Raw genomic sequence first — 57671 nt, forward strand, 5'->3', positions numbered from 1 at the left:
GTCACCCAAGATGGGGGACAATCCTGGGTATCAGCGAGTATTGAGATACCTGATGAGTACGATCTCATCTTTACCACTGCTGAAACTCCCTATGTAGAAGGGACTGACTTGGTTCTGTTGGTAAATCAGGGATCTAGCGGCGATTACAAAGGGGGGAAAGTGAAAGGAAAATTCATATCTAAGGATAATGGTCTCTCTTGGTCTTTCCAAAACGAGGTGGATGCAGATGAATAAAGGTAAGCTGGTTATGGGATGGTGTTGTTTTGCCTTTTCGGTTATTCTCTTCCTATTCCAAGGACTTTACCTGATCCTCCGCTTAAGATGGGGGGTTGAATATGCAGACGAACGACTCTTCTATCTCCTCACCACTTTTATCGTGGTCTATGCCACTGTGGCCCTTCTTCTCCTGATGGATTTGAAAAGAAATGGAAAGGCGTTTCTTTTGGGGATTGCGACCATATTCATCCTTTTGCAAGGGGTCCTTTTATTCCGTCACATGAAGGATGTCAGGGAATTTGTTTCCCACTCACCGGACTGGAAGACATACTTGGTGTTGAAACAAGATCGTCTTACGGGTAAGACCGTCTATTACAGACCCTATTATGGCCCATTTGTCCAAGGGAAGGAAACGCTCCCTTTTTCAATGAAAGGAGATGCAAAGATAAAATGGATTCAAGATGATATTGTCGCAGCAACCTACCATTCAGAAGATGGTTCCATTCATCAATTCATCGGCACTTACGGAGATCGCGGTCAAGGGTCCTCCTACACGAATGTGGCATTATCCTTTCCCGGAACATGGAAAGGGGGAGATCTTACCCTTACAAGCACGACTGATGGTCTTATCCTCCAGCGTGATCATGAAGTTGAACGCTATACATGGGAGAATATCGTGCAGTTCGGTACCCTGGCAGTCGTATTGACTGAGAATGACGAAGCGCAGTGGACGATCGCCCTCGGTGAGGATTTCATCAGCCACGAGAATGACCCTGACCCCCCTGCCGGCTCCATCTACCTGTACGAGGCAACGGATGAGAATAATGAACCGGTTCCCCTCACTTTATCTTTTCCTTGATCCGTTGCATATGAATGGATGATTTTTTATTTGGAAAAGCTAATTAGCCATAGCTCTTTTCCTAACCCCATAAAGGTGAAGTTTCCTTTCACCTTTATGGGGTGTTTATCTCTGCAGTATGAGGAATGTTCATTCTTTCATAGTTACCGCTTTCTTTCCGGGACAGGCTGGCTTATAATGTTAATTAAGAATCATTCTAATTTTCATACTTTTCACAAAGTATGGTCTTCACCCCTACTTCAACCCCTTATTTTGAAAGGAGAATGGTCGATGGATCACAATCAAAAACCTGATCAAAAAGAACATAGCGCAGCGGGGCAATGTCCCGTCACCCACCACAAGGATAGTGCCATAACGACGTCAAGGTCACCACGAGGAACGACGAATAAGGACTGGTGGCCCAATCAGCTTAATCTGAATGTCCTTCGTCAGCACGATCGGAAGTCGAACCCTTATGGAGAAGATTTCGATTATCGGCAGGAATTTGCCAAGCTCGACTACGCAGCATTGAAGAAGGACCTCCACTCCCTCATGACTGACAGCCAGGACTGGTGGCCTGCCGACTACGGACACTATGGTCCCTTCTTCATCCGCATGTCCTGGCACGCGGCAGGTACATACCGGACATCGGATGGACGAGGCGGCGGTGCATCGGGTTCTCAGCGATTCGCCCCGCTGAACAGCTGGCCGGATAATGTGAACCTCGACAAGGCACGCAGGTTACTTTGGCCGATCAAGCGCAAATACGGGAACAAAATCTCTTGGGCGGATCTTCTCGTCCTGACGGGTAATGTGGCATTAGAATCCATGGGGTTGAAGACGTTCGGTTTTGCAGGTGGCCGGGAAGACATTTGGCATGCAGAGGAAGATGTATATTGGGGCACGGAGAAAGAGTGGCTCGCAGACAACCGCTACTCAGGAGATCGTGAACTGGAAGATCCCCTTGCAGCCGTTCAGATGGGACTCATCTATGTCAATCCTGAAGGACCGAACGGGAAGCCTGATCCAAAAGGCAGTGCCCGGGATATCAGGGATACCTTCGGCAGGATGGCCATGAACGATGAAGAGACGGTTGCACTCGTCGCTGGCGGGCATACATTCGGTAAAGCCCACGGTGCAGGAGATCCTTCCCTTGTAGGCGATGATCCTGAGGCTTCCACACTGGAGAACCAGGGGCTTGGTTGGATCAGCAGCTACGGAAGCGGCAAGGGCCGTGATACGATTTCAAGCGGAGTCGACGGTGCCTGGACGACCCATCCGACAACGTGGGATAACGGGTATTTCGACCTTTTATTCGGCTATGAGTGGGAGCTTACCAAAAGTGCTGCAGGCGCCTATCAATGGACGCCTGTTGATATGGGCGAAGAACATATGGCACCCGATGCCGAAAATCCATCGATCAAAGTGAAGACCATGATGACGACTGCGGACATGGCACTCAGGGAAGATCCCGCCTATGAAAAAATCTCCCGAAGGTTCCATTCCAACCCGGACGAGTTTGCTGACGCTTTTGCCAGGGCCTGGTTCAAGCTCCTTCACAGGGATATGGGTCCCAAAGTCAGATATCTTGGTCCTGAAGTTCCGAGTGAGGAGCTAATCTGGCAAGACCCAGTACCTGCAGTGGATTATGAACTCTCCGATTCAGAGATTGAAGAGCTGAAATCAAAGATTCTGGCTTCAGGATTGAGCACTAGCGAACTGGTCAAGACGGCCTGGGCTTCTGCATCCACCTTCAGGGGTTCGGATATGCGCGGCGGAGCCAACGGTGCACGCATTCGCCTCTCCCCTCAAAAAGACTGGGAAGTGAATGAACCTGACCTTCTCCAAAATGTGTTGAACGTGTATGAAGACATCCAAAGCACATTCCATAAAAAGGTGAGCATCGCCGACCTGATTGTCCTTGGTGGTACCGCTGCAGTAGAAAAAGCAGCCAAAGACGGAGGCTTCGACGTACAGATCCCGTTCTCCCCTGGACGTGGTGATGCAACCCCTGAACAAACCGATGAAGAGAGCTTCGACGTCCTGGAGCCGGTTTCGGACGGTTTCCGTAACTATCAAAAGCAGGAATACTCCATCTCTCCAGAAGAAATGCTCGTTGACAAAGCGCAGCTGCTTGGATTGAGTGCCCCTGAAATGACTGTGTTGATCGGAGGAATGCGCTCGCTAGGAGCAAATTATGGGTCAAGCAAGAGTGGCCTTTTCACTAAGCAGCCTGGACGCCTGTCGCCGGACTTCTTCGTCAACCTCCTCGATATGGGAGTGGAATGGAAACGTGTTGCTTTCAATGAATATGAAGGGCGAGACCGTCATACAGGTGAGATCGTATGGACTGCTTCTCGATTCGATCTCGTATTTGGATCCAATTCGGAACTGCGTGCCATCGCCGAAGTGTATGCGCAAGACGATACGAAAGAAAAATTCGTTCGTGATTTTGTCTCGGCTTGGGTCAAAGTCATGAATGCAGACCGGTTTGATCTAAAATGATCGACATCCTGCCTCTCGGGGCGGGATTTTTCTTTGATCACATTCAAAAAGGAGCTGAACAACCATTAAAATAGAATATGAATGGATCGGCACTGGGAAAGATCACCTCGTGATCGAGACGGGAATCGGATGTCCTTACTATGAGTGGCGTTCTTTATGTGAACATCTTGCCAGCGACTACCGCATTCTGTTGTATCACCGCCAAGGATACGGCAAAAGCCCTGAATCAATACGACCCAGGGATACCACATCCATTTCAGTGGAGCTGCACGAGCTTCTTCTATCATTGGAGGTCAACGTCCCATTTACCCTTTTGGGCCATTCCTACGGTGGTTTATGTGCCCAGCATTTCACTCGCTTGTTCCCTCACCTGGTAAAACATCTCATATTGGTCGATTCCACATCCAAGAACTTCATGACACTTTATGAATTGGGAACACCCGTGTTGAATTCGTATATTGCCCTTGAACAAATGATTGAAGCAAACAAGGTCCGCAGTACCAAAACTCAAGCTGAGCTCACAAACGAGATCCCATCTGATTCTGTTGAAGAGATGAAAGCTTTCTTGACCTCTCCCCTCCTGTATCAGACTGTCGCAGATGAATTTTCCCTTTGGGAACATAGCAGTGAGACCATGAAGAAGTCCGGACCTTTTCCTGATCTACCCCTCACCATTATCGCCCGCGCCCCCGAAGTATCGGCCCTGCCTTTTATCAAGCATGGCATCCCTGCGGAGGAAGCTTACCGGTATGAGCAACGATGGCATGAACTTCAGCAGGAATTAAGTCGATTATCGAAAAAGGGCGAGATGGTGATTGCCAAGGGCAGTGATCATGAAATCCACTTGGACAGACCCGATCAAGTGATTGAATGCCTTCTGAAAAGCAAAAAAAGTGGTGCATGGACATGAAGTCCTGCACCACTTTTCATTCTTATTCCTTACCGAATACCTTGACCACACTCAGCCATACTAAGAAAAACGATTGAAAGCAGATGATTTCATGAGAAAGTGGCTAGTGATGGTGTCAATGATGATCTTGATCATGCTTCCGGCTCCGGCAGATGCCCAGCAGGTTGAGCGAAGCATGGTCGAACCGAAGGGAGAAGTCATCTGGGAAGTCCCCATGCCTTTCAAAAAAGTGGCGATCACGTTCGATGATGGACCCCACCCTGTTTATACTCCGCAGATCCTCCAGATTCTGAAATACTATGATGCAAAAGCAACATTTTTCCTCACAGGCGAGCGGATCGAACGGTTTCCTGACCTCGTAAAAAGGGAAGTGAAAGAGGGACACGAAATCGGAAATCATTCTTTTACGCATCCGAACTTCAGCTCGCTTTCCCTGAGGGATATTGAAAAAGAAATATCCACTACGGAAGAACTTCTACTACAGTTCCAGCCGGGGACCAGGCCAAAATTGTTCAGGCCGCCTGGAGGCGAACTTTCCATGCCTGTGCTCGGTTTGATGAAAGAAATGGATTTAATGCCCATCCTCTGGTCATGGCATCAGGATCCGAAAGATTGGGCAGGACGTTCAAGCGAAGCCATTTCAGCCCATGTTCTCGAGAATATCCACAACGGAGACATCATCCTCCTCCATGATTCCGGTGGGAATCGGAAGGAAACCGTTAAAGCGCTGGAAACGATTTTATCTGCTTTGACTGAAAAAGGGTATCAGTTTGTCACCGTACAGGAGCTGATGGAGACGGATCCGGTATTCGGTTTTTGAGATTGGCACCTCTCTCAAGGAGATGCCATAAAGCGTTCTGAAGGTACCCAACCCTCGTCCTTAACTGTAAAGATCAATGCAGACTGTTCACACACAAAAAGCATTCAAAACCACGCTTAGACAATGTCAAAGCGTGGATTTTGAATGCTGATAAAAATCCGCTGACTGGCTTTTCACCTCATGCTTTGATTGAATTCATTAGCCCGAAGAAGTGTTCAGGTTTCTGGGTCTTATTTAGTTGATACCATGACTGTAATGTAGCCGGTGCAAATACATCTGCTTTTTCCAGAACCTCCCTCGCAAATTCCAGGGGAGCTACACCTGAAGCAGTAACCAGATTACCATCGGATACGACAGGCCCCATCTCATAATGCCTTTCTCCATGATAATTCGGACAGACCATTTTCATATAGTCTGCGTCATTGCCTGTGTGCTTTCTGGAATCCAGGTATCCCATATTAGCAAGAGCTTCAGTGGCACCACAAATTGCCGCAACAATCGTTCCCAGCTCTAGAGCTTCGCCGATTTTTTTCAGTATTGGCTGATGAATGGCTTCTCCCCAAGTAGTCCCTCCAGGTAAAATGAACAAGTCCTCTCTCTCAACCATGCACTCATTCAGAGAAAGATCGGGTATGATGCACAGCCCTCCCATCGTCGTAATCATTTCTTTCGTTGCTCCTACTGTCACTACTTTTAAAGGTCCAGTATCTTTTTTGAAGTATCGGCCCGTGTTTAGTTCGGCAATCAGATATCCATATTCCCAGTCTGACATTGTGTTGAATACATAAAGATAAACGCTTGTCTGCATTCCATAGCACTCCCATCACCATTGATATAGCCTATTATAAAGGTACATCCCTGACAGCTACTGTCAGGGATGTCATCATTCTTGATGAAATGTTATTAATTCAGACAAGACCTCAACAAGTCTTTTTTTCAGACTTACAGGCTCAACAACTTGAATCGATTTTCCGTACGGTAATAGCACATTGGGGATATATGCATGTACGATGTCTTTTTCAAGAAGGAACACGGCTTGATTTGATTCCCTTTCCTGTACATAATGTCCTAAAAACCAATGTCGGCACACATCATTCAGCGTATTTTCATTCCCACTGATAACCATGCGAGTGATCCGTTCCTTTTCTTTTATCGTCGGAAGGAGATTCTTCATGAAAAAGTCACGTGCTGAAAAATCCTCTGGTCTGCAAAAAGTCTTTTCGGTTAACCAAACACGTTCAATACGATCGACTCGAAAACTGCGGAGGTCACTTCTATGATGACAAAATCCGATCACATACCATTTATTGTTCCAATAGAGCATTTTGTATGGGTCGACCACTCTTTCATGTTTTTGTTGTTCACTACTTTTGTGATAAATCATTTTTACTGAGTACCCATCAGCTACGGCATGCTCCAACTCTTTCAAAAACGGTTCCAATGAGTGCGGGCGTAATGGACTTATGACTTCAAGACTGGTCAAATGATGGTTTACCATTCTTTCCTGCTCTTGATTTGAGTATTTACTTAGTTTTGAAATGGCCCTGTTCAGTGGTTCACCACCATAATATCCCGCTTCCTCTGCAAAGACAGCAGCATGAAACAGTGACGTTTGCTCTTCAACATCAAAAAAGAGCGGAGCCTCGATAAAATGGTTCAATAAGGTATATCCACCGTTAGGTCCTGGTTCTGAAATAATAGGTACACCACTTGTTGAAATGGTATCGATATAACGATACACCGTCCTAATATTCATCTCCAACTTTTCTGAAATTTGTTTCGCCGTCACTTTTTCACCTGAACGGAGCATCCATAGAATCGCTAACATACTATCAATTTTGGACATGTCATCCACCTTTGTTAAGATACTCTTCTCATGTTTTGTAGACTTCTCACAGTTGATTCGTATTGATCAATGATCCTTGAGTAGCCCTTCCAGCACATAATGGCTTTCAAGTGCCTGCTCTCCTCCAATACAAGGAGGCGTGTCCCCCATCACACTCTGAATGAAATGCATGACGGCATCTTCGAACCCCCGCTGCTTGAGGATGGTATCCCAGGAAGAAGGCTTGGTGACCATCCTTCTCCCTCCTTCTTCGACCTCGAGGACATTCATATCTGATACGGTCAAGATGCGTCCATCCGATATGATCTCCAACGTCTCACGCTGCGTTCCCGCCCTCCGATGCATCCCGGTAGAGCACTGCGTACCAAGTGAAGATTGAAAGGTGTGCTTTGCATGAACCAATTCATTGGATTCATTGATCACCATTGCTCCACCACTTACTATCATATTGCCATCGTCATTCAGCCAGCGGATCGTATCGACCAGATGAAGATAATCGTCGAGCATGGTGAATTCAAATGATGCTGGACCGATATCATCCATGCGGTGCTTATCGAATCTCACCCAGGCAGGAGTTCCAGCCATGGCCTTCGCCTGGACGTATAGGGGAGCGAATCTTCTATTGAATCCGACCATCAGTTTCCTTCCTGACTTCACACACTCGTCTACCAGCCGCTCCGATTGCTCGATTGTGGCCGCCAAGGGCTTGTCCACATACACGTCCAGCCCTTTTTGCATGAGTGCTGACACCACTTCATAGTGTGAATCCGTCGAACTATGTACGAATGCCGCATCGCATTCCTCAGCTAGATGATCAACATGATTGAAAGCTTGGAGACGGTATTCACTGCTGATCCGATTACGCTTCTTTCGGTCGGGTGTATAGATACCGGCCAACACCCACCCGGTTTCCTTGGATAGTAGAGGAAGATACGCTTTCTGGGCAATCCCCCCGAGACCCACCATCCCGATTTTCAATCGTCGCATGGAAACTCACTCCATTCATCGTTTATATGGTAAATTATTGCATGTTCCATCGGCCTCATGGTGGCCATATAGTAATCTTCTGCCGGCCAATAGCGGTTTTGGTATGCCTTAAGGATTTCACTCTCATTCCCTAAATACCCGTCACGACTGATCACTCGGCGCTTTCTGATGGGAAATGGACAGTCCACAAAAATGACCGCATCGAAATACCCGATCCATTCGGGCCGTTGAAGGAAAACGCCTTCGACCAGCACCACTGCATCTTCCTGTACATCCAACTGTTTTTGGATGATCCTATCCGTATGTTTATCGTAAAACGGAACGTGGAAAAGAAGATGTGGTGATGTGAGAAAATCAAATAAGGTACTCTTTAGGCCAATGACATCCCATTGTAGCTCATAATACTCCCGCCACTGAGGCATGCCGGTACCATAACGGTTGCTTGACGGCATGATATGATCATCAAGATGGATGAGGACCGTCTGTCGTGAACCGTCAAGCAGGTCACGTTGAATGCATTGTGCCAAAGTGGTTTTCCCAGATCCACCCAATCCATCGATTCCGATAATCGTACGGTCATGGGAGTGTCGCTTCATCAACGATTGAATCCACTCATTGAGCATGATGCGTTCCCCTTTCAATCTCTATCATTTTATAACAGATGACAATCAATCTGGAAAAAATCTTTTCATTCACTGCAATCAGCAGGAAGTTCGGTTACAATGATAGAGAACATTCATTATCTTTGAATAGTATTTACGTTTCCTATATATTGAGTAGAAACAGGTTTAATTTACAAGATTACGGGAGGAATTAGTATGTCAATCAAACCGAAAACCATCTTTTTGGATATGGATGGGACCATTTTGAGTTCACAAAATAAAGTGAGTGTCCAGACGAAGGAAACCATTGATGCGTTAAGGGCTCAAGGGATTTTTGTGTTCATCGCTACAGGAAGAGCCTACGATGAGATTGAAGCCATGCTGCCGGAAGGATTCAAAGTAGACGGTTTCATCACATCCAACGGAATGGCCGGCTATGTGGACGATAAACCGGTATTCGAGCATTCCCTATCACTCGATCTTGTGGAACATGTTATTGCGCAAGCAAGGAAGCATGAGATCTATTATGAGGTGTTCCCATATGGTGCCCCCCGTATTACATTGAAGCAGGATCAGGCGTATGTACTCAAGGAAGTAGCGGATCCGAAACCGGATGGAGTAGAGGAAAATGAATGGCTATCGCGCAAGAAAGCCGTCAATGAAGAGATATCCTTCAATGACCATCTGCAAGGGAAGGGATTCTCCAAATTTTATTTCTTTGCACGTACGCAGGAAAAGATTCAAAAATGGGGAGATGTCCTAAACGAAATGAAAAAGGACACAGACTTCACCCTTTCGAAGTCATCCAATCACAACCTTGAACTGATGGTGGCGGAGGTCAATAAGGCATCTGGAATCAGTGAAATGCTCGAACATTTCGGATTGAAAAACGAAGACACCCTTGCCATCGGTGACAGCGACAATGATCTTCAGATGTTTGACTTTGTGACCCATTCCGTTGCCATGCATAATGCCAAAGATCATATCAAGGATGTTGTAGATGAGGTCACGACTCTAACCTGTGATGAAAATGGAGTCAGTGATTATCTGGCAAGATTCGTAGAAAAGACCGTCACACATCCATAATGCATAAAAAGATCAGAGACTTTCTCTGATCTTTTATTGTTCCCCGATAATCTTCATCATGTCTTCTCTGGAAAATCCAAGGCTGTCTCCCGCTTTGATCATGGATTCCCTCGATTCTCTACGTTCTCTATCTGCAACATACCCAAAATACTGAGCCTGCGTTTCAAGGAAGGAAATGTCGGGATCTTCCACCAGATGATGCACAGTGTCCATTTCGAATTTGATTGAATGGTAAGAATCCCTTATGGAGCTCAGTGCATGCTGCAGTTGATCTTTCACATCGACCGGGAGATTCTCAGGTGCATCAAGTTCCCACATGGCTGATATCCCTTCGCTTGCCGCCGCACCTGCACCGGATGCCGCATCGTTGGCATCCTCCGTCCCCTCCACCATCCGATATTCTTCAACAGCCTTGACAACCTCACGATCCAGAGAGGCATAGGATCGTGCGAATTCCAGGAAGGAATCCTTCTTCTCTCCGTTTTGATGAATGGTCATCAGGGTTAACGGTAGGATGGTTAGAAGTAAAAGGCTCCCAACAAACAGAAGCCTGAATCGTTGGCCATTCATTTGATCACCCTTTCGCTTTCCTCCACATCATCCACGAGCATTTGATCCTGAACTGGTCATGAATGATGGATCGTACCTCACTTGATTAAGATATCCTCATCTCTTAACATGATATGAAACTACAGGTCAAAACGATGCTTTATCATTTCAGCCGTCTCTCCTGCACTCAACGCGGAGTTATCAATGCGTACATAATTGTCCCCGCTCAGTTCTCCTTCAAAGGAATTCAATCGATAGGCAGTCATGGAATCCAACAGGTCAGTTTCTGACCAATCAACATCCCTCTTCGATGGTTTGTGATTGAGCCTGTTTTCACTTTTATTCCGTTTCAATCGTTCTTGGACCCCTGCTTCCAGCTCCACATAGAATACGGAGCATCCCCGAGATTGGAACATTTTGGTGATGCTCTCTATGTAGTCCCAATCTTCCTTCATATCAAATGCCCACACGAATGTAAAAATCAATCCATCCAAATCACTTTTGGAGATGGCGTCAAAAAGCTCATGCCGGAATAATTTGACAAGCCGCTTTCCTTCCGAACTTCCATAATCAAAGAAATTTCCTACAAGATCAATGGTCATATGATTATGGAACAACTTCAAATCAGTGATCTTTGCTAGTTCCTGCCCGACTGTCATCTTACCGACTGCCTGGGGGCCTACGATGATTACAAGTTTCATGGATTTCTGATTCTCCTTCTTTACATCCAGACTTTTCTGTTAACTTTACCACAAAACGCTTCAAAAAAAGCGGATTTGATAAAAAAAGCCGCCCCTTATATAAGGAGCGACACAACCTTATTCAGCTTTTTTCACTTCTAAGATCTCGAGGATTTGATTTTTCAGGATTTCCGCCTTCGGCCCGTAGATTGCCTGCACACCGTTCCCCACTTCTAATACCCCCTTCGCTCCCTCTCCTTTCAATGCTTCATGATTTACTTTTCCTTTATCCACGACGCCGACACGTAATCTGGTTATACAAGCATCCAGGTGGCGAATGTTTTCTTTTCCACCAAGTGCCTCAAGCACATTCACAGCCTGATCAGTATTACCTCCGCTTTTTCTCTTTTTATATTCATCTTTGGTCACTAACTGATTGGATCTTTCTCCACCCCGTCCGGGTGTCTGGAGATTCCATTTGTTGATGGCAAACCGAAAGACACTATAATACACAATGAACATGCACGCCCCTATTAATGGTACATACCACCAAGGTTCTCCGACACCAGGCAAGATCCCGAATAGAGTAAAATCAATAAATCCAGATCCGCCTGCATATCCAATATTCACATCCAACAAATACATTAGCATAAACGAGAGTCCAGCCATCAGACAGTGAAAAATGTACAGGATCGGTGCAGCGAATAGGAACGTGAACTCAAGGGGTTCCGTAATCCCTGTTAAGAAAGCAGTCAACGCAGCAGTAAGAAGCAACCCACCGACCGCTTTCTTGTTTTGTGGTTTCGCACAGTGATACATTGCAAGGGCGATTGCAGGAAGTCCGAATAAAACAAACGGAAACTTACCAGCCATGAAACGCCCCGCCGTAATTTCAACTGATCCATCCATCTGCCGATCAGCAAGCTGAGCCATGTACATCGCGGTATCTCCTGAAACCGTCTGTCCGGCAAGCGTCATATAAGTCCCTCCGACCTCTGAAAATCTGATCGGTATATAGAAGATGTGGTGAAGACCGAATGGGATGAGGGCACGTTCCACTAAACCATATATAAACAGGTAAAACGGGGGGGTATTCTCACCGGCCAGTTGATTCCCGACCCAGAAGATTCCCCCTTGGACGTGGGGCCATACAAAGGCAAAAATCAGCGCAACACCGATGGACGCCCCAGCTGTAACAATCGGAACGAAACGAGATCCACCAAAAAACGATAGTACTTCAGGTAACGAAAAATCATGAAAACGCTCATAAAGAGCAGCAGCTATGAACCCAATGATGATGCCTCCGAATACTCCGATTTGAAGGGTTGGGATCCCTAGCTCCATTACATGACCGGGTTCAGACACATTTTCCGTTGTGACACCCGCTACAATTCCAATGACTGTATGCATGACAAGATAACCGACGAAAGCTGATAACCCGGCAGCTGCTTTACCACCTGTCCAGCTTCCTGCGATCCCGATGGCAAAAAGGACGCCCAGATTGGAGAAAATGACTTTACCTGCCCCCCTCATGAGTTCTCCAAAAGTTTGCCACCCACTTGCTTCAAGAAAAGGAAAATACTCGATAAAGTAGGGGGATTGGAGTGTTGTCCCAATCCCTAAGAGCAAGCCTGCGGCCGGAAGCAGGGATATGACCACCATGAAGGTTTTCCCTACTCGTTGAAAGAAATCAAAGCTGAATCTGTTTTTCATATAAACCTCTCCCTTTAAGCAAGCGTTCTATTTTCTAAACGCTCCTTACCTTAGTTCCGGCCAAAAGTCTTTATTTGCTTCAATCAGTTCGTCCAGCACTTCCCTCGCCTTCCTGGCGGATACAACGGTACGGTTCAACGTCAATGCCTGAAGGGCTTTACTATAGGAATTCTCCAAATAGGCTTCCACCGTTAAACGCTCATACGCATATTGGGCCTCGATCAACCCCTTATAAAACACCGGAATCTCACCGACAGCATAGGGGCGGGGCCCGTTGGCTGTCAAACTTGCCGTGACTTCCACCATGGCATCATCAGGAAGATTTGAGATCAACCCCTCATTTTTGACCATGACAATAAAATGGTCTCCGCGATTGTATGCGATTGATTCAGCCACAATCAGGATGAATTCTCCGTGAGCATCGTTATGAACAACCGTTGAGCCTGCTGTCGACTGATTGGTTGCAACTTCCCTGCACGCATCAAACACACGTTTTTCCCGTCCGTTCATGACTTCATTCGCTCTCGTGTGGGAAGGGTCCAGCTTCTCCAATACTTTGTCCGGATAGAGATAATATTGAAGATAGGTATTAGGAAGATAATCCGGAAAATCCCTGACAATCTGTTCCACCATAGCATAGGTATCAAGCCACGATTGATCCCTCTGCTCATAGTCTACAGGGCGAAAGCCGCCGTCCAATATAAGCTGTCTCAGTTCCGGAAGCAGATCATGACCGGATTCATCATAGAGATGGGTGAACCAACCGAAATGGTTAAGGCCGAAGTATACAGGGTCGAATGAACGTGGATCACGGTTCAATAGCCTTCCATAAGAACGCAATAGGTTCTCAGGTTGATCACAGATGTTAAGAATACGATCATCATCTGGATAGATTCTCTTCAATGCATCGGCAACAATGGCTGCAGGATTTGTGTAATTCAAAATCCATGCATCCTTATTCGTGGCGCGAACATGTTCAACCAGTTTCACCATATCCCCAATCGAGCGCATCCCATAAGAAAAACCTCCTGGTCCGCATGTTTCTTGTCCAATCAACCCCATACCAAGTGGAATTTTCTCATCTTTTTCCCTCATGGCATATCCACCGGTCCGCATTTGAACAAATACAAAATCTAATGGCTGCTCATAGGCTTCTTCTAGATCGGTTGTATACGTAAATTGCAGGTCAGAGTATTCTTCCTTGAATAATACTTTGGCAAATTCACCGATCACTTCCTGTCGTTTCTCATCCACATCCACCATAGTGAGATGATCAATGGGAAACGTTTCTTTCCTTACACAGAGACTCTTTAATAGACCGGGTGTCCATGTGCTTCCCCCACCAACGATCAATACATGGAATTTTTTCATGATGCTATTCCCCTCCATTTAGGTTATCGTCTTCTTGACTCTATCCTATCAATGAAGGAAACGCTTTCTAACAAAGTTTCATAAAATGAAACTTTTGAGCGTATGTCTTGTCACAGCCTTTTAAAATTGGGAAGATACAACTAAAAGGGGTTTTTCGATGTATAACTTCTTTGCCAAGCTTCAGAATTTCCTTGAATCGTCAAGCGACCATTCAACTTCTGACCATACGATTGCGGAATATATCCTGAGGAATCTCTCTGCCATTCCCTCCATGACAATCTACCAGCTTGCGTCAGCCTGTCATCTCTCACCGGCTACCGTGTCACGTTTTTGTCGTAAATTTGAAAATATTACGTTTAAGGAATTGAAGGAGCAAGCATCAGAATTCATCGACTTCAATCGGAATGAAATTCAATCTCGCTCACTTCCTTCCAGCCTGGAGGCAGTCCGTACCTATTTCGAGGAGTTGACATCATCTTTAGAGGAAACAGAAGCATTATTGAATGAACAGGCACTTCAGGATGCTGTAGAGCTGATCACAAAAGCAGAGAAACTCAGCTTTTTCGGGGTGACATTCTCTAACGTCATTGCAAGAAATGCACAGATCAAATTCATGCGCTTGGGGAAGTATACAGCATCCTACGGCAATCACGAAAATCAGCTCATCGAGGCTGAATCTCTTCAACCCGATGATACAGCTATCGTCATATCCTTTTCCGGAGATACGCGATTCATCGTCAAGCTGACGAAGGTACTCAAGAAAAAAAAGATCCCCATCATTGCATTAACGGGGAATTCCGCTGGTCACCTTGCACAGATGGCAGATGTTATTCTACGAACGAGCACCGAAAAACTGGAGGCATTTAAATCTCCATTGATAGAAGAAATCAATCTTCAAGTATTAATCAATACCCTTTACATGATGTATTCGGCATCGCAAGGCAAAAAATAAAAAAATGCCCCTGCCTAATCGAAGCGGGGACATTGTCCAATACAACCTACTGTTTTTGTATGACCATATCAATCCTATTCATATTCAATGTGCACCTCAACGTTTTATTTCATGATCCCATAGCGAATAGACGACTTCCCTCACTGTGGTGTTGCTTTTCATTGAACCGATTCCCTGACCCGCCCATAACGACATGAAAGAGGGGTCACATGATTCGGAAGCGACTTTTCTCATAGGCTTTGTAAGGGTATTCTGATAGGGATAAGGTAAACTCGACTTCTCGTATTTTTCTTGATCCAGCATCCATCTATTAACGATCCCGCGTGCCTGTTTACCAGAGAAAAGGGAGGTTATGCGTGTATCTGTCGAATGTGCTTCCATGATTCTCTGCCTATGAGGAAGAGGAGTACCACTTTCTTTGCACAGTAGGAATGGGGTCCCGACCTGCACTCCACATGCCCCCAGAATGAATGCTGCTTCAACAGCACGCCGGTCCTTAATTCCTCCTGCCGCTATCACCGGTATCGAGACGGCATCCACGGTTTCCGGGATCAATGACATGAGGCCGATGGAAGAGTCTCCATCTGTTTCCAAAAAGGACGCTCGATGGCCACCTGCTTCACTCCCTTGTACGCATACCATATCCATTCCCGCTTCCTCCATCAGGATGGCTTCTTCAGGGGTAGATGCCGTTCCCATCAATAGGCATCCTGCTTGCTTCAATTGTTTCACTATCTTCTCAGGAGGGACGTGAAATGTGAAGGAACACATCGGCACGTGATGCTTAATGATCAGATCTACCTTACGGTTAAAGTCATCCCACTGCTCATCCAATGTTGTGAAAGGTTCGGCTTCTTCGGAATAAGGTATTCTTTCTTTCCACTTCTCCACGTGCATAAAGGTAGGTGGTGCCCCCTCATGGGGAACAAACAGATTCACTTGAAAGGGATGCCTGGAATGTCTGGATACAGCAAGGATCTGTTCTTCCAGTACCCCGGGAGAAAGGTATCCCGATGCAAGGCTACCAAGGATCCCCTCATTCATGGAAGCCTTCACCAATTCTATAGTGGTGATCTCTCCGGCCATAGGGGCCTGTATGATTGGTTTTTCAACTTGCAGCATGTGCATCAATCGATTCATGACGAAACACTCCTTTATTTATCCACCTACTTACCACTTCTCCCCGGTGACGACAACCTCCTTTAATTAGCAAGAAAACCTGCACATATTGTGCAGGTTTTCCTATTAACTGACCTTTTTAGCCCTATGAGATTGTCCCAGTGGTGGCCGCTTCAATGATACGGCGGCACTTATTACAGCAAACAAGACCAAAATGGCACCCAAGCTCGCCAGGTGGGAGATATCCCCTGTCATGGAGACCACGGTTCCCCCGATGGCCGATCCGAGGGATATCCCCACCTGCAGGGCAGACGTATTAATGCTTTGCTGAATATCTGACGTTTCAGGTGCGGTTTGGATCAGATAATTTTGCAGTGCCGGAGTAAGGGCCCAGCTGAGGCCTCCCCATAGGATGGTCATGACGACGAAAAGCGGCATGAACCCTGTAGTGAACGGAATCGCAAACAGGACAAGGGCAAACAGGACCGTTACAAGGAAAATGGACTTTGACCCGATGCGGTCGCTCAGCCAGCCCCCCACCCAATTCCCGCATACGGAGGCAAGTCCGATCAGCAGATAAAATATCGAGATGGCCTTTGGTGAACTATCAAATGTCTCAATCAGATAGGGGGTAAAATAGGCATAAAACATATAGTGCCCCGCCAGCATGAATAAGCTGATAAGATGTCCCGAGAATACCTTAGGATGCAGGATCGCTTTGAATTGTTCTTTCAGTGGCGTCACCTTTTCGACAGGCATCTTCTCCAGAAGAAACGCGTTAAGCATAATGGAGATGGCTGAAAGGACAGCGATGCCGAAGAAAGTCGAACGCCAACCCAACGTCTCCGTCATGAAAATCCCGATTGGCACACCGAGGACCAGGGAGGAGCTGATTCCGACAAAAACAAGACCCAATGCCTTTGCCCGATGACTTGGATCCACAAGCTTGGCAGCAATCGTCAAGGACAGGACCACCACGAGAGCCGTACTCATGGCTGTAATGATGCGAGCGATGATGACCAAAGTGAAATCAGTGCTGAAAAACGTTATGATATTTCCCACGGTAAAGACTGAAAGTGCCATAAGGTATAGCTTCTTTCTCTCCACCTTGGCCGTCAAGGACAGCAATAACGGGGCTGAAATGGCGTAGGCCAGTGCAAATACCGTAATGAGCTGACCTGCTTTTCCTAAAGATATATCGAGTCCCTCCGCTATATTCGGAAGAATCCCTCCAACAATCAATTCGACCAATCCGACTGCAAATGTGGATGCAGCCAATACATAAACTCTCCAGTTCATATTCCTTCACCTTTCTGTACGCCTTCCATTTTGCACAGAAAATGACAGCACAAAAAATCCTGATTACAAAATGAAAGGCAAAGAATTTTGTAATCAGGATTTATCGGTTCCTGGTAGAGACCCTCAAACCATATTATTGAGGTTATACAACATATTTATTTTCCAAGGATATAGTAGCATACTCCTTCCACTCTTTCAACACATGGTTCAAAAGGACGAAAGCTTATGATCGGGGATTCACGATTCCACTTCCGGGTATACTAAGAGAAAATCATAGAATGGAGGAACAAAAATCATGAAATTAAAAAACGCCGTCATCCCGGCATTTACTGCAACACTCCTACTATTCGGATGCAGTAACGATGAAGTCAAGGACCCACCGAAAGATGCGCCAAAGGAAAATGAGAGCGCCAATAATGATACATCAAACGATTCCATGAATGATGCATCAAAGGATAACAAATTCGCCTTCACGAGCTTCGACTTGGATGTGGACTATGCCGACCAGCAGGACTATGAAGTGGACTATGACAATGATGAAGATGGAATGGAAGCGAGTTTCCAGGACGACATGAATGACGAAAAGCTTTCAGGCGATAAAGCTATGGATAAGATTACGCCTATGCTTGAGAAGCTTGACTTTGACAAAGATACCTCGAATGAAGACGTCATGAAGCAAGTGAAGGATACCTTCTCTCTAAAGGATGATTACGAAACGTTCGAACTTGAAGTGACATTCCCTGACGGCACGGAAAAAGAATATAAAGACATGAAACAATAATCGGAAAGCGGGAACCTGGAACAGGAACCCGCTTTTTCTGATTGATTCCGCATAATTGCTCCCGTTAAGGTGCATGATACACCTAAAAAGGAGTAATCAGGATGACCTTGCATACAGTCAATGAAGCACGGCACCACCTTATGCAGACCGAAATGGCCTACTGGAGGGAAGACAACCTGTTCAGCGGACACTGGTGGTTTATTGTCATCATAAACCTCTTGTTCTTTCTGGTGTTCATCGTGTTAATCGACCGATCCCGTTTTATCATGAGTGCGTTTTGCCTGCTATTTTCTTTCTTCCTGGTTGCCCTTGTGAACGAAATTGGCAACTACTTCGGCTATTGGAGCTATCCATATCAGTTCATCGGATTCCTTGAAAGTTTCAATGCAGTAGATTTTATGACGATTCCGGTGGTATATGCTTTGATCTATCAGTACTTTACCAAGTGGAAAGCTTATCTGATCACTTTATTACTGGTCAGTGCGTTGATCGGATTCATAGGCATGCCGATTTTCGTCCATTTTCAGTTTTATGAGCTCCATCACTGGACTCCTTTCTCATCCTTCGTTCTATTGTTCCTTGTCGGACTGGTGATTAAATGGGTGTGTGATTTCATTGCCGCGCGTGACACCATCGTTCGTTAAAAACAGCTCCTGTGCCAAGGCACAGGAGCTGTTTTCATTCTTCAATCATGCCATTGTCCACGAGCCATTCATACGCAACGACTGATACACTGTTCCCTTCAATATCCACTTTATAATTGAGCTCACGCATGATCTCACTATCTAGCTTTTCAGCAAGTCGTCCGGTGATCTCTTCGACCTCGGGGTACTTTTTCAATACTTCTTTATTCACACTTACCGCTGCACGGTAAGGGGGGAAGAATTGTTTATCATCTTCAAGTGTCACGAGACCATATGCACGGATCGTCGCATCCGTTTCAAATGCAACGGAAACGTCGACCTGCCCTTTATCAAGTGCTCTTTGAGTCAGCCCGATATCCATCTGGTTGATGTTCTGAGCGCCGAAATCAAATCCATATTTCTTCTCCACACCAGGCAGACCGTCTTGTCGATTGGCGAACTCTGCATCCGAGGCAATCGTGAGCTCATCAGGGTGATCATTGATATATTCGCCAAGATCGCTGATTGAATGGATGTCGAGTTCCTCCGCCTTTTCTTTTGTCATCGCCAGCGCATACGTATTATTGACCTTGGACATATTCATCCAATGGATATCGTTTTTTGCATCAAGATCCTTGACTTTCTCGAAGGTTTTATCCGGATCGGCGATAGGATCTTGCTTCATATAGGTGATCAAGGCGGTACCTGTGTATTCCCACATCAGGTCAACCTGATTATTTTCCAGTGCTTTACGTACAACGGTACTGCCCAGATTATTCATCTGTTTTACCTTGAAGCCTTCTTCTTCTAATAGAAATGCGGTCATTTCAGAAAGGAGATATTGTTCAGTGAAATTCTTCCCTCCGACCGAAATCCTTTTTTCCCCGACGCCTATAGAAGAACAAGACGAGAGGATCAAGGCAAGTGATATCATGATTGCCATGCCTATCCATTTTTTCTTCCCCATCATCTCACCTCCGTTCATTACGATTCAACTGTCGCCCTTATGCCTTTTGAAATCAATTTGTTTTCCAGGAGCCTCAACCCAAAATCGACTCCGACAGCCAGCAGCGTAACGGGGATGGCACCTGAAATGAGGTAACCATTATCAAAGAGCTGTATGCCGGTGAAAATCCAAACACCCAGCCCTCCTCCACCTACTACATAAGCAAGGGCTGCCGTTCCGATATTCAGAACAATGGCCGTCCGGATCCCCGCCAGGATCGAATATGCCGCATTGGGTAATTCCATTTTAAACAAGATCTGCACCCGGGTCATTCCCATCCCTTTGGCGGCGTCAAGAAGATTTTCATCGATCGAATCGATTCCTGCCACCGTATTCCGATAAATCGGTAATAAAGAATAAATGAAAAGAGCAAACACGGCTGTTTTAAAACCGATTCCCAATATGCTGATCATCAGTGCCAGGACGGCAAGGCTCGGGATCGTCTGACCGAAATTGACCGTATTCGACACGACCCATTCCGCCCTTCTGAATGACTTCCTTGTGATGAGGATGCCCATTGGGACAGCAATGACGATCGCCAAAAGCGATGAAACAAGCACAAGTGAAAGATGCTGCCGAAGAAGGAGTAGAAAGGTACTGCTATTTGTGAAAATGTAGTCATAATAATGATTCTTGATGGACCAGAACAGAAAAAGGGCCACCAGTGCATACAGGATGCAACGTACGACGAGGCTCGTCAGTTTTTTTCTTTTCATCCTATCACCTTTCCTCCATAGGAATGGATTTACCCTTTATCTCGTAGTGCAGATATTGTTGGACCCGATCAATCGTGATGGCTCCCAGACGGACTCCATGGTCATCATTGACAATCACTTGATCCGCTTCTTGATTCAAAAGCATGGAAAGCGTATTGCGTAGATCGTTCCCGACGTGAATAGTTTTGGTATCCTGAATGGTATCATCTATCTCCACTAGCCCGATGATATCCTTCAAATCTTTGATCGTATGAAGGCTCAGGCTTTTAATCGCCCGGTCTTTCCCAAAGAATTCATATACAAATTCATTTTTCGGACGTACGAGCATTTCTGAAGGAGAATCATACTGCATGATCTCCCCACCTTTTAATAAAACGATCCGGTCAGCCATCTTGATGGCTTCATCAATATCGTGACTGACAAAGAGGATCGTCTTCTTTACCTTCCGCTGGATTTGTAGAAATTCATCCTGGATCTTCTCACGTATGATCGGATCAAGTGCCCCGAACGGTTCGTCCATGAGCATGACGGGAGGATCGGCAGCGAGGGCACGAATGACACCGATTCTTTGCTGCTGACCACCGGAGAGTTCGTGGGGGTACCGCTTCCTATATTTCTCTGGATCCAGTCCGATCATGGCCATGAGCTCATTGAACCGCTCACGTTTTTGTGCCTTTCTCCATCCCAGCATATCAGGGACGATCATGACATTCTCCTCGATTGTAAGATTGGGGAAAAGTCCATTGCTTTGGATCACATACCCGATCTTCCTTCGCAGTTCAATGGGATTCAGTTCGCTGGAGTCCTGACCGTTGATGTAGATCTTCCCTTCCGAAATCGACTCAAGGCGATTGACCATGCGGAGGAGCGTCGTCTTTCCGCATCCAGAGGGGCCAAGCAGAACGACAATATGTCCTTCATCCACATTGAAATCGACCTTATTGATGGCTGTCACACCACCTTCATACGTCTTTGTAATTTGGTCAAACTTGATCATTCGGTCCACTCTCCCTTCAATTGGATAGACTTTTAGGTGTAAATCGTTTTTGGATGTACATCAGGATCCCATCGGCAATCATGGCAAGGATGGCAACGGCAATCGACCCACTGATGATCAGGTAGTTGTCACCGCGGGAGATTCCCTGAGTAATGAGGACACCCAAGCCACCCGCACCAATGTAAGCCGCAATCACTCCGATTCCGATATTCATGACTACTGCCGTCCTGATTCCGGCCATGATGAGGGGAAAAGCATTGGGGATTTCCACTTTGAATAGACGTTGATGTGTTTTCATGCCCAGCCCTTTGGCGGCGTCGCGCATCTGGGGACTTACATTCTTAATCGCCGTATATGTATTACGGATGATGGGAAGCTGGGAATATAATACGAGGGCTACAAATGCGGGGACGAAACCGATCCCCTGATTGATGATTGAAAAAATGGGAATCATGACTCCGAATAATGCAATACTCGGAATGGTCAGCATGACCGATGCAACCTGAAGGATCGTTTCTGCTAGATAATCATTGGTTGTCAGATAGATCCCCAGAGGGATGCCGATGAGAAGAGCTACCAGGATCGCTAGTCCCACGAGAAGCGCATGTTCGATTGTCAGATCCACGATTCGCGGACCGTTGACATCGAGAAATGTAATCCATCTTTCCATATCTTATCCTCCTTTACCTTATTGAGAGGAACCGCAAATAAACGCTCTATTTGTCGAAATTCGGCACTCCTTATCATTACCGTACCATTTCTGGAGTAGATATGTCTAATCATTCGGAAAATTACGAGCAATTTATGTCAGAATTTCTTACATGTTTTGTAGAATCCCATTAGATCGGACTCTATAAGTCTTGGAATTTTTGCGGGTCTACCAAGAACCGAATAATGGGGGAATCAAAAAAAAGAACCCCGTCTTGAAAGGGTTCTGGATTTTTGTCTATACATCTTTTTGATCTACATTCAATTCAATCAGATTCCCATCGGGATCTTGACAAAAAATTTGTGCAAATCCACTTTTCGAGTGAGGTTTTTCAAGTATTTCGACCCCGTGTCCCTTCAGCCATGTCAAGGCTCGATCGTAATCATCCACCCTCAGGGCAAAATGACCTTCCCTGCTTGATAGAATCTTCTCTTCCCGTATCGTTTGAGAGGTCGGGTGGACGATCAAATGGAGCTGCTGATTACCAATGGCGTACCATGCACCCGGAAAGCCGAACTCCGGACGCTTGATCTCTTCGAGGCACAGTACATCTTTGTAGAACTCCCTAGACCTTTTGAGATCGGTTACGGTCAAACTGACATGGTGTAGATTCTGGTAGGTGATCACATTCGTTCACTTCTTTCGGTAGATGATTCCCTTCATTGTATCATGTTCAGGGAAAGGTGGTGTATACAGAAATAAGTTAACATAACATTATTATAGTATTAATCAATATGAACCTCTTTTGACAAGTCCTCTCTCAGCAGGAATTTTTGGATTTTGCCACTGGCGTTCCGTGGAAGTGCTGGGGTGAATCGATAGTTCCGTGGCCGTTTATAGCCTGCCAGAGCCTTCCCGCTTTTCAAAAAGTCATCCAATTGTTGAGCAGTCAATGTTTTCGACTTAGGTACGATGACGGCCGTGACGACTTCCCCCCATTTTTCATCCGGTGTTCCCAGGACAGCAACATCCACGACTCCTTCGTGGGCGTGCAGGGCATCTTCGACTTCCCTTGGATAGACATTTTCCCCTCCTGAAATGATCATATCGTCAATCCGGTCGGCGATATAAAGGTATCCTTCACGGTCAACATATCCAAGGTCCCCAGTATGATACCATCCTCTATACAAGGCATGTTCCGTTGCTTCGGTGCGGCCATGATACCCGATCATGGTACACGATCCCTTCACGATAATTTCACCAATTTCACCCACGGTACAGATGTCCTCTGGATCCGCCGGGCCGGACGTTTCCGGTTTCACGACCCGTATTTGATGATGATAGGCCGCTTTCCCTGCCGCCCCCGCCTTAGTAAGCTGTTCATGGGGTAGAAGAAATGCAATGGCAGGACCCATTTCCGTTTGTCCATACGCCTGTATCAGCTCGATCTTCAGTTCATCATGAAGCTTCCTCACAAGGCTCGGCGCCATTGGTGCGGCACCATAGAGCCCATTCCTGAGACTCGACGTGTCATAGTGGGACGTGCCCTCTTCTAGCAGCATGCTCCACATGGTCGGAGCTGCAAAAAGAGTCGTAATGCGCTCTCGTTCGATCGTTTCAAGGACGAGCTTTGGATCGAATTGATGAAGGATGACGTTCTTCGCGCCTGCGAGTACCCTCGGAACGAATGCACAGTGGAGTTCTGCACAATGAAACATCGGAGCCGTGACCAATCCCACATCACCAGACCGGTATCCCATAACACCGGTCAGGATCAACGCCTGCTCCATCACGTCGCGGTGACGATGAAGCACTCCTTTCGGCCTTCCCGTCGTCCCGCTCGTATACATCATCGCATACGGATCTTTTTCATCCACTTCGACTTTTTCAAATTGAGTCGAAAAGGCCATGTCGCTCACGCGCTTTGAAAAGGCAGGCGGATTCCCCCCTTCATACCAGAAGACGATTTGACCGAAATCCGGTGCTATCCCTTCCACGACGTTTTGAAGTGCTTCTTCAAATAGGAACACCTTTGGTTCGGCGTCATGCATGATGAAGGCCAGTTCATCTGAATTAAGTCGAAAGTTGATCGGGTTGATGATGGCCCCGATTTTCCCGCAGGCAAAATAAACGGTCGCGAGCAACTCGGTATTATACAGAAAGGTCGAAACCCTGTCCCCCTTCCTCACTCCTTCTGCCTGAAGTGCATTGCACATCTGGTGAACCCTTTCCTGCCATTGTCCGTAAGTCATCCGCCGTCCACTTTTCACCTCTACGATCGCTTCCTGGTTCCGGTAATTCTCCACACTTTGATCAAACATCGTTCCGGTCGTTGCGTACATCGTCTTCCCCCTCGGTCGCCCTCTTTCCAGGGCTTGAATGATGCGATGCGCAGATGGATATCTATCCTATAGATTCTACGCTTGTAAGCGTTATCCTTTTTGCTGAACAAGTTTATGTCGTGTGAATGCATACAAAAACACCCCTACTTATGTAGAGGTGCTGGTAGTGGATAGAGGATCACGACGCCTTCTGCTCCTGCAATACAACCCTCTTCTCACGCTGACGTGAGAAGACATTGAAGAACAGATTCAAGAAGATGGCCATGAGGCTTCCTGCCACGATTCCATTATCGGTGAGGATGCGGACAGCTTCTGGCATCTTTGAGAAGAGTTCCGGGACCGCGGTGACCCCGAGACCCATTCCGACGGAGCACGCAATGATCAGGAGATTCTCCTGTGATGAAAAGTCCACCCTGCTGAGCATCTTGATGCCGTATGCGACGACCATGCCGAACATGGCCACCATGGCACCCCCGAGCACGGCAGACGGGATGACGGTCGTGAGGGCTCCGATCTTCGGTACAAGGCCCAGGATGATCAGGAAGGTTGCCGCGGCATAGATCACATTCGATTTCTTTACGCCTGAAAGCTGGATAAGCCCGACGTTTTGGGAATAAGCGGTATATGGGAAGACGTTGAAGATTCCACCTAGGAAGATGGCAAGCCCTTCTGCCCGGTATCCCTTGGATAGATCTTCCTCGCTAAGCTTCCGATTGGTGATATCCCCTAGGGCGAAATAGACACCCGTCGATTCTACCAGGCTGACCATGGCCACGAGGATCATGGTTAGGATCGCGGCGATGTCAAAGGTCGGCATGCCGAAGTAGAAGGGCTGTGCCATATGGAACCAGGATGCTTCCCCTACTTCCGAGAAGTTCACTTTCCCCATGAACATGGCGGCTATGGTTCCCGCCACAAGCCCCAGCAGGATGGATACAGATCGAATGAAGCCGGTGAACATTTTGTAAAGGACAAGGATGAAGATCAGGGTCCCAAATGCCAGGAGAAGATTATCAATGGAACCATAATCTGCACTTCCCTCTCCTCCAGCCATATTATTCATGGCAACAGGAATCAGGGTGATCCCGATGATGGTGACGACAGAACCCGTCACGACTGGCGGGAAAAAGCGTACAAGCTTTCCGAAAAACGTGCTGATGATGATGACGAACAAACCTGAAGCAAGGATGGAGCCATAAATACTTGTAATCCCGTATTTCGCTCCGATGGAGATCATGGGACCGACGGCTGTGAAGGTACATCCAAGGACGACCGGAAGTCCGATGCCGAAGAACTTATTTTTCCACACCTGTAGCAGGGTGGCGATCCCGCACATGAAGATGTCGATGGATACCAGATAAGTGAGTTGTTCACCCGTCAAACCGAGGGCCCCTCCAACGATCAAGGGGACAATGACGGCCCCCGCATACATTGCGAGTACGTGCTGAATTCCAAGGGAAGCGGTCTTGAGTGATGATTGCTTCATGACACTTCAGCTCCTTTTTTGAAGGTGACTTGCCCGTCGTTGAGTGACTCAATTTCAGCCAGCGACTCGACCCGGTAGCCCGTATCCCTCACAAGTTTCCCGCCTTCTTGGAAGGATTTCTCGATGACGATACCGATTCCTGCCACGTGTGCACCTGCCTGTTTCACGAGCTCGATCAGCCCAAGGGCTGCCTGCCCGTTCGCCAGGAAATCATCGATCAGCAACACCCGGTCCCCTTCCTTGATGTATTGAGTGGATACGGAGATGGTATTCGTCTCCTGCTTCGTGAAGGAATAGACCTCAGCTGTGAGCAGACCTTCTGATAGAGTAAGAGATTTCTTTTTCCGGGCAAAAATCATCGGCGTTCCGAGTTCCATGGCTGCCATCACACCCGGTGCGATCCCTGATGATTCGATCGTGAGGACCTTTGTGATGCCCTCATGTCTGAAGCGCGCGGCGAATTCCTCCCCTATTGCCTTCATCAGCTGCGGATCCACTTGGTGATTCAAGAACGAATCCACCTTCAATACTGTATCTGATAATACTTTGCCTTCTTGTTCAATCTTCTTGTGAAGTAGTTCCACTGGTTTCGCTCCCTTTCTGAAAATGAAATAACCCGAAAGCATCTCTCAGAGTGAGACAATGCCTTCGGGTTATGAAAGGAAAGCGCAAAAATACGCCGCATTGCTCACCCATAGTCGATTCCTTTACGGTGAATCGGTAGAAACTTGCAGGCCATATCCCTGCCTTTATATGAGTGTGCTTTTTATGTAGTTGATAGTACGGATTATATCGGTAAAAAAACGATTTGTAAAGGTGTATTTCCTAACGTTCGGGAGGATTTTTTAAGTTATTGTTCGCAAACGCTGAGGTTTGGTTGGATCCGATGTAAGAAGCAGATGGTTCATTCATATCAGTTGTATTCACTTTTCACGGACAGTCCGATGGAGGTTGGGTATTACTGGAATCACTCTAATGCCGTGAATTTTTGCTGCTGTGCACCCTCTTTCTCTCGTCTTCTTTACATTTTGCTCACACCAAAATATATTCCACCACCTGAAAATGACCGGTCTCCCCATAAGACCGGCTTGCGTTGCTCCATTATTTCATCAGCTCTTTTAGTAATAGGCGAATCTGCTCACCCCTTTCATGCGAGGGCAGGGTATTCTTGATATGCTCCCGCTCCCTTCTAATGAAAGGCAGCTTTTTTGCAATCGATTTGCACCGGTCCATGAGGATCCCGGACAAATCCTTTGCGAGGCCGGGGCTTGAGCCGGAGGTGGATACAGAAATGGTGAGGTCCCCCTCCCTTTTGAATGACATCATCTGCATATTTCCTTTATTCCCGTCACTTGCTACGCAGACCCAGGTGGAAGCATCAGCCATGATATGCAACGCTTCATTCGCAGAAGGATCATTCGTAGCTGCGATGAGGAAATGGGCTCCTTTCAAATCCTCCTTCTGAATGCAGGCCCTTTTCCAAACAATGGCACCATGCTCATGGAGTCGCTGTATTTCTTCAGATGCCTCCGGGCTGATGACGGTGATCACGGCTCCCTCGTTCATAAAGACGGATAGCTTGCGGAGTGCGATCCTCCCTCCGCCTGCAATAATCACCTTCTTCCCGGTGACATCAAGCATCAGCGGCAGCAAATTGCTCACCTCTCCTATAAAGCGGACTTGAAAGGGCTTCGTGCGTACGCTCCACGAACGCTTCTCTTACTAGATGGTTGTACCCGAGATATTTTCCGAGCTGGAGATGTGGATTTCCACTCTTCTTGATTTTCGCTTGGATGTCTTTCATCAATAGTCCTGTGAACAGGAGGTACGGGATAAAGAGGACCGGTTCTTTTGTCGCAGACATCTCCTCGAGGATACCGGAAAAGGATGGTTCACAAGCGGTCAGAAAACATGTTTGGACCGTTTTCATTCCCGATCGCTGTCGGACCTTCTCTGCAATCGCTCCGAGATCACGTTTGACCGCGGGGTCTGAACTTCCCCTCCCGATGAGGACCACATGATCAACCACGGAATTCAAGTGGAGGATGACACTTTCAATCAGCTTGTCATGAACCCCGATCGGACGCCCGTAGCTGACGGCTATCTCAGGGTACTCTCCCATACAGGTATCAATCTCTTCCGGGATATCTTTTTTCGCATGAACGGCAGTGAGTAAAAGAAGCGGGACAACGGCGATATGCGTGGCGCCTTTTTCCACGCATGCCGCGAATCCTTCCTGAATGGATGGTTCGGCAAGTTCAAGAAAACTGATTTCCTGGATCTCTGCGTCGACATGGGATTTGCACGAGGTGATGAAGTCGACGGCTTCATCCCTCGCTTCCTTCAAGCGGCTTCCGTGACAGACATATAAGACGGCTTTCTTCATTTTATAATGCCTCACTGATGGCCGGTTCAGATATATTCTCAAACCATTTGATCTTTTCACGGAAACGGACGACTTCCCCGATAATGATCATGCTCGGATTCTGTATGCCTTCTCTCTCCACGACCTCCACGATATCAGCAAGCGTACCGGTGACCGTCTTCTGTACATCTGTCGTTCCCCAATGCACCAGGGCAACCGGGGTTTCGGGAGATTTACCGTAGCGGATCAGACGGTCCCGGATAAATGGGAGGTTGCCGACCCCCATGTAGATTGCAAGGGTGTCGACCCCCTTCGCAAGACCTTCCCATTTCTCTTCATCTTCTTCCCCGTGGGCATGCCCGGTCACGAAAGCAACGCTTGCGCTCACGTCACGATGGGTGACGGGGATACCCGCATAAGCAGAAGCGGCAATGCCCGAAGTGATGCCGGGCACCACTTCGAACGGGATGGATTTAGCGGCTAGTGCCTCCGCTTCCTCTCCACCTCTTCCGAACACAAACGGGTCTCCCCCCTTCAGTCTGACTACTACCTTGGATCCCGATGCATATTTAATGAGAAAACGGTTGATCGTTTCCTGCTTCATCGTATGATAATGAGGCAATTTCCCGCAGTAAATCAGATCGGCCCCTTCTTTCGCATGGGTGAGGAGCTCTTTGTTCACCAGCCGATCATAAAGAATCACATCAGCCTGCTGGATGGCTTTCAGCCCTTTGATGGTCAGAAGGTCCGGATCCCCTGGCCCGGCCCCCACTAAATATACTTTCCCCATTGGATCTCCTCCTTCAGTGTTTACTTTATGATGGTTTCCTTCTCGTGGAGGACGAATGCTGCTCCTCCGCCTCGCAATCTCCGTTTCTCATAAAGCGAGATGTCCACGATTTCAGGTTTCTTCAGAAAATACTTTTCTAATTCAATCTCCACCAGATCAAATGCTTTTTCATCGGAGTCTGCTGCGACCACGACGGGGGTAACAAAGGTATGGGTCGTTACTTCAAATCGATACAGATTCATCTATTCATCCCCCTTTATGCTTCCTGAAGCAACCCGTCCAGTGACTCTTGCAGATCGGCCGTTCCTACACGATTCACGTAGTCAAAGAAGGCTTCTCCCGGTTCCTTCGTATTCTTGAAGTGGATGAGGAGACCCTTTACCACATCTGAAAGCTGCTCGGCTTCCACTTTCCCCTTCAGCTTTTCATTCAACGTCCCTCCATCTTGGAGTGTACCTCCTACATAGATTTCAAAGGCCTCGATCATCTTTTTGTCCTTTGTCCGCATCTTGATTCCCTGAAGACCGATGTCGGCAATTTGCCTCTGCCCGCATGAATTGGGACACCCGACCATATGCATGCGCACCGGCACATCGAGGCTCAGTTCACGATCCAGTTCATTGGCGATCCTGCGCATTCTCTCCTTCGTTTCGACGAGGGCAAGATTGCAATATTCAATCCCTGTACAGGACACGGAATATCCGATAAAGGATAACGGGCTCGTGGAAATTCTATCGAAGATTTTTTCTTCCAACAGGGCGTCCACATGCTCATCCGGGATATTCGGAATGATGAGATTCTGTGAGTTGCAGTTTCGCAGTTCCCCGTTCCCGTATTTTTTTGATATCCTTGCAAGCTCCAGCACTTCGTCGGAACTGAGTCTGCCCACCGGAACATTCAGTCCCACATAGTTCAGCCCCTCTTGCTTCTGAGGCTTTACTCCATAAAAGTAGCCAGCATTCCATCCCGTTACGGCATCCTCTCCGCCATCCGGTAGCTCGACATACTCCAGTAATTTCTCCTTGAATTTCTCGGGACCCCAGTCCGCAACGAGGAACTTCAAACGTGCGAGATGCCTCTTCTCCCTGTAACCAAAATCCCTGAAGATCGTCGTCACGGCAATCGCTACTTCTTTTACCTGATGTGGCTGGATGAATACATCCAGTGTCTCAGCAAGGAACGGTCTTGCTGACAGGCCTCCCCCTACCTTCAAATGGAAGCCTGCCACTTTTGTTCCGTCAATCACTTTCGTAGCCGGTACGAACGATGCACAGTTGATTTCTGCATTTGATGCATTATTGATATTAGAAGAGATGGACAGCTTATATTTTCTCGGAAGATTCGAGAAATCTTCATTAAGCTGGAAGAAATCATATACTTCCTTCACAATCTCCCGCGTGTCGAACAGTTCATCCGGATCAATGCCCGTCAGTGGATTCCCGACGATATTCCTAGTGATGTCTCCACATGCACCGGCGGAGGAAAGGCCGACTCTTTCAAGACGGTTGAAGATGTCCGGAATCTGTTCGATTTTCAACCAGTGAAACTGGATGGCCTGTCGCGTCGTGATGTCGTACACATCACGGCCGTACTCTTTACAGATGGCCGCGAGTTCTACGGCTTGATCATATGTGAGAATGCCAGAGGGGACATTGACCCTCATCATGAAATAGCCATCTTCTTTTGGACGTTGCAAATACAGGCCAGCCCATTTGAACTTATCCCACTCTTCCTTCGGGATCGATGAAAAACCATTTTTTGCGTATTCAGGGATATCCTCCAATATAGTCAAGCCATCCCGCTCAAGCTTCCATTGTTCGGTTTTATTCAATTTCTCATTTTGTTCCCAGTGCTTCTGATATGCCATGCTCTCCACTCCTTAGATCAATTGTTTGACTTGAAGATGATTCCAGATCTGCTCAACGCACTCGTCTATCGAATGTTCTTTTGTGTTCAACGTGATTTCAGGATTCTCCGGCTCCTCATAAGGGGCGCTGATGCCTGTGAAATTCGGGATCTCCTGATTCCTTGCTTTTTTGTATAGCCCTTTCGGATCCCTTTTTTCACACTCATCAAGGGGACAATGAACATAGACCTCAAGGAACTCTCCCTCACCGACCAGATTGCGGACCACGGCACGGTCTTCTCTGTACGGCGAGATGAAAGCGGTGAGGACGATTTGACCGCTGTCCACGAATAGCTTCGATACTTCACCGATCCTGCGGATATTTTCTTTGCGGTCCTTTTCATTGAAGCCAAGATCGGCATTCAATCCATGGCGGACATTGTCCCCATCGAGTACATACACTTGCTTCCCTTCTTGGAATAGTCGATGGGACAGGGCGTTTGCAACCGATGACTTCCCGGAGGCAGATAGCCCCGTGAACCAAAGGATGAAGCTGCCATGGCCATTTTTATTTCGGCGGTCTTCTTTTTTTACGGCACTTTCATGCCAGACGATATCAGACATGATTTCTCCTCCTTACTGTGATTCTTCCTTCTTCAACCCGTCGATGAGCACCTTGATGACTTCCGGTCTCGAGAAGGTGCTTGGAGGGACTTCCCCTGCCCTCAGCATGCCGCGCACCTTCGTTCCCGACAGAATGACCCGGTCCTCTTTTCCGTGGGGGCACGTTTTGGTCGTTGCCATGCCTTCACATTTCTGACAGTAGAAGCTGTGCTCGAATTTTAATGGAACGATGCCGATCTCCCTTTCCGAAAATTGTTCAAAAATCTTCTGTGCATCATAGGTTCCGTAATAGTCCCCGACCCCGGCATGATCACGTCCCACAATGAAGTGGGTGCATCCATAGTTCTTCCTTACAAGCGCGTGGAAGATGGCTTCTCGAGGTCCTGCATACCGCATGGCTGCCGGGAATACCCCCAGGAACACCCGGTCCGTAGGATAATAGTTTTTGAGAAGGACTTCATAGCTTTCCATCCTGATCGATGCCGAGATATCATCCGACTTCGTTTCTCCGACGAGGGGATTAAGGAATAAGGCATCCACTGTTTCAAGTGCCGTCTTCTGGATATACTCATGAGCCCGATGAACCGGGTTCCTGGTCTGGAATCCGACGATTGTCTCCCACCCTTTTTCCTTGAAAGCCGCCCTCGTCTCCACAGGATCGAATGAGTAGGCTTCAAATGGTTTATTCAAACGCTTATGTAGGGTGATTTTCCCTCCCACATAGATGGGGCCACGGTGGAAAAGCTTTTTGACTCCGGGATGCTCTAGGTCTGTGGTTCCGTAAACGAGCAGCGCCTCTTTTTCTTTATCCGGTGTGTAGATTTCCTGGATTTCGATCGAACCGTATGTGGTTCCGTCATACACCAGCCGGCTTTTCTTCCCGACCGTTAAGCGATCGGCGATCTCCTGTTCCACCGGGAGGGTGATCGGGATGCTCCAGACGGTTCCGTCGGCCAATCTCAGGTTCTCGACAACGCTCTTATAGTCGGCTTCTTGCAGGAACCCCGTGATGGGGCTGTAACCTCCTATCGCGATTAACTCGAGATCACTCAACGAGATCTCATCGAGGGGAATCTCCGTTTCAATGGTCTCAACTTCTTCCTCCGGTGCATATGATTGTACAAGTGTTCCTCCATGCGGTTCTAAACTCATCATGACTCCTCCTTCAATTGATTCAAATTCCTCCGCCATCTTCATGAACGGCCCGTTTTTCTTTCCGGATTGCTTTCATCAAGGATAATGCCCCTATCGTCGCAATCATGACCGAAACGGGGATGATGATGGAATAAATGTCATAGTCGACCAAAAGCTTTACAAGGAAATACGAAATACTCAATGACACAAGTGGTGAGACGATCCAGATCTTCACGATCTTTTTCACGATATCGCTCTGGATGACTTCCCTCCCGTTCCTGGCGGTGCCAAGTCCGATAATGGAAGAAGACGTCACCTGGACCAGGGGTACGGGAAGCCCGAAGATCGAACTTGTGATCACCAGACCGGCCCCTACACTAGAAATGAGGATCCCCTCTGGCTTGGTGAACCGGGTGATCTTCTTGCCGTTCGTTTCCACTACTTTAGCACCTAATAAAAGTGCCCCTATTGCGACAAACGCTCCTCCCACCCAAACGGCCGGACCCGCTTTCAGCATGCCGGCCCCAACCAGGGGACCGACGGCATTGGCCACATTGTTCATGCCCGCAGAGAAGGCCTCCAGGAAGCCCGCGAGAATCAAAACGTACCCGATCCATGTATGATTGAATGTCCACCCCCGCTTTTCGAGCCCATATAGCCCTTTAGCAAGCAACCATGTAAGAATGAACGCCGTAAACGGGACAATCACCCAAAACAACATGATGGTCAGCAGGGATTTAATGAATAGAACCTGATACGCTACCCCTACTCCCACCACAGCCCCGACCGTCACCTCACTTGTCGAAAGCGGGATTCCCATCAGATTGGCAATGAAAAGGGAACAAGTAGCGGATAAAAGAATGATGATCACTAACTTGGACGTCAGGATGGTTGATGGAATGATCCCCGACCCGATGGTTTTGACTACCTCACCACCTCCGAGGACTGCACCGGCAAGGACCCCGATGGAGCAGATGACAAGGGCTACTTTCATTTTCTTGATGGCACCCGATCCGTAAGCCACCCCCATTGTGGCAGCCGCGCCGCTTGCCCCGATATTCATGGCAAAGAATAAACTGATGATGATGGCGATGATTTCCAGCATGTCTGCCCTCCTAGTGTAGCCCGCATTCCGTCTTGCCTTTGCCTGTCCATCTGCCTGATCTCAAATCATTCATATCATAAGCAGGGGATGTACAATGGGAGCACCCGATGCTCGGGTAGCCTTGATCATGCAACACATTATATGGAAGGGAGTGTTTATGGACATATCTCCATACATCCTTCCATGTCCAATGGATCAACGGACAGATCTTGATGGAACTGAACTTGTCATCTTTATTGATGAACTGTGTATCCTTCCGCGTCGGGGACTGCTCGCGCCTGAGCCCTGAAATCCAGGCATCCCCGCCTGAAAGCACCTCCTTCAACGGATCGAGCTTCCTGATCTGACAGCACTGATTCGGCTGCGTTTCCCATAACCGATCCCCAAATTGTGCTGCTTGTTCCTCGAGGGATAGCGCAGGTTTTTTCATCTCGATCTGAAGGGAAGGATACTTTTCTTCCACTTTTTTGATTGTCTCGTACGTTTCCTTGAAGTGGACATCGGTATCCAGGAAGACGATGTTTGCACTGGGATTCACCTTAGAGATGAGATCGATCAGGACCATTCCCTCGATCCCGAAGCTGCACGCGTACACAATCCTGTCACCATAATGCCCATATGCCCATTCCAAGACGTTCAGGGCCCCTTTGTAGGTGGGATCAACCCCGAAGTCCTGATCATGTTCTTTCCAATTTTCGTATGTCAACACGTTGATCACCGCTTTCCTCATGCCCAAAAGAAAAAGACATTCATGCGCAGTCAAATAAAACCTGCGGATGAATGCCTCTAGTTTTTCTAGTCAGCATGATTATTTGATTCGTACTTTTTCATTCCGTTCTAATTGAATGACTTTACCGTTTTGCACCACGATCGTAATGGAACCGAAGTCCATGTTTTCAAGCATGGAATTGATCGTATCCATCCATCCCGCCGCATTTTCCTGCTTATCCTTCTTGTTCATCGACTTCCCCCCGTTTTCAACATCTGGGTCCATGGAAAAACAGCCCCCCATTTCGGAAAGCTGTTCAGGTATCGAACCTTATCTTCCAAAATGAGTCCCATTTTGCTGGAGTTAGCACCTTACATTATGTAGGTTGCCGGGTTTCATCGGGCCAGTTCCCTCCACCACTCTGGATAAGTTATATTCATTTGAATAACTAAAATAATAACAGATAATTGAGATAAGTCAATCCGACTTTTTTTATAGGAATAATGAATTTGAACTATTTTTCACAAACTCATTTCCTCCAGGCCCTTAACACAAGGTATTCAGAGAAATTCGATTCAACCACCATTTTTTATTTGTGGGCCTATCCGAATTCTTGATTCCCTTCATCCAGACAATAGTAGGCTGTGTCCGCAAACAAAAAAATCGTGATCAGGCAGCCACGATTTTTCATACTTGGATAATTGATTAGGAAACCGGCCCGCCGGAAATGTACAGGATCTGACCGTTCACGTATGATGAGCGTTCATCTGCAAAAAAGGCAACGGCGTTGGCGATATCTTCCGGCTGACCGCTTCGCCTGGCCGGTATTTGATTGATACTCATGCTGACCAATTCGTCAAACGGAACACCCATACGCTCGGCGGTCTGGCGCGTCATATCGGTCTCAATGAATCCTGGTGCCACGGCGTTTGCGGTGATCCCGTAAGGACCGAGCTCGATGGCAAGCGTCTTCGTCAACCCCTGAAGGCCGGCTTTGGCAGTGGAATAATTCGCCTGTCCACGGTTCCCCAATGCAGATGTGGAGGATACATTGATGATCCTCCCGTACTTTTGCTGCACCATGAAGGTTTGGACCTCCCTCGTCATGAGGAACGCTCCTTTCAGATGGACGTCCATGACCGTATCCCAATCCCCATCGGACATTTTATAAAGAAGATTGTCCCTGATCACGCCTGCATTGTTCACGAGGATGTCAATCCGTCCGAAGCGTCCAACAATTTCCGCCACGGCTCCCTTTACATCATCCGGTTTGGAAATATCCGTGACTCTCAGAAGTGGTTCACCCCCTCGTGCGTCTTCCCCCATCAATCGAAGGGCTGCGTCATCCGTGTCCAGTACTGCAACCTGATATCCTTCCTGTGCAAGCCTTTCCCCAACAGCCTTTCCGATTCCTTTAGCTCCACCGGTGACGATGGCCACCCTTTTTATATTGGTCACGTTCTGCTCACTCCTTTTGTGAATGGTTGTTCATTCAGTGGGCTGCACTCGACTGCAACCACTCTACGTATCAATTCGGCATATTATGGAATGTTCCTGCATCTCCCTTATGGATGAGCGTAATTGTGAATGCGGGAGCGCCAGGATCACGTAATTATCTTTCACTGCGTATATACAGATACAACAGGATCCCGGACGGCCATTGGGCTTTCCGGGATCCTGTTGTTACACCAATAATTGAAACAACGTCTTATCCTGATTGACACATTGATACGCAAATCCTTTTTGATTCATCCGGTCAAGTAGTCCGGGGTAATCTTCCCTATGCTTGAGTTCGATTCCAACGAGTGCGGGTCCGCTCTCTTTGTTGTTTTTCTTCGTATACTCAAAGCGGTTGATGTCGTCATGAGGTCCAAGCACCTCATCGAGGAATTCCCTGAGGGCTCCGGCCCTTTGGGGGAAATGAACGATGAAATAATGCTGCAATCCTTCAAAGATCATCGATCGTTCCTTGATTTCCTGCATTCTGCCGATGTCATTATTGCCGCCGCTCACGACACATACCACGTTTTTCCCCTTGATCTGATCGGCATACTGATCGAGGGCTGCGAGGGAGAGCGAACCAGTAGGCTCTGCAACGATCGCATTGCGATTATAGAGTTCGAGGAGGGTGGAACATACCTTGCCTTCAGGTACCACAAGCAGATCATCTAATACCTCCCGGCAGATCCTGTAGGTGATTTCACCTACATTCTTAACTGCGGCACCGTCTACAAAGGGATCGATATCCGAAAGGGTGACATGCTTGCCCTGGGTCAGGCACTCGTTCATGGCGGCAGCGCCCGATGGTTCAGCACCGATCACCAACGTATCGGGCGAAACACTCTTCAGGAACGTCCCCATTCCCGCAGCCAACCCGCCTCCACCGACCGGAACGAACAGGTAATCGATCTGTTCGCTGCAATCATTGAGGATTTCTACTGCCACTGTCCCTTGGCCAGCAATCACATCTTCATTGTCATAGGGATGAATGAACGTCCGATTTTCTTGTTCGCTGCATAGAATGGCTTTTTCATAAGCATCATCGAATGTATCACCTGTCAAGACCACTTCCACATGTTCTCCGCCGAAGAACTTCACTTGATCCACTTTTTGCTTAGGGGTCGTGGTCGGCATGAAGATCTTTCCGTGGCTTCGTAATAGGTGACAGGAATGGGCGACTCCCTGGGCATGGTTTCCGGCGCTCGCACAGGCAATCCCGTTTTGAAGTTCCTCTTCAGACAGTTTTTTGATGCGATTATAGGCACCACGGATTTTGAATGATCGCACGACTTGAAGATCTTCCCGTTTCAGATATACGTTACACCCATATTTATCCGATAGCAGAGAATTGAACTGCAAAGGTGTATGAAGCACTACGTCTTTGATGCGCTGATTGGCGATCATGATGTCTTCCACCAATACGGTTTGACTCTTTTGCTGTGTTTGATCCATGCTTCTCTTCCTTTCTATTGCTTTTTCACACAAAAAACCCGTCCCCTGATTAGGGACGAGTCTGCTCGCGTTACCACCCTAGTTCCGGTCCACACTGGCCCGGCACTCTATGAATCTTCTTCTTAACGGTGAAGACCGACAGAGCTTACTGTATCAATTCAGCCCTGTTTCTCGGAGAGGATCTTCAGATCATGGTATCCGCCGGTTCCCAGCAACCCGGCTCTCTTTGGGACACGTTATCATCCTACTGTTCTCGTCATTGAATATGATTCTTCAATTTTATACATAAGAGTAACAGGTAATAAAATACGCGTCAATAAGTTTATTGTCAATTTTGAATATTCCATTAATGTAAACGCAATCATTTACGCACGCCACTTTAACTGACCCAAAAATCCCGTTTCAGAATTCTATAATCGTATCATTTCAGCTGTTTTGAAAACTCCCGGAAAGCTTGATGATTGGTCGGACCATGCCCATCCCCAAGTTCAAGGGTATGTTCAATGGCAGAAGAAATGAACGTCTTTGCAAGCGATACTGCCTCATGGACAGTGTGACCCTTGGCAATTTGAGCCGTGATCGCTGCTGAGTACGTACAGCCTGTACCATGGGTATGTCGTGTATGGAAGCGCCTGGAAGTGAACGTGTGAAAATGCTCTCCATCATACAAAAGATCGGTCACAAGATCCGAAGCCGAATCCTGAAGATGCCCTCCTTTAATGATGACGTTATCCGCCCCCATGGTGTGGATGATTTTGGCCGCTTTCTTCTGATCTTCCATTGTATGGATTTTGATTCCTGTCATTTTTTCTGCTTCAGGGAGATTGGGGGTGATTACATAAGACAAGGGGATCAATTCATGGATCAGCGCATCGACGGCCCCTTCATGAAGCAGGGAAGCCCCGCCCTTTGCCACCATGACCGGATCGACCACCACGCGCCTCCATCCACGCTGCTCAATGGATGCAGCGACAATGGAAATCATTTCTCTGTCCACCAGCATACCGGTCTTGACTGCGTCAGGACTCAAATCCGTTGCGATGGCATCCATTTGTTCTTCCACAAAAGATGGCGGGACGGGATGGATCCCGTGGACGCCCAATGTGTTTTGTGCCGTCACTGCAGTGATGGCACTCATCCCGAACACCCCGAGTTCCTGGAACGTCTTAATATCCGCTTGGATCCCTGCACCGCCACCACTATCTGATCCGGCAATGGTCAATACTTTTTTCATCTTGCACACACTCCTGTTCATCGATGTATTTACGGTAAAGGGCCTTCGCTTCAGGAATATCGGATGTCCCATGGATCAAGGCACGTCCATCTGAAAAAACGACCATCCGGTGCCCTTCGATGTTCACATTCACAAGGAATCGGTTAGCACTGAGGATCCGCCCCTCCTTCATCCTTTTAGTAAACGATTCGAGGTGAAGACTGAGGGGGCTTGAAGGCCTGATGTGGACGGCATCCCTCCCACAAAGGACGCTTGCCTTCACTCCCGATGTTCCTTTCAAAGCCGGAAAGGTTGGGTTCGATCCGCATGTCGGGCAATCCATTTTTCTCATGCTTTCGATGGTGACCTCACTACGGCTGTTTTCCCACAGATCAAAGGATAAGAGCGTCTTTCTCAGAGTGCCTTTTGCGCCGGTGAGGATCTTCAACGCTTCTGTGGTCTGATAAGAGGTCACCATCGTGACGGCAGGAGAGATGATCCCCTGCGATTCACACGAATCCCCGTTCACCGGCAGTACGTCCTGAAGACAGCGAAGACAGGGTCCTTCGCCAGGGAGGAAGGTATGGGTGATTCCATAGGAACCAAGGCAGGCACCGAAGATCCAGGGAATCGACCTCATCCGCGCATGATCATTCACCATGAGTCTCACATGGAAGTTATCGGTCGCATCGATCAACAGATCCGCTTCCATTGAGGAAAGCATGCCGGGGGTGACTTCTCCCACCCTTCCGTCAATTTCCACCTGTGAATTCACTCTTTTCAACCGTCGTTCGGCGGCCGCCGCCTTTGGAAGTGAGCTCTCTGCATCGTGCTCCGTATACAGCTGCTGCCGCTGCAGATTGCTCCATTCCACATAATCACGGTCGATGATGGTGAGCTTCCCCACCCCCGACCTTGCCAACATGTCGGCAACAGAAGATCCCAGTGCACCGGCACCGATGATGATGACGCGCTTCTCCCCCAGGACTGCCTGCCCCCGTTCTCCAATGGGAGCAAATAAAATCTGTCTGGAGTACCTTTCGCTTTTCACTGCATCAGTCCCTCCAATGGGCTGCTTGCTGATGCATAGGTCTTTTCCGGGATACGCCCCGCTTCACATCCCAGTCGTCCGGACAATACCGCAAGCTTCATCGCCTCTGCCATCTTCACAGGGTCGCCTGCTTGAGCAACGGCCGTATTCAATAAGACAGCGTCGGCTCCAAGCTCCATCGCTTTCGTCGCATCTGCGGGCGAGCCGATCCCTGCATCAACAATGACGGGTACACGAGCCTGCTCGATGATGAAGGAAAGATTCAGGGGATTGATGATTCCCTGACCCGATCCGATCGGTGAAGCACCCGGCATGATGGCATGAACGCCAAGTTCCTCGAGTCTTTTGGCAAGGACGACGTCATCCGATGTATAGGAGAGGACGGTAAACCCTTGACTCAGCAGTTCTTCAGAAGCTTTCAAGGTTTCCACTGGATCCGGTAGCAGGGTCTTTTCACATCCGATCACTTCCACTTTGACCATGTCACATAAACCTGATGCCTTCGCAAGCTGTGCATGGCGGACGGCTTCCGCGGCATCTTTCGCTCCGGCCGTATTGGGCAGTAAAGTGAAGCTCCCGAGATCTAATTCCTCCAGGACATTTTCCCCAGGGGAATCAAATACGTTCATGCGACGGACCGAAAAGGTGAGGATTTCCGCACCTGACGCTTTCACAGCCTTTCGCTGGATCTCCTGATCCGGATACTTCCCCGTACCGAGAAGCAATCTTGATTCAAATTCATACGTCCCTATCTTCAACATGTCAACCGCCTCCTACGAAATGGACGATCTCTACCCGATCGCCAGCATTCAATTTGATATCCCTATGCTCAGCTTTCTTCAGTATCTGTTTGTTCCACTCCACGATCAGCATCCGCTCACCAGTCTTAAGGTGGATAAGGAGGTCATCTACTGACTTCACTTGTGGTGGAACCTCGGTTTCTATCCCATTGACGTGTATATTCATAACCCAATCTCCTTTCGCAGTCCTTATCACTCAGTAGATCTGCCATCAGCACTCCAGTAATCGGAGCCAGAAGAATCCCATTCCGGTAGTGACCTGTCGCCAATGACAGTCCCTCCACATCCGGAACCCTTCCCATGAATGGGAGCCGTGAGGATGTTTTCGGCCTCGTACCTGCCCATGCTTTTCCCCATGCGGCAGCGGCAATGCCCGGTGCAATGGTGCACGCCTTGGCAAGTAAACGTGAGACGCTCTCAGCAGCTACATCTTCACTGAACGATCCTACTTGTTCCGTGGCACCGATCGTCAATGTGCCATCTGCTTTCGGGACCAAATACACGTCATCTGATACAATCGTTCGATTCAGGAATCCCTCCTTAGGGGTCACAGAAATGCATTCCCCTTTTACCGGCGCAGCGTCCAGTTTAATTCCTACCCGTCGCAGGATATGCTGACTCCAGGCGCCACCTGCTACCACCACCTCATCACCATAAAGAGGTCCCCGCGTGGTGTTGACACCAATGACTGAACGCCCTTTCATGATGAGTGTGTTGACCTCGGTGCCTTCATGGAGTACCGCCCCCATAGTTGCTGCCGAAATAGCCAGCGCTTCTGACAGTCGAGGTGCAAGAAGATTGCCGTCCCGTGGTATATAAAGACCGCCAATGAATGAGCGGGATAAGGAAGGCTCCATTTTCCTTAACTCCCTTTCCTCCAGCCACCGCAATTCCTCCTTCATCCCCTGTGGACTGTTCGCTTCCTCTTGAAGGAGGTGTTGCTCCCTGCCTGTCATAGCAGGCATGATCATTCCGTTTTGTCTCAAACCGATATCGATTCCTGAACAGTTCAGGAGCTGTTCGGCTAGGGCCGGGAAGAGATCCCTGCTTTCTTTGGCAAGGGAGGTCATGGAGGGGTTTCCCCTGGTTTCAGTATGGACCCCCAACATTCCAGCTGCTGCACCTGAGGCTTTGCCCGCAAGCTTCCCTTTTTCCAAAAGGGTGACGTTGCACCCCTTTTTCATAAGCTCGAAGGCGATGGATAGACCAATCACACCTCCACCGACAATGATGATGCGCTTCATCGTGCTCCACCTCCCTTTAAAGATGCTCGATAATCCTCGGCCGCCCCCCGCGGATCCGTGCTGAGGAACACACCAGACAACACGGCGATGCCTGCTGCCCCTGCACGGATTACTTCAGCAGAGTTGTCCGGCGTGATCCCGCCTATTCCAACTACGGGAAATTCATCTTTTACTTTGCTGATTGCACCCACTCCGATACCGGTCTTTCCTGGTTTGGAGCCCGTATGATATATGTTCCCTAGGAGAATGGAGTCGGCTCCTGTTTTTCCTGCCGCATCTGCTTCCGCGGGACTATGCACGGATATTCCAATTTTGATCGTCGGGAACATCCTTTTGATTTCGGAGGGGGTGACGCTCCGGGATCCGAGCTGAACCCGTTCTACACCCGTCAACAAGGCTATGTCGACGCGATCATTGACAACCAGCTTCTCTGCAGGAACACCGGATGAGAGAAGCGCGAGAATGGTGTCGTATAGACAGCGCGACGACCAATTGTTTTCCCTCAGGTGAATGGCATCCACCAGGTGATGCACAAGCGAGCAGATTTGGACCACTTCTCGTGGAGACTGCTTTCCCGACGTGATGATGTGAAACTCCGGTTGGGACACTGCCATTATGCACCGGCCCCGGTTCGGGTGGTGGCCAGTAATTCTTGGAAGGGCCACCGTTCAAGGGTGAAGGCCATTTCCCAGAACTGGAGTTCATAAATGCTGCTCACCAGGAACAGTTCTTTCATGCGGGCGCGTTGAGTACCACTTGCGAGCTCTGCCAGTTCATCGAGCCTTTGGATCTGTTCCTCAACCAGCTCCCTGAACCATTCCCCTCCGTAGGTGGCGATCCACTCCTGATAAATGGGTTCTTCCGGCGTGCTTCCTTTCAATTTCTCCCCCACCTCATAGTACAGCCAGTAACAGGGCAGCAGGGCAGCAAGGATATCAGCCAGATCACCGACCTGAGCAGATCGGTACATATGAGAAGCATAGGCATACGCCGTCGGGGACGGAACGAACTGCTCCTTCTCTTCTTCTGTGATTCCGAGTTTGTCAGAAAACCCTTCATGGAGAGAAAGCTCTGCTTCGAACGTTGCCTGTGCATGGGCAGCCAATCGGGCGGATGTTTGAAGATCCCCTGCTTTTGAAGCCCCCAAAGCCTGCATTTTTGAAAAATGGGTCAGATAATAGGAATCTTGCAAAACATAAAATTTGAAATTCTCAAGCGGCAAGGAACCATCACCGATTCCTTTTACGAAAGGATGTTGAAAACTCGCCTCCCAGCAATCGTCTGCAGCCAGCCGTAATTCTTCTGAAAACTTCATTCCTCTTTCCTCCTTTTGACGATCCACTGAAACGAAAAAAAGCCATTTTCCACAGAGTTGGTGGAAAATGGCTTTTTGAGAATCCGAAACGGATAGAGATATCCTCAAAACGCCACTTCCCTCCGCTGGTATCAACCAGATCAGGTTCAAAGGGTCTTGAAGTTTCACTTCAATCTCAGCCGCTATTAAGGGCCCCCCTAGTGGATCGTCATATGTAAGTTGAGTTCGATGCTATCGTAACATGAAGAGATGGATTGTCAAGTCCATCCAAGGAAGAAACTGCTTTTATCCTATGAAATCGTACAAAGGTGAGGCGTTATATAAGTTCTATTATTTTTTGAATTGGCATGTGATAAGTAGGAGTCCGTGCTCTTCGCTGCGGCCAACCGCTTTCCACGGGGCGTGCGGTGAGCCTCCTCATTCTTGCGGGGTCTCACCCTGCCCGCTTTTCCCGTTGGAGTCGGTTGGTCTCCGCTTCGAGCACTCTGTAGTGAATAGTAGGACATGTTAATAAAACTAATGGCGTGAGAGAAGTTTCCAACCTTATATTCTCATAGACTTTATATATCATGGTACCTGTGCCGTATCTAACGGTTGATATTGTCTGGATAGACGGTAAGTAGGAGTGCGTGCTTCTTCACTGCGGCCAGTCGCTTTCCATTGGGCCTGCGGTGAGCCTCCTGATTCTTGCGGGGACTCGCCCTGTCCGCTTGTAACGTTGGAGTCGGTTGGCCTCCGTTTCGAGCACTCTGTAGTGAATACTGGAAGTTACCGTAGAATGAGGAAAAGGACTTTATATATACGTTTCATTTTTTATCATTGCTGTCAACCGGTGAAGTTGTCTACCCGTTCCTTCGGTTCTCCCCATGGTGAAGGGGGGGCAGGTGTTGGATCATCATTTTCATTAAGTGCAAAGAAACAACTCACTTGAACCAGCCTTTCTCCTTCGATTGGGTAATGGCCTCGATCCTGTTTTTCACACCGAGTTTTTCAAGGATGGTTGAAATATAATTACGGACGGTTCCTGCCTTCAGGCTGAGTTCATCGGCGATTTCCTGCGTGTTTTTCCCGTCGGCGACGAGCCACAGCACTTCTTTCTCACGATCCGTCAGGGGATTTTCTTCACCATATACATCATCCATGAGTTCGGGTGCAAACATCCGCTTCCCATCCATGACGAGTCGTATGGATTGAGCAAGCTCTTCACTGGGGCTGTCTTTCAGAAGGTATCCCTTCACCCCTGCCTTCAGGGCGCGTTGAAAATAGCCTGACCGTGCAAAGGTGGTCAAGATGATGACCCTGCAGTCAGTGTCCTTCAGTCTTTCTGCTGCTTCCAGCCCAGTCATCTTGGGCATTTCGATATCCATCATGCATATATCGGGACGTAGCTCCCGAACGAGCGAGAGCGCTTCTTCCCCGTCTCCTGCCATCCCTACGACTTCCATATCATCTTCGAGGTTCAAGAGGGAACCAAGGGCCCCCAGCATCATCCTCTGATCTTCTGCAATCACGATTGAAATCAATTGTAACCCTCCCTGTTTGTATCTTTTATCACTTTAGGCACGATCATTGTCAGAGTGGTGCCATCTTCTCCGTCGATTCCAAGCTCTCCGTTCACGAAGTCGAGCCGCTCACGGATCCCGATCAATCCGCTCCCTTTTGATTTGCGGTAATCCTTAGGGATGCCTTTACCGTTATCAGAAAGAACGAATCTAAGGCTATCATGGCTTTCCACCACCCTGAGTGTACACTCTGTGGCGCCGCTATGCTTTACGATATTGGTAACGGCTTCCTTCAGGCACATACTGAGGATATTCTCAAGGAACAGCGAGATATTGGGGAGCGGTTCCTCGTATTCAGGGATGAACCGGATGTCGGCTGCTGACAGGAGCTGACGGATCCGGATGAACTCATCCTCGAGCCTGATGCCTCTCATCTGTGATACGAGGGTCCGGACTTCACTCAGCGCCGTCCTTGCCGTCTGCTGGACATCCATGAGTTCGTTCTTCGCCTGTTCCGGATTTTTCTCGACCAGTTTTCTGGCCAGATCGCTTTTCAATCCGATCAGTGATAGTTTCTGACCAAGGGTGTCGTGGAGATCCCTTGCAATCCTCTGCCGCTCTTCCTGCTTCACCAATTCTGAGATCCGTTTATTGGCATCTTCGAGCTGCTCTTCCAACTGCCCTTGTTTGTTGCGATTGAAAATATTGAAAGGAAGCAGGATCACACTGATCCAAATGATCAGGATGAAAGGAATCTGAGAGAGGAAGACCTCATGCTGGAGGACGAATTTATAATTGATCGATGCCGTCGTAAGGACCAAATGCACCACATACAGTGTCAGGAACGCCGCCCGGTTCCTTATGTTCCCATTATAGTAGGCGATATAAAAAGCAAAATAGATAAAATTGAACTGCACGGTCATGATGATGGAAATGGCGATCAGGATCCCTGTCCATAGATACACGGGCCACCTGCTCGACAGGAAGGCAAAGCGCAACGCTAGGAAAAACAGGATCGTCATGATGATCCCGGTAACGATCTCCATGGTGGAAGACGATTGAAAAATGAAGTAAAAAGGCAAGATCGACGCAATGGCCCATACATACGGCGACGTGCCTGAACCTTTAAGCTTCCCTGTGGAAACGTTCATAATGATCCCTCTTTTCCTCAAGGCATACAGCCCTTAATATTTCCTTTTTTGAATGGCTTTTTGTTTTTGCATGACCTCATACGATTTATGTATGATATCGGTTAACACGTCACCCTTATACACACGTCCGATCTTGGTGTTCTCCTGATAGTATTCGACAATCTCATCCAACTTCTCCGACGTTTCGGGATCAATCCTTACATTAAGCTGCATCTTTCCTTGATTTGACAACATTTATCTCCACCTTCTATCAAAAGTATAGCAACTGCTAGCATTTCGATATCTTAATCATAGCACATGATATCAGGGAAAATCGACCAAAAAGGACAACATTTCAAAGAAATTCGATGAGAAAATTCTTCCCACCTTTACTCCGGTCTTATCACAAAAAAAAGAACACCCTTTCACCGCAGCCAGTGCCGTAAAGGGTGTTTTCACATCAGATATTTTCGTCGCAATAAGCAACCAATGCCTGCTCTTCTTCTTCCTCAAGGGCAAAATCCAAATAGGTTTCGGATCCCCGTTCGATGATAGCGTACTGAGCGAGTTTGGAAGACGCTTCTTCCCGGACATAAATGCCTTTTATATACATTCCGGATGGTGTATACAATTCATCATCTTCCGGAACCTCGATTTCAATCATCACTTCATATCGCTGTCCCGGAAGGATCCCGGTCGGGTCTTTCAATTCTTCTGCGTTCATTTGAATGATTTCCATATAAAACTTCCTTTCATACCTTTTCCTAAACACCCATTATACACGTAATCCCGTTCCTTCACACCATTCTCTTCTCATCCCCATGTTTTCTCGGTTATAATGGTGCTTTAAGGAGTGATCTCATGGAACGAAATGAAATGGAAAAGAAAATCATCGAAAACTATCAAAAAGATGAAAATATGATGATGATGGTTTTTGCCCAGTGGTGTGTGAATCAGGATCTTGATCCAGTTGCCGTTTACCTCAAAGCCTACCCGGAGCAGAGAGATAATCCTGTCCTGAAACAAATGATGGAGCTGACGGTCCCGAAGGAAGAATCCTCAGATATTCCTTACAGTACCCTTCTGGGCGTCCTCCAGTTATTCGGCAACGAAGATTTGGCCATCGCCATTCAGGAAATGCAAAAGCGCTGAAGGAAAAACCCTTGTGTACTTAATCCGTTATATACACCCATCTTTAACAATCATAATCTAGAAGCCTGGATTCTCTTCCAAGCTTCTTTTTTACATAAAATCAAAATAATAGCGGATGATGTGAAAGAAAATCGGTGCTGTATAAGCCAGACTGTCCACCCGGTTCAAGTAACTTTCCTGCAAGGAAGTGAACTTCGGCCGGTCCCCGATGAGAAGATCGCGTTTCAATACCGATACCGTAAGACTGCCGATAAAGGCACCTGTCGCAATGATGACGCCTGACAAGAGACCGAATGTTTCATTCAGTGGCGTCAGATATGGATAGAGGCTAAAGGATAAGCCCGTTGTAACCAGTAAAGCCACCATATATCCTTCCCATGTGATGGCAGGATTCGCTGTAGGAACCACCTTTAGGCGGCCGGCATAGATGGAAACCAGATGTTGAACGATGTCACTCACCTGCGTAAGGATGACAAGGTAAAGGACAAGATTGGCTCCATATTCGGGACTCGCAACTTGGAAATAGGCCAGATGGCTAAGACCGAACACCATAAGCATCAGGCCCCATTGAGTAGAGCTGACCGACCTTAAGAACCCTACGGTCCCCTTCCCCAGGATCCTCGGTAGCGGCAGAAGTAAAAAAACGTACACAGGGATAAAGACGATGAACATTCCATACCACCCAAGGTAGATCCAATAAAATTGGAGAGGTATCGATATGTATGCCCACAGGAAAATACGCCGGTCGGCCTTCCGTGTCTTCATCATGGAAAAATACTCTTTAAGAGAGAAGAAGCAAAGGATCATTAATGAGAGCATGGATACAAGAGGGTTGAAAAGGGTTGCAACCGTAAAAACGATAAACATCCCCCACCATGTTTTGATCCGCAGGGAAACACGGGAAAAATCCTTGTCCCCCTGGAACTTCCTCACTAAAATGAATGCCAGATGACCGGCTGAAAGCGTAAGGAAAATGATGAATAACGTCCAATAAGCGCTTGTGGTCAAAAATGTCCCCCCTATTGTTGAAATCCTTTAAAAGGATGGGTCATTGGTCATATTAACCCCTCAGGTTATTGTATAATGAAGAAGGTGGAACATCTACATTTTTTTAGGAGGTGCGCGGATGGAAGACCACTTTATTTATATTTTATTGACGGATACGGGCACCCTGTTCACTAAATCGATCAAGAGCTATACGAAAGCCCCCTACAATCACGCGTCCATTTCATTTGATCGGGAACTCACCGACATGTACAGCTTCGGGAGGAAGCATCCATCCAATCCACTGTCGGGTGGATTTGTGAAAGAAGATGTCCGCAGTGGTACATACAGCAAATATCCGAAGACGACCTGTGTGATATACAGGCTGAAGGTGTCGCAGAGGGATACGCAAAAAATGCTCCGGATTCTGAATGTATTCAAACGCAGCAGCAATAAGTATCTCTATAATCTATTCGGGATCGTCGGCGTGACCATGAATGAGCCGGTTGAATTCAGCAACTCCTACTTTTGCTCCCAATTCGTCGCGGAAGTATTGAGCCGGTCGGGTGTCAAGCTCTGGGATAAGCTACCCGCCCTGGTTACCCCCGAGGATTTCAGGAGATCCCCATCGTTTGAGCTGATTTACGAAGGGACATTGTCAGATTATGAACCCGTCAAAAAGCAAAGGAACCTCCCGGAATGAAAAAATCCGGGAGGTTCCTTTTGGTTATTATTCGATTGTAAAGCGAAGGAAGAAAATAAATTGATAGACCATCTCATACGCTTCCAGGAGGGTAGCTTCTTCACTGAACCCCCTCATATCATTCAATGTCAGATTGAGATCCCACAGACCATCCTCCCCGTTGAATAAAAGTTCGTAGGAGTCCTCTCCATTCGTCAGGGTCTCAGCCAGGATCTGCTTGATTTCCGGACCAAATTTCTTTTGGAGCTTCAGTCCAAGGAGAGCGCCGTAGGTTTGGAAGACGTCATTCATCTCAAGGGAGACTCCGTCAACTCCCACACGGTCAAAGCACTCCGCTTCCAGATAGACGAAGTGTTCCGGGTTTTCCTTCAGGTACCGGACAGGTTCGTCCAGTACCGCATGACCGTCAGCAATCAATTCTTCCGTTTCCTTATCGCATCGCTCCACCACTGCTTGGGAAAGAGCGGTCTTAAAATCGATGATGGTGAGTCCTTCCGGGGACTTCAAGTCATTTTGAAGGAGATACTCCATTTCTTCAGGCAGGGCTTCAATGGTACCCTCAACTCTGTCTGCCCACTCAGTCATTTTCTTTTTCATATGTAGTTCCTCCCTTATTCGGATAGTTCTTTGAATTCAGCGTATACGGGACAATGATCGCTGCCGAGCACCGCTGGTTCCATCCCGGCTGAAGCAAGTGAAGGCGCCAGGGAACGCGAAGCAATGACATAGTCGATGCGCCATCCGATATTCCGCTCCCTCACCTTGTTAATGTAAGACCACCAGGTGTACGCATCATCACGATCCGGATGAAGATATCTGAACGTGTCGATGAACCCGGCATCCAAGAGCTGCGTCATCTTCTCCCTTTCCTCATCCGTAAACCCTGAATTCCCACGGTTTGAACGGTCATTCTTCAAATCGATGGGTTGATGGGCGACATTCAAATCCCCACATAGGACGACAGGTTTATGCTCGTCCAGCTTCTTTATATATCCCCTTACCTTATCTTCCCAACGAAGGCGGTCGACTATGCGGGATAAATCCCGCTTTGAATTCGGGGTGTACATGGTCACAAGATAGAAGGATTCGAATTCACATGTAATCAATCGTCCTTCTTCTTCAACCTCTCCTTTGGCAAATCCGTAACTCACATGGAGTGGTTCCGTTTTTGTGAAGACGGCTGTCCCAGAGTATCCTTTTCTTTGAGCGTAGTTCCAATACTGATGATAGCCCGGCAGATCCAACTCGATTTGACCCGCCTGGAGCTTTGATTCCTGAATGCAGAAGATATCCGCATCACTATGTTTGAAGAAATCAAGAAAGCCCTTTTTGACACAGGCCCTGATTCCGTTAACATTCCAAGAAATTAGTTTGACCATCTCTCATTTGCACCTCTGATTTCATGTTTCCGACCGTTGATCTCTGGTCGGAATCCCTGCTATTATTCTACCATATTTCAGTCACGCCAACGAAATTATACTGATATAACTTATAGTATTCCTCTTATTATTCTAATATAACGAATTCATATTCTTATTATTCTCCCATAAAAATAAGGCGCGGAAACGTTCCCTCGCCTTATTCCAACATCATTGAATTTCTACTTCGATTCGGTGGTAGAGTTCTTCTGTTATCTGCTCGACCTCATTGAAATCCATAAGGTCGACATAGATACCCTTCATCTGGTCACGGAAATCCTTTGCTTCTTTCAGCGTCTGGATCGCTTCCTTCATTTTATCTTTGTAGCCTTTTGTCGCTTCTTCAATCTCTCGACTATATGTTTCATCGGTTCCTTCCGTGATACATCGTTCATACATATCGACGATGTGATCCCCTTCACGTGAAGGGAAATACTCATGGGGTGCCGTACTGTCAAAAATGGCGATCCCCTGTTCCCGAAGGATGACCATATCGAGGCTGTTCGGATCAAAGCCGCAGTGGTATACTTCCACGCTGAACCCTTTTTCTCTGCCGCTTGCCGCAATTTTCTTCAGCATCGTCGACTTACCGGATCCTGCCCTGCCCTTGATGAAGAACCTGTCAGGTATCCCTTCGGTGAGGTTTTGAATATGATCGATTGCACCGACCGGAGTTGCAGCACCGAGGAATCGACGTGTAATTTTCCCTTCTGTGCCCTTATTTCCCCCTCCAAAGAAGGTGTCGATTAATTCCCCTGTCAGGGTATCGGCTTCTTCGAAGTCCATATTGGAAATGTACACTTTTTCGATATCATCATGGTCCCTTAGGGACGCTGCAAATGTATCATATGCTTCCTGACGTTTTCCGATGAACTGATTGAAATACGTCAATACGTCTTGAGTATGATCCGCTAGTTTTTCCATATCCAGGGGCTTTGTGAGGTCGACCCTTTCCACGACCGCCTGGGCAACATTGAACATTTCACTGCCATCGATTACACCGATCCCCTTCTCCGGCAAAAGGACAGCATCCAGGGCATCAGGCTCCAAGGCACTATGGATGTAGTCCAAGTGATATCCCTTTTTCTCCAACCGTGTACCGATCTCTTTTAGAAGCGTCGACTTACCAGCCCCTGGACCGCCGTCGAGAATATACACCTTTTTCAACTCTTCAAAAGCGGAATCCGATAAACTGATCAACCCTTTGGCAGTGTTCCCACATGCAAAATAATGTTTAGACGACATCGAATCATCCTCTCTTCACTCTTCCCTTTATGCAGGGAAGGGAGTTCGCCCATAGTAAACCATATGTCTTACAGCCTGCCCCCGTGAATCGGGCAAAAAAAAGACGCCCTGTGACACGGGCGCCTTTCCTACTCCCTCTTATCCATGTTCTTACCATAAAAGATCTCATCCATTTCCTTCTTCAGTTTGCTTGTGATTTCATTCGCCTCTCCTTCACCGAGGCGGTCTTCCGTGTAACCGAACAGATAGTTGTTCAGATCAAATTCCTTCAGCTTACATTTTGTATGGAAGATGTTCTGCGGATAGACATTCACATCAATCATATCGTATTCTTCTTTGATCGCCTCAGGTATATAATTTTGGATGGATTGAATATCATGATCTATAAAAAGCTTGCGCCCATTGATATCCCGGGTGAATCCCCTCACTCGGTAGTCCATCGTCATGATATCCGTATCAAAGGAGTGAATGAGGTAATTCAATGCCTTTAAGGGAGATATTTCTCCGCAGGTGGACACATCAATGTCCGCACGGAAGGTACTGATTCCTTCATGTGGATGATATTCAGGATATGTGTGGACAGTAATATGGCTCTTGTCCAAATGCATGGCGGCGCTTGCCGGGAGAGGACCGGGAGATTCATCAAAATGTTCAGTGGGGACCTCGACGATCGGTCCTTCAGATACAAGGATGGTGACGCTTGCCCCCTGTGGTACATAATCCTGCTTGGACACATTCAACACATGCGCCCCGATGATATCCGATACATGTGTCAGGATGCCCGTCAGACGTTCTGCATTGTATTGTTCATCAATATATTCGATATACGCTTCCCGCTCTTCCCGCGTCTTCGTATAGCATACGTCGTACATATTAAAACTTAATGATTTTGTCAGATTATTGAATTCATGGAGCTGAATGCGCTCTTGATGAGATAAATTCATGAAACACTTCCCCCTCATTACACGTATGTGTGTATCTTACCCGAACACCCCCGAGGTAAAACAAACTGGCAATAGCTTTTTCTTTTTACTTTGCGCTGCATTTGGTTAAAATGGATGTAAGAATGGAGTTGTATATCGTGAAAAAACTACTACTGCTTATCGTACTTATAGCAGCTGCATATATCACCAAACCACTATGGATTGAACAGGTTGAGGCATCCAGTCTCGGCTCCATCATGGACAAATTCCAGGAGTTCAAGGAACGGGATGACGTCCAGGGTGCGATAGACGGACTTGATCAGGGGATGCAATCCCTTCTTTCAAAGCTGGATGACTTTAAAGGGGGCAAGGAGCAGGAACCTGAAGCACAACAGGCAGAGAAGCCGGCGCTGACGACCCCGAGCAGTGAAACCTTCTCTGTTCACAATATCGAACTTGGCGCTGACAAGAAAGAGGTGGAAGAACAAGCGGGTGATCCCCAAAGGCATTCCATGAATGAATATGGTGTAGAGTGGTTCGCCTATCATGACCACTACCAGAATTTCTTCCTGGCGTCTTATGATGACAATGGAAAAGTCAATGGTCTTTACACGAATCAGGATCTGATCTCTTCAACGACCGGCATCAAAATAGGCGCCTCCAAAGAGGATGTGCGGAATGAAATGGGCAAACCACTCGAACATATCAGAAAGGGGATGACCTTGTTTCAGCTCCAGACCGACGGGGAGCATGATGTTTTCGAAGTCGACGATTCCTATGTGACGATCTTTTATGATAAGCATGAGAACAACACGGTCACAGCCATCCAGGTGATCGATTCAGGGTTGGAGAACGAGAAAAAGGATTATTACACCGAAGCCTCCGCTTCCATGAAAGAAGGATTTGAATACCAGCTTTTCGACCTCACGAATGCCATCCGGGTCCGGATGGGGGAATCCGTCCTGACTTGGGATGATCATGTGAGGGAAACCGCAAGGAAACATAGTGATGACATGGCCGAAAACAACTACTTCAGCCACACAAATCTTGAAGGGGAATCGCCGTTCGACCGGATGGCCGATGATCAGGTCGCCTTCAGGACGGCAGGGGAAAATCTTGCCTATGGACAGCTCAGCTCGATCTTTGCCCATGAGGGGCTCATGAACTCGATGGGCCATCGTGAAAACATCCTTCAGTCCCATTATGAGTTCCTCGGTGTAGGGGTTTCGTTCAACGAAAAGGCCCAGCCCTATTATACAGAGAACTTCTATAGTGAATAAACCTCATCTAGACAGCAAAAAATCCATCCTATCTTAAGGATGGATTTTTTGATTTGTCACCTACGACCGGCTCATGAAAACTCGCTCTCGATTGCAGGGTGGGAACTCTAACTTACTGGCCGGCGGTTCAATTACTTATCACCGGGTATGTCGCATCCATTTTCATCACATGTCATCCCTTGGTTCGTATTCAGGGACGTCAAAGGAGAACGGGATTCTTCTTGCCATACTTTTTGCAGGGCATCACGGAAGACCTCAGGTGGTTGAGCGCCGGAAATGGCATATTTTCTGTTAATCACAAAGAATGGTACCCCCTGTACTCCGATCTCCCTGGCTTCCGCTTCGTCCATTCGGACTTCCTGCGCATAGGCTTCGCCCTTAAGGACTTCGGCGGCCTCGTTCCTGTCCAATCCGACTGACTCACCAAGGTCGAGAAGGGTCGCTTCATCTCCGACATGCTTGGAATCGGTAAAGTGCCCTTTTAACAGCAGCTCCGTCAATTCGCTCTCTTTTCCTTTGGACTGTGCGAATTTAGTAAGACGATGAGCATCGAATGTATTCGTCGGCACACTTGTATCAAAACGGAAATCAAGGCCAACGGCAGCCGCCTGTTGGGTGAGGCTTACGGAATTATTCCTTGCCTGTTCTTCGGTGATCCCGTATTTGGACGCGATCAGCTGATGGATGTTCTTATCCGTATCCTTAGGGAAGTTGGGATCAAGTTCAAAGCTCTTGAACTCGACTTCCACCTCATTTGCATGATCAAACTGCTCAAGTGCCTGCTCCAGGCGCCGTTTTCCTATATAACAAAATGGACAAACATAATCAGACCATACTTCTATTTTCATCCCTTGCACCTCTTTACTGTTTATTCTAGAGGCATCGTACCATATTTTGAGTCATAATACCCATCATCAGCTCAGCCTTCTCCTTTTTCGTTTCGACCTGTTGCCATGGCAGCGGTCACAGATGGAAAACCCGAACTCAGGCGGCAGCTTTTTCCCGCAGCTCCTGCACGTGCGGCTGTAGGATTGAACTTCGTCTGAAAGGGTATCATGCACGCCATCTGCTATCTCTTCCCTGACCCGCTCCCAATAGGCAGCTTCTGTCTGGCGGCCTAGCCGATAGAGAAAGAGAAGATGTAAGCCCACGGATTTATACGATAGTTCCTGTTGTTCCAAATTTCGTGTCCTGATGACCGGTTCCGGGAGCTCCTCACCATCGATGATGGCATGCATGCATTGGAGCCACTGTGTAGTCAGGCGATCCTCCTTTTTGCTGAAAGGAAGGTGAAGAAAGCCGTAAAGGTCGTCCAGGGAAAGCCTGGCTTCGATGTCTGATCCCTCGATCCGTTCATACAGCTCTTTTTCCTCAATCAACGAAGCCTTCTCGGTTCCTTCAGGAGACTCGAATCGATCCCAAAGCTCGAAGAAGGTCCCCAAGTGATTACTGTAGCGCTGGAACCGTTCAAAGACCGAAGAGGTGGGTGCAACGGCAAAACGATTGAGGGGGCGGTCTTCCTGATGCAGGAGTTTTTCCATCGCTTTGACGTGCCTGCTGAATGAAACCTTACCTACTTCATAAAGCCCCTTCCGTCCAGCACGACCGGCAATCTGTTTAACTTCCTGTGAAGAAAGCCGCCTTCTCCTTGTCCCATCGAATTTCTCCGTTTCAAGGAATACGATCCTCCGGATGGGAAGATTGAGACCCATTCCGATGGCATCCGTGGAAACGATGAGGTTCGTCTTCCCTTCTATGAATTGCATCATTTGCTTTTTCCGGGTTTCAGGCGGCATGCTTCCATAGATCATACTCACCTTATGCCCGCCCGACTGAAGCCTCGAGGCTGTCTCCAGAACCTTTTTCCTTGAAAAACAGACGATCGCATCTCCGTTCTTGGCGCTCCGAAGCTTGAATTCCTTTGCTTCCACCTGCAGGGGAATCTCGCGTTTATAGTGATGGACCGTAACATCTTCCTCACTGAGCAAACGGAATAAAAGTTCTTCCACATTGCTGCTGCCAATGATATGGACTTCCTTCGCCCTGGATTTGGTAATGGCCCGATACCATGCGTAGCCCCTGTCCTGATCGGAAATCATCTGGGCTTCATCGATCACAACCACGTCATATTGATCCTTCTCATGGAACATTTCCACGGTACTGGCACTATGAAGTGCACCAACAGTCACTTTCTCTTCTTCACCGGTTTTCAGATTACAGGGGATACCCTCACGATTTAGTTTATCGTAAACCTCCAGGGCAAGAAGGCGCAAAGGTGCAAGATACATGCCACTTCGGGCTTTTTTCATGCTTTCCAGTGCGGTATGGGTTTTGCCTGTATTCGTTTCACCGAGATGCAGGATATAGCGGATATTGCTCTTACCAGGGGCACTGTACTCCCGTCCAAAAATGGACTCCAGCATAGCCTCCTCTTCTCGCTGTTTCCTCTCCTGTTCTTCCCGTTCTTCCCGTTCGCGCTTTTCTCTCTCTTCCATATCTGCTGCCAAGCTGGTCAGCTGGTCTTCGGGATCCCACGGTTCTTCCGCAATCTCAAGGAGGCGTTCTACCTTTTCTTCACCGAGCCAATTAAACCAGGTGTTCATCATCGACAAAAATAGCGGATGATTCATCCTGCTCAGCCTTTCCATATTCAAGGGCTGACCGAAGGCTTCCAGATAGCGTTCGAGGTGGTCTTCCGGTAGGGCTTCAAGCAGGGAATTCATGATCAGCTGATCGGCATGATAGGAACTGAATCGCTCGTAAGGGGCCAGATACGTTTCATACTCCCAGGCATCCCGGTCCCAATTCTCACTTTTTTTATTCAGGGATCCCGTGAATTCTCCCATGAAATCCTCCAGTAAAGGATAGTGTAAAGAATGGAATGCACCCTCTTCTCTTAGCTGGTCTTCCTCAAGGATGAATTTTTTCTTACTCCCGATGTCGGCTGCAACTTTTTGGGCCATGAGATAGCGAAGCTCTGCGTACCATGTAAGCTCCTTTTTCCCAACCTGGTCTTCCACCCACTGAAGGATATCCCTTCTGATTTCCTTTTGGAGCGTGGAACGCTTTATACGAGCATGATCTTCCTTCTGTTGATCTTTGACTGCATTGAAACGGTCCTTCCACTCCTGACCGGCCTTGACTGTCTCTTTTAACCAAGCTTCTCCATCGAATGGGTCTATCTCCCTTATCTCGTTCCGGAAAAGCTGATTGACCCATTTTTTCTCCATTCCGTTCAGTTCGATTCCCCGGCTGCGGAGAAAGGCCTTTTTATGGCTGAGCATGAGGTCATTGGTTACCCTATTCAACCACGTATTGATCCACACCTGATGAAAGAAAGACCTTCTATCTGTTACATAGTCATCGAATGTCGGGCAGCTTTTTCTCTCCTGCATGTAGCGCATGATATCTTCATCTATTTTTTGTTTCGTTTCATTTATGGCTTCTTCCCTTACGTCCTGAAGCTTTTGCATGCTGTATTCCCCAATCATATTATTCTAAGAATCTTTAGTTTATCATAGTTGGATGCAGCACAAAAAGCCCGCAATCCAGCGGGCTTAGTTTTGTTCCAACCTGATTTTAATGGCATGTGACAACGACACGATCATTTCTTCCATGATTCCTTCGAATATCCTGTCCGGAACCCACTTTCGGGAGCCTTTCGGATTCATGGACAGCCATCCGTTCATGATGGTCCCCTCCGCGTCTGCTTTTGCCGTGAATTCACCACATCCTACGAAAGATCCTTTGGCATCTTCCAGAGCGAAGCTGATTTTCTCCGGAGGGATCCATTCCTTCACCCTGACCTCCGCCGTGACCGTTTTTTTTATGATGCCATAAGGGATCTTCATCTTCCATTCTACGTGATCGCGAGCAAAACGCCTGTGACCTATATACCCTGAGACGAGGGGAGCCCACTCTTCCAACTCGGATATGAAATCCCATACGGCTTCGATGGGCGCATGAACATTTAGGGAACAGCTACTTTTGACCAAAACGCTACCTCCTTGCAGTGTCTAATCAAAGACGATCGAGCAGTGGAATGAGACCGGCCAAACGATCAATCTCATAAGTCGGAGTAACCAATTCAGGC

General features: G+C 47.7%; 62 protein-coding genes, 4 riboswitches and 1 other annotated feature (2 of these 67 only partly in view). Of the genes, 12 read left to right on the forward strand and 50 right to left on the reverse strand.

The window, feature by feature from the left end:
• The 5 genes from D5E69_RS11875 to D5E69_RS11895 form a co-directional block, all read left to right on the forward strand.
• Window positions 1–234, forward strand: the 3' portion of a protein-coding gene (locus D5E69_RS11875) for a WD40/YVTN/BNR-like repeat-containing protein (protein WP_159129700.1). The gene continues 681 nt to the left of window position 1, outside the view; 234 of the gene's 915 nt are visible here — the last part of the coding sequence; the start codon falls outside the window, past its left edge; it ends in the stop codon at window positions 232–234.
• Window positions 227–1075: a hypothetical protein gene (locus D5E69_RS11880; RefSeq protein ID WP_159129701.1), complete on the forward strand. Its 849-nt coding sequence runs from the start codon at window positions 227–229 to the stop codon at window positions 1073–1075. Before D5E69_RS11875 ends, D5E69_RS11880 begins: the two co-directional genes overlap by 8 nt.
• A 270-nt stretch (window positions 1076–1345) precedes the next feature.
• Window positions 1346–3559: a catalase/peroxidase HPI gene (gene katG / locus D5E69_RS11885; protein ID WP_048003690.1), complete on the forward strand. Its 2214-nt coding sequence runs from the start codon at window positions 1346–1348 to the stop codon at window positions 3557–3559.
• Between the two features lie 109 nt (window positions 3560–3668).
• On the forward strand, window positions 3669–4469 hold the full coding sequence (locus D5E69_RS11890) for an alpha/beta hydrolase (protein WP_159129702.1): 801 nt from the start codon (window positions 3669–3671) through the stop codon (window positions 4467–4469).
• A gap of 91 nt (window positions 4470–4560) precedes the next feature.
• On the forward strand, window positions 4561–5289 hold the full coding sequence (locus D5E69_RS11895) for a polysaccharide deacetylase family protein (protein ID WP_159129703.1): 729 nt from the start codon (window positions 4561–4563) through the stop codon (window positions 5287–5289).
• 178 nt (window positions 5290–5467) lie between these two features.
• Here the strand turns inward: D5E69_RS11895 and D5E69_RS11900 are convergent, their stop codons facing one another.
• The 4 genes from D5E69_RS11900 to D5E69_RS11915 form a co-directional block, all read right to left on the reverse strand.
• On the reverse strand, window positions 5468–6097 hold the full coding sequence (locus D5E69_RS11900; protein ID WP_159129704.1) for a type 1 glutamine amidotransferase family protein: 630 nt from the start codon (window positions 6095–6097) through the stop codon (window positions 5468–5470).
• A gap of 75 nt (window positions 6098–6172) precedes the next feature.
• Complete coding sequence (locus D5E69_RS11905) at window positions 6173–7135, reverse strand: helix-turn-helix transcriptional regulator (RefSeq protein WP_048003693.1); 963 nt, start codon at window positions 7133–7135, stop codon at window positions 6173–6175.
• A 66-nt stretch (window positions 7136–7201) separates the two neighbouring features.
• Window positions 7202–8122 carry a Gfo/Idh/MocA family protein gene (locus D5E69_RS11910; protein WP_048003694.1) on the reverse strand — a complete coding sequence of 307 codons (921 nt, stop codon included), beginning with the start codon at window positions 8120–8122 and terminating at the stop codon, window positions 7202–7204.
• On the reverse strand, window positions 8110–8745 hold the full coding sequence (locus D5E69_RS11915; protein WP_159129705.1) for an NB-ARC domain-containing protein: 636 nt from the start codon (window positions 8743–8745) through the stop codon (window positions 8110–8112). The genes D5E69_RS11910 and D5E69_RS11915 overlap by 13 nt, the downstream gene beginning before the upstream one ends.
• 195 nt (window positions 8746–8940) lie before the next feature.
• On the opposite strand from D5E69_RS11915, the gene D5E69_RS11920 reads away from it, so the two are divergent.
• Window positions 8941–9810 (forward strand): Cof-type HAD-IIB family hydrolase, encoded by an 870-nt coding sequence (locus tag D5E69_RS11920; RefSeq protein ID WP_159129706.1) that lies wholly within the window; start codon window positions 8941–8943, stop codon window positions 9808–9810.
• Between the two features lie 33 nt (window positions 9811–9843).
• Here the strand turns inward: D5E69_RS11920 and D5E69_RS11925 are convergent, their stop codons facing one another.
• The 4 genes from D5E69_RS11925 to D5E69_RS11940 form a co-directional block, all read right to left on the reverse strand.
• A complete protein-coding gene (locus D5E69_RS11925; protein WP_159129707.1) occupies window positions 9844–10308 on the reverse strand; it encodes a hypothetical protein in 465 nt (154 codons plus the stop codon).
• 191 nt (window positions 10309–10499) lie between these two features.
• Window positions 10500–11060 carry an AAA family ATPase gene (locus D5E69_RS11930; protein WP_159129708.1) on the reverse strand — a complete coding sequence of 187 codons (561 nt, stop codon included), beginning with the start codon at window positions 11058–11060 and terminating at the stop codon, window positions 10500–10502.
• Between the two features lie 117 nt (window positions 11061–11177).
• Window positions 11178–12752, reverse strand: coding sequence for a PTS transporter subunit EIIC (locus D5E69_RS11935; RefSeq protein WP_159129709.1), 1575 nt, complete (start codon window positions 12750–12752; stop codon window positions 11178–11180).
• Between the two features lie 45 nt (window positions 12753–12797).
• Window positions 12798–14123 carry a 6-phospho-alpha-glucosidase gene (locus D5E69_RS11940; RefSeq protein ID WP_159129710.1) on the reverse strand — a complete coding sequence of 442 codons (1326 nt, stop codon included), beginning with the start codon at window positions 14121–14123 and terminating at the stop codon, window positions 12798–12800.
• Between the two features lie 157 nt (window positions 14124–14280).
• Here D5E69_RS11940 and D5E69_RS11945 point away from each other — a divergent pair, with 157 nt between their 5' ends.
• Window positions 14281–15075 (forward strand): MurR/RpiR family transcriptional regulator, encoded by a 795-nt coding sequence (locus D5E69_RS11945; RefSeq protein WP_159129711.1) that lies wholly within the window; start codon window positions 14281–14283, stop codon window positions 15073–15075.
• A gap of 96 nt (window positions 15076–15171) precedes the next feature.
• Here D5E69_RS11945 and D5E69_RS11950 read toward each other — a convergent pair whose 3' ends face one another.
• Both D5E69_RS11950 and D5E69_RS11955 read right to left on the reverse strand, forming a co-directional pair.
• Window positions 15172–16215 (reverse strand): nitronate monooxygenase, encoded by a 1044-nt coding sequence (locus D5E69_RS11950; protein ID WP_159129712.1) that lies wholly within the window; start codon window positions 16213–16215, stop codon window positions 15172–15174.
• Between the two features lie 105 nt (window positions 16216–16320).
• Window positions 16321–17493: an MFS transporter gene (locus tag D5E69_RS11955; protein ID WP_159129713.1), complete on the reverse strand. Its 1173-nt coding sequence runs from the start codon at window positions 17491–17493 to the stop codon at window positions 16321–16323.
• Between the two features lie 70 nt (window positions 17494–17563).
• Window positions 17564–17663: riboswitch (purine riboswitch) on the reverse strand.
• 125 nt (window positions 17664–17788) lie between these two features.
• Here D5E69_RS11955 and D5E69_RS11960 point away from each other — a divergent pair.
• Window positions 17789–18274 carry a YusW family protein gene (locus D5E69_RS11960; protein ID WP_159129714.1) on the forward strand — a complete coding sequence of 162 codons (486 nt, stop codon included), beginning with the start codon at window positions 17789–17791 and terminating at the stop codon, window positions 18272–18274.
• A 101-nt stretch (window positions 18275–18375) separates the two neighbouring features.
• A complete protein-coding gene (locus tag D5E69_RS11965) occupies window positions 18376–18918 on the forward strand; it encodes a CBO0543 family protein (protein WP_159129715.1) in 543 nt (180 codons plus the stop codon).
• Window positions 18919–18952: 34 nt separating this feature from the next.
• Here the strand turns inward: D5E69_RS11965 and D5E69_RS11970 are convergent, their stop codons facing one another.
• The 31 genes from D5E69_RS11970 to D5E69_RS12120 all read right to left on the reverse strand — a co-directional run bounded on the left by D5E69_RS11970 (window position 18953) and on the right by D5E69_RS12120 (window position 46612).
• Window positions 18953–19840, reverse strand: coding sequence for a glycine betaine ABC transporter substrate-binding protein (locus D5E69_RS11970; RefSeq protein WP_249931484.1), 888 nt, complete (start codon window positions 19838–19840; stop codon window positions 18953–18955).
• Window positions 19841–19881: 41 nt separating this feature from the next.
• Complete coding sequence (locus D5E69_RS11975) at window positions 19882–20619, reverse strand: ABC transporter permease (protein ID WP_159129716.1); 738 nt, start codon at window positions 20617–20619, stop codon at window positions 19882–19884.
• Window positions 20620–20623: 4 nt separating this feature from the next.
• The gene (locus tag D5E69_RS11980) at window positions 20624–21616 is read right to left on the reverse strand and encodes an ABC transporter ATP-binding protein (protein WP_048012805.1); all 993 of its coding nucleotides are present in this window, start codon (window positions 21614–21616) and stop codon (window positions 20624–20626) included.
• A gap of 16 nt (window positions 21617–21632) precedes the next feature.
• Complete coding sequence (locus D5E69_RS11985) at window positions 21633–22286, reverse strand: ABC transporter permease (RefSeq protein WP_048003707.1); 654 nt, start codon at window positions 22284–22286, stop codon at window positions 21633–21635.
• 276 nt (window positions 22287–22562) lie between these two features.
• Window positions 22563–22952: a VOC family protein gene (locus tag D5E69_RS11990; protein WP_159129717.1), complete on the reverse strand. Its 390-nt coding sequence runs from the start codon at window positions 22950–22952 to the stop codon at window positions 22563–22565.
• A gap of 98 nt (window positions 22953–23050) precedes the next feature.
• Window positions 23051–24607 carry a long-chain-fatty-acid--CoA ligase gene (locus D5E69_RS11995; protein WP_048003709.1) on the reverse strand — a complete coding sequence of 519 codons (1557 nt, stop codon included), beginning with the start codon at window positions 24605–24607 and terminating at the stop codon, window positions 23051–23053.
• A gap of 178 nt (window positions 24608–24785) precedes the next feature.
• A complete protein-coding gene (locus D5E69_RS12000) occupies window positions 24786–26093 on the reverse strand; it encodes a nucleobase:cation symporter-2 family protein (protein WP_048003710.1) in 1308 nt (435 codons plus the stop codon).
• Complete coding sequence (locus D5E69_RS12005; protein WP_048003711.1) at window positions 26090–26677, reverse strand: xanthine phosphoribosyltransferase; 588 nt, start codon at window positions 26675–26677, stop codon at window positions 26090–26092. Before D5E69_RS12005 ends, D5E69_RS12000 begins: the two co-directional genes overlap by 4 nt.
• Before the next feature lie 91 nt (window positions 26678–26768).
• Window positions 26769–26870, reverse strand: a riboswitch (purine riboswitch).
• A gap of 324 nt (window positions 26871–27194) precedes the next feature.
• Window positions 27195–27734: a precorrin-2 dehydrogenase/sirohydrochlorin ferrochelatase family protein gene (locus D5E69_RS12010; RefSeq protein WP_063191565.1), complete on the reverse strand. Its 540-nt coding sequence runs from the start codon at window positions 27732–27734 to the stop codon at window positions 27195–27197.
• On the reverse strand, window positions 27727–28479 hold the full coding sequence (locus tag D5E69_RS12015) for a sirohydrochlorin chelatase (protein WP_159129718.1): 753 nt from the start codon (window positions 28477–28479) through the stop codon (window positions 27727–27729). The genes D5E69_RS12010 and D5E69_RS12015 overlap by 8 nt, the downstream gene beginning before the upstream one ends.
• A 1-nt stretch (window position 28480) precedes the next feature.
• The gene (cobA, locus tag D5E69_RS12020) at window positions 28481–29248 is read right to left on the reverse strand and encodes a uroporphyrinogen-III C-methyltransferase (protein ID WP_048003713.1); all 768 of its coding nucleotides are present in this window, start codon (window positions 29246–29248) and stop codon (window positions 28481–28483) included.
• A gap of 20 nt (window positions 29249–29268) precedes the next feature.
• A complete protein-coding gene (locus D5E69_RS12025) occupies window positions 29269–29490 on the reverse strand; it encodes a DUF3906 family protein (RefSeq protein ID WP_048003714.1) in 222 nt (73 codons plus the stop codon).
• A 14-nt stretch (window positions 29491–29504) separates the two neighbouring features.
• Entirely contained in the window at window positions 29505–31115 is a 1611-nt protein-coding gene (locus D5E69_RS12030) for a nitrite/sulfite reductase (RefSeq protein ID WP_048003715.1), read from the reverse strand.
• Between the two features lie 12 nt (window positions 31116–31127).
• Window positions 31128–31721 carry an adenylyl-sulfate kinase gene (gene cysC / locus D5E69_RS12035; protein WP_159130353.1) on the reverse strand — a complete coding sequence of 198 codons (594 nt, stop codon included), beginning with the start codon at window positions 31719–31721 and terminating at the stop codon, window positions 31128–31130.
• A gap of 9 nt (window positions 31722–31730) precedes the next feature.
• The gene (gene sat, locus D5E69_RS12040; protein ID WP_063191567.1) at window positions 31731–32870 is read right to left on the reverse strand and encodes a sulfate adenylyltransferase; all 1140 of its coding nucleotides are present in this window, start codon (window positions 32868–32870) and stop codon (window positions 31731–31733) included.
• A 22-nt stretch (window positions 32871–32892) separates the two neighbouring features.
• The gene (gene cysP, locus D5E69_RS12045; protein ID WP_156183285.1) at window positions 32893–33954 is read right to left on the reverse strand and encodes a sulfate permease; all 1062 of its coding nucleotides are present in this window, start codon (window positions 33952–33954) and stop codon (window positions 32893–32895) included.
• Window positions 33955–33967: 13 nt separating this feature from the next.
• Window positions 33968–34666, reverse strand: a complete 699-nt coding sequence (locus D5E69_RS12050) for a phosphoadenylyl-sulfate reductase (RefSeq protein WP_048003879.1) — start codon at window positions 34664–34666, stop codon at window positions 33968–33970.
• 99 nt (window positions 34667–34765) lie between these two features.
• A complete protein-coding gene (locus tag D5E69_RS12055; RefSeq protein ID WP_370296022.1) occupies window positions 34766–34879 on the reverse strand; it encodes a DUF2292 domain-containing protein in 114 nt (37 codons plus the stop codon).
• A 114-nt stretch (window positions 34880–34993) separates the two neighbouring features.
• Window positions 34994–35098, reverse strand: a riboswitch (SAM riboswitch).
• A 273-nt stretch (window positions 35099–35371) separates the two neighbouring features.
• The gene (gene fabG, locus D5E69_RS12060; protein ID WP_159129719.1) at window positions 35372–36124 is read right to left on the reverse strand and encodes a 3-oxoacyl-ACP reductase FabG; all 753 of its coding nucleotides are present in this window, start codon (window positions 36122–36124) and stop codon (window positions 35372–35374) included.
• A gap of 225 nt (window positions 36125–36349) precedes the next feature.
• Entirely contained in the window at window positions 36350–37618 is a 1269-nt protein-coding gene (ilvA, locus tag D5E69_RS12065) for a threonine ammonia-lyase IlvA (RefSeq protein ID WP_048003721.1), read from the reverse strand.
• A 48-nt stretch (window positions 37619–37666) separates the two neighbouring features.
• Window positions 37667–37887, reverse strand: a binding site (T-box leader).
• A gap of 152 nt (window positions 37888–38039) precedes the next feature.
• Window positions 38040–38852 carry a bifunctional hydroxymethylpyrimidine kinase/phosphomethylpyrimidine kinase gene (gene thiD, locus D5E69_RS12070; RefSeq protein ID WP_063191570.1) on the reverse strand — a complete coding sequence of 271 codons (813 nt, stop codon included), beginning with the start codon at window positions 38850–38852 and terminating at the stop codon, window positions 38040–38042.
• The gene (locus D5E69_RS12075) at window positions 38818–39882 is read right to left on the reverse strand and encodes a ThiF family adenylyltransferase (protein ID WP_159129720.1); all 1065 of its coding nucleotides are present in this window, start codon (window positions 39880–39882) and stop codon (window positions 38818–38820) included. Before D5E69_RS12075 ends, thiD begins: the two co-directional genes overlap by 35 nt.
• On the reverse strand, window positions 39879–40643 hold the full coding sequence (locus D5E69_RS12080; protein ID WP_159129721.1) for a thiazole synthase: 765 nt from the start codon (window positions 40641–40643) through the stop codon (window positions 39879–39881). The genes D5E69_RS12075 and D5E69_RS12080 overlap by 4 nt, the downstream gene beginning before the upstream one ends.
• A gap of 1 nt (window position 40644) precedes the next feature.
• Window positions 40645–40803, reverse strand: coding sequence for a sulfur carrier protein ThiS (gene thiS / locus D5E69_RS12085; protein WP_231579037.1), 159 nt, complete (start codon window positions 40801–40803; stop codon window positions 40645–40647).
• The gene (thiO, locus tag D5E69_RS12090; RefSeq protein WP_063191572.1) at window positions 40787–41926 is read right to left on the reverse strand and encodes a glycine oxidase ThiO; all 1140 of its coding nucleotides are present in this window, start codon (window positions 41924–41926) and stop codon (window positions 40787–40789) included. Before thiO ends, thiS begins: the two co-directional genes overlap by 17 nt.
• Window positions 41923–42540, reverse strand: coding sequence for a thiamine phosphate synthase (locus tag D5E69_RS12095; RefSeq protein WP_048003727.1), 618 nt, complete (start codon window positions 42538–42540; stop codon window positions 41923–41925). Before D5E69_RS12095 ends, thiO begins: the two co-directional genes overlap by 4 nt.
• Complete coding sequence (tenA, locus tag D5E69_RS12100) at window positions 42540–43241, reverse strand: thiaminase II (protein ID WP_159129722.1); 702 nt, start codon at window positions 43239–43241, stop codon at window positions 42540–42542. Before tenA ends, D5E69_RS12095 begins: the two co-directional genes overlap by 1 nt.
• A 100-nt stretch (window positions 43242–43341) precedes the next feature.
• Window positions 43342–43450, reverse strand: a riboswitch (TPP riboswitch).
• A gap of 714 nt (window positions 43451–44164) precedes the next feature.
• Window positions 44165–44764 (reverse strand): response regulator transcription factor, encoded by a 600-nt coding sequence (locus D5E69_RS12105; RefSeq protein ID WP_048003728.1) that lies wholly within the window; start codon window positions 44762–44764, stop codon window positions 44165–44167.
• Complete coding sequence (locus D5E69_RS12110) at window positions 44761–45894, reverse strand: sensor histidine kinase (protein ID WP_048012823.1); 1134 nt, start codon at window positions 45892–45894, stop codon at window positions 44761–44763. The genes D5E69_RS12105 and D5E69_RS12110 overlap by 4 nt, the downstream gene beginning before the upstream one ends.
• Window positions 45895–45927: 33 nt before the next feature.
• Window positions 45928–46128: a hypothetical protein gene (locus tag D5E69_RS12115; protein WP_370296006.1), complete on the reverse strand. Its 201-nt coding sequence runs from the start codon at window positions 46126–46128 to the stop codon at window positions 45928–45930.
• Window positions 46129–46333: 205 nt separating this feature from the next.
• The gene (locus D5E69_RS12120; protein WP_048003730.1) at window positions 46334–46612 is read right to left on the reverse strand and encodes a DUF6509 family protein; all 279 of its coding nucleotides are present in this window, start codon (window positions 46610–46612) and stop codon (window positions 46334–46336) included.
• Between the two features lie 122 nt (window positions 46613–46734).
• On the opposite strand from D5E69_RS12120, the gene D5E69_RS12125 reads away from it, so the two are divergent.
• Window positions 46735–47025, forward strand: a complete 291-nt coding sequence (locus tag D5E69_RS12125) for a protein YxiS (RefSeq protein WP_048003731.1) — start codon at window positions 46735–46737, stop codon at window positions 47023–47025.
• A 90-nt stretch (window positions 47026–47115) separates the two neighbouring features.
• On the opposite strand, the gene D5E69_RS12130 is transcribed toward D5E69_RS12125, so the two are convergent.
• On the reverse strand, window positions 47116–48033 hold the full coding sequence (locus tag D5E69_RS12130; protein WP_048003732.1) for a phosphatidate cytidylyltransferase: 918 nt from the start codon (window positions 48031–48033) through the stop codon (window positions 47116–47118).
• A 118-nt stretch (window positions 48034–48151) separates the two neighbouring features.
• Between D5E69_RS12130 and D5E69_RS12135 the strand changes: the two genes are divergently transcribed.
• A complete protein-coding gene (locus D5E69_RS12135; protein ID WP_048003733.1) occupies window positions 48152–48712 on the forward strand; it encodes a hypothetical protein in 561 nt (186 codons plus the stop codon).
• 27 nt (window positions 48713–48739) lie between these two features.
• Here the strand turns inward: D5E69_RS12135 and D5E69_RS12140 are convergent, their stop codons facing one another.
• The 4 genes from D5E69_RS12140 to speD form a co-directional block, all read right to left on the reverse strand.
• Complete coding sequence (locus tag D5E69_RS12140; RefSeq protein ID WP_048003734.1) at window positions 48740–49309, reverse strand: hypothetical protein; 570 nt, start codon at window positions 49307–49309, stop codon at window positions 48740–48742.
• A 14-nt stretch (window positions 49310–49323) separates the two neighbouring features.
• Window positions 49324–50091: an exodeoxyribonuclease III gene (locus D5E69_RS12145; protein WP_159129723.1), complete on the reverse strand. Its 768-nt coding sequence runs from the start codon at window positions 50089–50091 to the stop codon at window positions 49324–49326.
• A 210-nt stretch (window positions 50092–50301) separates the two neighbouring features.
• Window positions 50302–51375 carry a PRK06851 family protein gene (locus tag D5E69_RS12150; protein ID WP_159129724.1) on the reverse strand — a complete coding sequence of 358 codons (1074 nt, stop codon included), beginning with the start codon at window positions 51373–51375 and terminating at the stop codon, window positions 50302–50304.
• Between the two features lie 128 nt (window positions 51376–51503).
• Window positions 51504–52319 (reverse strand): adenosylmethionine decarboxylase, encoded by an 816-nt coding sequence (gene speD / locus D5E69_RS12155; RefSeq protein WP_048003737.1) that lies wholly within the window; start codon window positions 52317–52319, stop codon window positions 51504–51506.
• 137 nt (window positions 52320–52456) lie between these two features.
• Between speD and D5E69_RS12160 the strand changes: the two genes are divergently transcribed.
• On the forward strand, window positions 52457–53578 hold the full coding sequence (locus tag D5E69_RS12160) for a CAP domain-containing protein (protein WP_231578766.1): 1122 nt from the start codon (window positions 52457–52459) through the stop codon (window positions 53576–53578).
• A 131-nt stretch (window positions 53579–53709) separates the two neighbouring features.
• Here the strand turns inward: D5E69_RS12160 and D5E69_RS12165 are convergent, their stop codons facing one another.
• From D5E69_RS12165 to D5E69_RS12180, 4 genes are all read right to left on the reverse strand, one after another.
• Window positions 53710–54426, reverse strand: coding sequence for a DsbA family oxidoreductase (locus tag D5E69_RS12165; protein WP_159129725.1), 717 nt, complete (start codon window positions 54424–54426; stop codon window positions 53710–53712).
• A 66-nt stretch (window positions 54427–54492) separates the two neighbouring features.
• The gene (locus D5E69_RS12170; protein ID WP_159129726.1) at window positions 54493–57051 is read right to left on the reverse strand and encodes a helicase-related protein; all 2559 of its coding nucleotides are present in this window, start codon (window positions 57049–57051) and stop codon (window positions 54493–54495) included.
• An 84-nt stretch (window positions 57052–57135) separates the two neighbouring features.
• Window positions 57136–57573 carry an SRPBCC family protein gene (locus D5E69_RS12175; protein WP_053072379.1) on the reverse strand — a complete coding sequence of 146 codons (438 nt, stop codon included), beginning with the start codon at window positions 57571–57573 and terminating at the stop codon, window positions 57136–57138.
• A gap of 25 nt (window positions 57574–57598) precedes the next feature.
• Window positions 57599–57671 carry the end of an HAD family hydrolase gene (locus D5E69_RS12180; protein WP_063191577.1) on the reverse strand. Its footprint extends 713 nt past the window's final position, so the window shows 73 of its 786 coding nt (coding positions 714–786); the start codon falls outside the window, past its right edge; the stop codon is at window positions 57599–57601.

It is taken from the genome of Rossellomorea marisflavi (assembly GCF_009806575.1).
Taxonomy (GTDB): Bacteria; Bacillota; Bacilli; order Bacillales; family Bacillaceae_B; genus Rossellomorea; species Rossellomorea marisflavi_A.

What these genes read in the sequence shown, in the direction of transcription:
- D5E69_RS11880 (WP_159129701.1), top strand. Translation starts at nt 227, where the DNA reads ATGAATAAAGGTAAGCTGGTTATGGGATGGTGTTGTTTTGCCTTTTCG.
- katG (WP_048003690.1), top strand. Translation starts at nt 1,346, where the DNA reads ATGGATCACAATCAAAAACCTGATCAAAAAGAACATAGCGCAGCGGGG.
- D5E69_RS11895 (WP_159129703.1), top strand. Translation starts at nt 4,561, where the DNA reads ATGAGAAAGTGGCTAGTGATGGTGTCAATGATGATCTTGATCATGCTT.
- D5E69_RS11900 (WP_159129704.1), bottom strand. Translation starts at nt 6,097, where the DNA reads ATGCAGACAAGCGTTTATCTTTATGTATTCAACACAATGTCAGACTGG.
- D5E69_RS11905 (WP_048003693.1), bottom strand. Translation starts at nt 7,135, where the DNA reads ATGTCCAAAATTGATAGTATGTTAGCGATTCTATGGATGCTCCGTTCA.
- D5E69_RS11910 (WP_048003694.1), bottom strand. Translation starts at nt 8,122, where the DNA reads ATGCGACGATTGAAAATCGGGATGGTGGGTCTCGGGGGGATTGCCCAG.
- D5E69_RS11915 (WP_159129705.1), bottom strand. Translation starts at nt 8,745, where the DNA reads ATGCTCAATGAGTGGATTCAATCGTTGATGAAGCGACACTCCCATGAC.
- D5E69_RS11920 (WP_159129706.1), top strand. Translation starts at nt 8,941, where the DNA reads ATGTCAATCAAACCGAAAACCATCTTTTTGGATATGGATGGGACCATT.
- D5E69_RS11925 (WP_159129707.1), bottom strand. Translation starts at nt 10,308, where the DNA reads ATGACCATTCATCAAAACGGAGAGAAGAAGGATTCCTTCCTGGAATTC.
- D5E69_RS11930 (WP_159129708.1), bottom strand. Translation starts at nt 11,060, where the DNA reads ATGAAACTTGTAATCATCGTAGGCCCCCAGGCAGTCGGTAAGATGACA.
- D5E69_RS11935 (WP_159129709.1), bottom strand. Translation starts at nt 12,752, where the DNA reads ATGAAAAACAGATTCAGCTTTGATTTCTTTCAACGAGTAGGGAAAACC.
- D5E69_RS11940 (WP_159129710.1), bottom strand. Translation starts at nt 14,123, where the DNA reads ATGAAAAAATTCCATGTATTGATCGTTGGTGGGGGAAGCACATGGACA.
- D5E69_RS11945 (WP_159129711.1), top strand. Translation starts at nt 14,281, where the DNA reads ATGTATAACTTCTTTGCCAAGCTTCAGAATTTCCTTGAATCGTCAAGC.
- D5E69_RS11950 (WP_159129712.1), bottom strand. Translation starts at nt 16,215, where the DNA reads ATGAATCGATTGATGCACATGCTGCAAGTTGAAAAACCAATCATACAG.
- D5E69_RS11955 (WP_159129713.1), bottom strand. Translation starts at nt 17,493, where the DNA reads ATGAACTGGAGAGTTTATGTATTGGCTGCATCCACATTTGCAGTCGGA.
- D5E69_RS11960 (WP_159129714.1), top strand. Translation starts at nt 17,789, where the DNA reads ATGAAATTAAAAAACGCCGTCATCCCGGCATTTACTGCAACACTCCTA.
- D5E69_RS11965 (WP_159129715.1), top strand. Translation starts at nt 18,376, where the DNA reads ATGACCTTGCATACAGTCAATGAAGCACGGCACCACCTTATGCAGACC.
- D5E69_RS11970 (WP_249931484.1), bottom strand. Translation starts at nt 19,840, where the DNA reads ATGGCAATCATGATATCACTTGCCTTGATCCTCTCGTCTTGTTCTTCT.
- D5E69_RS11975 (WP_159129716.1), bottom strand. Translation starts at nt 20,619, where the DNA reads ATGAAAAGAAAAAAACTGACGAGCCTCGTCGTACGTTGCATCCTGTAT.
- D5E69_RS11980 (WP_048012805.1), bottom strand. Translation starts at nt 21,616, where the DNA reads ATGATCAAGTTTGACCAAATTACAAAGACGTATGAAGGTGGTGTGACA.
- D5E69_RS11985 (WP_048003707.1), bottom strand. Translation starts at nt 22,286, where the DNA reads ATGGAAAGATGGATTACATTTCTCGATGTCAACGGTCCGCGAATCGTG.
- D5E69_RS11995 (WP_048003709.1), bottom strand. Translation starts at nt 24,607, where the DNA reads ATGTACGCAACGACCGGAACGATGTTTGATCAAAGTGTGGAGAATTAC.
- D5E69_RS12000 (WP_048003710.1), bottom strand. Translation starts at nt 26,093, where the DNA reads ATGAAGCAATCATCACTCAAGACCGCTTCCCTTGGAATTCAGCACGTA.
- D5E69_RS12010 (WP_063191565.1), bottom strand. Translation starts at nt 27,734, where the DNA reads ATGCTTGATGTCACCGGGAAGAAGGTGATTATTGCAGGCGGAGGGAGG.
- D5E69_RS12015 (WP_159129718.1), bottom strand. Translation starts at nt 28,479, where the DNA reads ATGAAGAAAGCCGTCTTATATGTCTGTCACGGAAGCCGCTTGAAGGAA.
- cobA (WP_048003713.1), bottom strand. Translation starts at nt 29,248, where the DNA reads ATGGGGAAAGTATATTTAGTGGGGGCCGGGCCAGGGGATCCGGACCTT.
- D5E69_RS12025 (WP_048003714.1), bottom strand. Translation starts at nt 29,490, where the DNA reads ATGAATCTGTATCGATTTGAAGTAACGACCCATACCTTTGTTACCCCC.
- D5E69_RS12030 (WP_048003715.1), bottom strand. Translation starts at nt 31,115, where the DNA reads ATGGCATATCAGAAGCACTGGGAACAAAATGAGAAATTGAATAAAACC.
- sat (WP_063191567.1), bottom strand. Translation starts at nt 32,870, where the DNA reads ATGAGTTTAGAACCGCATGGAGGAACACTTGTACAATCATATGCACCG.
- D5E69_RS12055 (WP_370296022.1), bottom strand. Translation starts at nt 34,879, where the DNA reads ATGGATACGATCAATTCCATGCTTGAAAACATGGACTTCGGTTCCATT.
- ilvA (WP_048003721.1), bottom strand. Translation starts at nt 37,618, where the DNA reads ATGGATCAAACACAGCAAAAGAGTCAAACCGTATTGGTGGAAGACATC.
- thiD (WP_063191570.1), bottom strand. Translation starts at nt 38,852, where the DNA reads ATGAAAAAAGTATTGACCATTGCCGGATCAGATAGTGGTGGCGGTGCA.
- D5E69_RS12080 (WP_159129721.1), bottom strand. Translation starts at nt 40,643, where the DNA reads ATGTTGAAGATAGGGACGTATGAATTTGAATCAAGATTGCTTCTCGGT.
- thiO (WP_063191572.1), bottom strand. Translation starts at nt 41,926, where the DNA reads ATGAAGCGCATCATCATTGTCGGTGGAGGTGTGATTGGTCTATCCATC.
- D5E69_RS12095 (WP_048003727.1), bottom strand. Translation starts at nt 42,540, where the DNA reads ATGGCAGTGTCCCAACCGGAGTTTCACATCATCACGTCGGGAAAGCAG.
- tenA (WP_159129722.1), bottom strand. Translation starts at nt 43,241, where the DNA reads ATGAAGTTTTCAGAAGAATTACGGCTGGCTGCAGACGATTGCTGGGAG.
- D5E69_RS12110 (WP_048012823.1), bottom strand. Translation starts at nt 45,894, where the DNA reads ATGAACGTTTCCACAGGGAAGCTTAAAGGTTCAGGCACGTCGCCGTAT.
- D5E69_RS12115 (WP_370296006.1), bottom strand. Translation starts at nt 46,128, where the DNA reads ATGTTGTCAAATCAAGGAAAGATGCAGCTTAATGTAAGGATTGATCCC.
- D5E69_RS12120 (WP_048003730.1), bottom strand. Translation starts at nt 46,612, where the DNA reads ATGGAAATCATTCAAATGAACGCAGAAGAATTGAAAGACCCGACCGGG.
- D5E69_RS12125 (WP_048003731.1), top strand. Translation starts at nt 46,735, where the DNA reads ATGGAACGAAATGAAATGGAAAAGAAAATCATCGAAAACTATCAAAAA.
- D5E69_RS12135 (WP_048003733.1), top strand. Translation starts at nt 48,152, where the DNA reads ATGGAAGACCACTTTATTTATATTTTATTGACGGATACGGGCACCCTG.
- D5E69_RS12140 (WP_048003734.1), bottom strand. Translation starts at nt 49,309, where the DNA reads ATGAAAAAGAAAATGACTGAGTGGGCAGACAGAGTTGAGGGTACCATT.
- D5E69_RS12145 (WP_159129723.1), bottom strand. Translation starts at nt 50,091, where the DNA reads ATGGTCAAACTAATTTCTTGGAATGTTAACGGAATCAGGGCCTGTGTC.
- D5E69_RS12150 (WP_159129724.1), bottom strand. Translation starts at nt 51,375, where the DNA reads ATGTCGTCTAAACATTATTTTGCATGTGGGAACACTGCCAAAGGGTTG.
- speD (WP_048003737.1), bottom strand. Translation starts at nt 52,319, where the DNA reads ATGAATTTATCTCATCAAGAGCGCATTCAGCTCCATGAATTCAATAAT.
- D5E69_RS12165 (WP_159129725.1), bottom strand. Translation starts at nt 54,426, where the DNA reads ATGAAAATAGAAGTATGGTCTGATTATGTTTGTCCATTTTGTTATATA.
- D5E69_RS12170 (WP_159129726.1), bottom strand. Translation starts at nt 57,051, where the DNA reads ATGCAAAAGCTTCAGGACGTAAGGGAAGAAGCCATAAATGAAACGAAA.